The organism is Amycolatopsis stemonae (assembly GCF_054781455.1).
Genome location: NZ_BAAGUJ010000012.1, coordinates 1 through 54,830, shown reverse-complemented (window position 1 = coordinate 54,830; position 54,830 = coordinate 1). Strand labels below are relative to the sequence as shown.

Genomic DNA, 54,830 nt, shown 5'->3' with positions numbered 1-54,830 from the left:
CGGAGAACATCGTCGAGCAGCTGCAGCGCCGGCTTTCGCCGGAGCAGGTCGAGGTGTTCCGGCCGGTCGCCTTCATCCACGGCACCGTGTTCCCGAACCTGTCGATCGGCAACTTCCTGATGTCGAAGGACCACGTCTCGCCGCCGACGTCGTTCCTCACGCTCCGGCTGTGGCACCCGCTCGGCCCGGACAAGATGGAGATCATGTCCTTCTTCCTCGTCGAGAAGGAAGCGCCGGACTGGTACAAGGAAGAGAGCTACCAGGCCTACGTGCGCACGTTCGGGATCTCCGGGGCGTTCGAACAGGACGACGCCGAGAACTGGCGCAGCATCACCCGGGTGCTGGGTGCCCAGTACGCCAAGACGATGGAGCTCAACTACCAGATGGGCCGCGGCGTCTACGAGCCCGACCCCGACTGGCCCGGTCCCGGCAAGGCGTTCCCGATGGACTACGCCGAAGCCAACCAGCGCAACTTCATGGAGTACTGGATGCAGCTGATGGTCACGGACCCGGCGCCGCACACCGGAAACGGCAAGGTCTCCGACGCCGCCGCGGCCGAAGCGCTCACGCGGGCGGAGGCGTAGCGACCATGACCACCGCAACCGAGATCACCGACGCCACGGTGCGTGAAGTCACCGAGTGGCTGTTCACCGAAGCCGAACTGCTCGACGCCGGCAAGTACCGCGAGTGGCTCGACCTGGTGGCCGAGGACCTGTCGTACGTCGTGCCGCTGCGGGTCACGCGCGAGCGTGAGGCCGACACGGACATCGTCGAGGGGATGACCCTGATGGACGACGACTGGGACTCGATGGAAATGCGCGTGCTGCGCCTGGAAACCGAGTACGCGTGGGCGGAGGACCCGCCGTCCCGCTCACGGCACTTCGTGACCAACGTCCGGGTCGCCGCCGGCGAGGCGGCGGACGAGGTGGCCGTCAAGTCGAACCTGCTGCTGTACCGCACCCGCGGTGACGTCGCGACGTTCGACATCCTCTCCGGCGAGCGCCACGACGTGCTCCGCCGGGTGGCCGGCGGCTACCGGCTCGCCAAGCGGGTGGTCGTGCTCGACCAGACCACCGTCATGACGCACAACCTCGCCCTGATCATGTGACGGAGGCAGTTCGGTGACTATCATCCACAACGCGGGCCAGGACCCGATCATCCAGATCGCCAACGAGTTCACGGTGATCCAGGTGAGCTACACCAGCACCGGCCAGCGGGAACGCCTCCTGGTCCGCTCGCCCCGGCTCGGGTTCCAGACGCTGCTCGACCCGCTGCAGCTGGAAAGCCTCACCTGGCAGCCGCCCGAAATGTATTCGAAGCTGCTCGACACCCCGTACGGCCCCGGGACGGAGCTCAACGCGCGCCCGCTGTCGGCTCTGCTCGGAAAGGACTGATTCCCATGGGTTTCCTGGACGGGAAGGTCGCACTGGTCACCGGCGGGGGATCGGGGATCGGCCGGGCCGTGGTCGACCTCTACGTGCAAGAGGGCGCGAAGGTCGGCATCCTCGAGATCTCGCCGGAGAAGGCGCGGGACCTGCAGGAGAAACTGCCCGCGGACGCCGTGGTCGTGACGCAGGGCGACGCGACTTCCATGTGGGACAACGAACGCGCCGTCGCGGACGTGACGGAAGCGTTCGGCCCGGTGACCACCGTGGTCTGCGCGGTCGGGGTGTTCGACTACTTCACCGAGCTCCCGCAGCTGCCGAAGGACAAGATCGGCGAGGCGTTCGACCAGCTCTTCTCGGTCAACGTGAAGAGCAACCTCCTCACCGTGAAGGCCGCGCTGGAGCAGCTGATCGAGAACCGGGGCCAGGTCATCCTGACCATTTCCAACGCCGGGTTCTACCCCGGTGGCGGTGGTCCGCTCTACGTGGCGTCGAAGTTCGCCGTCCGCGGCCTGGTGACCGAGCTGGCGTACGAACTTTCCCCGCACGTACGGGTCAACGGCGTGGCCCCCGGCGGCACGATCACGGACCTGCGGGGGATTCCCGCGCTGGCCAACGAAGGTCAGTCGCTCAAGGACGTCCCGGACATCGAAGGCCTGATCAAGGGGATCAACCCCCTGGGCGTCGTCGCCCAGCCGGAGGACCACTCCTGGGCCTACGCGTTCCTCGCCGCCAAGGAACGCGTGCCCGCGGTGACCGGCACGATCATCCACAGCGACGGCGGGCTGGGCGTGCGCGGGATGACGCGCATGGCGGGGCTCGAACCCTGACCCGCCCCCGCACCAAGCGGGGAGACGGCCTCGGAAACCCCGAGTTCCGGGGCCGTCTCCTTTCCACCCTCGAAAGGAGGCGTCGATGAAGACGCTCGTGGCTACCGAAGAAACCCAGGCCGATCCGGACACCGCGCTGTGGATCTGCGATGTCTGCCAGGACGTGTACGACCCCCGCCTCGGCGACCCCGAAGGCGGGATCGAGCCCGGCACGTCCTTCGCCGACATCCCGGACGACTGGGTCTGCCCGGTGTGCGGGGCGCGCAAGAAGGAGTTCCGGATGCTGGCGCCGGGCGAGGAGTACGACGTCGAGGACGACGCCTACGCCGGAGCGCAGGGGTGACCACGCCGGGCCGCGTCCTCGTCTGCCTCAAGCAGGTCCCGGTGCCGGGCCGGGGCGTCTTCGACGAACGGACGAAACGGATCCGCCGGGACGACGACCAGGTCGTCACCAACCCGCCGGACCTGCACGCGCTGGCGCAGGCGCTGACCCTGCGGGCGGAGACCGGCTGGGAGGTGGTGGCCGTGACGATGGGGCCGCCCGCGGCCGCGGAGACCCTGCTCGACGCGCTGCGCCGGGGGGCCGACCGGGCCGTGCACCTGGTCGACCGCCGCTTCGCCGGCGCCGACACCCTGGCGACGGCCCGCACCCTGGCGCGGCTCGTCGAGCGGGAGCGGCCGAACCTGGTCCTCACCGGCCGGTGGACGCTCGACGGCGGCACCGCCCAGGTCGGCCCGCAGGTCGCGGAGCTGGCCGGGCTGCCGCAGCTGACCCAGGCCACGAGCCTGCGGATCGGCGACGGTGTGCTCGCCGCGGACGTCGAAACCGACGTCGGCCGGGAAGCCTGGACCGTCGCGCTGCCCGCCGTGGTCGCCGTCGGGCGGGGCACCGAGCCACCGTGGGTGACCGAGGCCGACGCGTCGGCCGTCGAAACCCTCACCGCCGAGGACCTCGGGGGAGGACCGAAGGACTTCGGCACCCGCGGTTCGCCGACCTTCGTGGCCGAGATCCGGCACGAGGCGCGCGAACGCCGGGCCGAGTACGTCGGGGCCGGGTTCGACACCGCGGAACTGCTGGAGGCGGCCTTCGCGCCGCTCGAGCCCGAGGCCGAAGTCGTCGTGCCCACGCCGTCGCGCGAGATCTGGACGGTCGCCGAGCCACTGCCCGGCGGTGGCCTCCACCCGGCGAGTCTCGAAGCGCTGGCCTGCGCCCGCTCGGTCGCGGGCGCGCTGCGGGCCACGATCGTGGCGGTGCTGCCGTGCGACGAGCCGCACGACCTCCCCCGCGTGCTCTACGCGCACGGGGCAGACCGGGTGCTGGTCCTGCGGGGCACCGAGCCGGCGGACTACCGCACGTACCTGGTCACCGACGCACTGAGCACGGCGATCGCCGCGCACGCGCCGTTCGCGGTGATCGCGCCGTTCAGCGCCCGTGGCCGCGACTACGCCCCGCGTGTCGCCGCCCGGCTCGGGCTCGGCCTGACCGGCGACTTCACCGCACTGGAAGTCCGTGACGCCGACACCGACGAGCCCGACCTGCTCTGGCTCAAACCGGCGCTGTCGGCGGACGTCGTCGCGCCGGTGATCGCGCACTCCACGCCGTCGATGGGCACGTTGCGGCCCGGTTCCTTCACCGCGCGAGCGGTTCGCGACCAGCGGGAGCCGGACGTCGAGTTCGCCGGTGGCACGGCGACCGGTGACGCGTCGTGCACCGCGCTCGAGCGCCGGGTCGAGCGTCCGGACGGACCGCGGATCGCCGCGGCCCGGCTGGTCATCGGGCTCGGGCCCGGCCTGGGCACCGGGGCCCGCCGCGTCGCCGAACGCGTCGCCGCGACACCGGGCATCGCGCTCGTCGCGACGGCCGCCGCGGTCGCCGCGGGGGAGGCGCCGCCGCAGCTCGAGATCGGCCCACTGGCCCGCAGCATCGCACCCGCGGTCTACCTCGGGTTCGGGCGGCACGACCTCGGCACGCTGCAGGCGGTCAAGGCCGCCGGCCGGATCGTCGTCGTCGACCCGGGCGCGTGGCTCGACGCCTTCACCGGTCTCGTCGACACCGTCGTCACCGCGAACGTCGAGGGCGTCTTGCTGGACCTGCTGCTGGCGACGGCCGGAGCGGTCGCCAGCTGAAACCGGAAACCCGAGGAGGACCATGAGTACCGCCGCGCCGGCGAGCGTCGACCCGAGGCGGTTTCGCGACGCCATGGGCCGGTTCGCCACCGGCATCACGATCATCAGCACGCCGACCCCGGCGGGGCCGCACTGCATGACCGCCAACGGTTTCATGTCGGTGTCCCTCGTGCCCGCCCTCGTCGTGGTGTCCATCGCCCGACACGCCAGGATGCACGATCTCCTCGTGGAGAGCGGCGTTTACGGCGTCAGCGTCCTCGCCGCGGACCAGGAACCGCTCAGCACGCACTTCAGCGGCCGGCCGGACCCGGACCTGCGGCCACGGTTCGACGACCACGCCGGGGTCCCCCTCGTGGCCGGGGCGCTGGCCCAGGTGGCCGCGGAGATCGTCGAGGCACACCCCGCCGGTGACCACACGTTGTTCGTCGGCCAGGTCCGTCACCTCGCCGACGCTGCGGGCGAGCCACTGGTGTTCCACGCCGGCCGGTACCGGCACCTGCTCAGCCCGGCGGCGGACCCGGAGTACTCCGACGCCTGGTCCGGCTTCTGCCTGGATCCGTTCGGCGCTTGACCCCTGGAGGTATCGCATGCCCACCCGCCCGACCCGGTGGCTGCCGTGAACACCGCCGTCCGCGAAGCGGCGGACCGGCTGCAGAACGCCGTCGACACCGGCAAGCCGTGCCTGCCGATCCGCGACCTGTTCACCTTCGGCGACATCGAGGCCGCCTACGCGGTCCAGCGGCTGAACACCGAGCGCGCACTGGCTGCGGGCCGGCGGCCGGCCGGCCGCAAGATCGGCCTGACCTCGCCGGCTGTCCAGCGCCGGCTGGGGGTCGCCCAGCCCGATTTCGGTGCGCTGTTCGCCGACATGGCCGTGGCCGACGGCGGCACCGTGCCCGCCCGCCGGCTGCTGCAACCCAAGATCGAGGCCGAGGTCGCCCTGGTGCTGGCCGACGACCTGCCGGACCCGGACTGCACCGCGGCGGACGTGATGCGCGCCACCGGCTTCGCGGTGCCCGCGCTGGAGATCGTGGACAGCCGGATCACCGACTGGGACATCTCCATCGTGGACACGGTCGCGGACAACGCGTCATCCGGCCTGTTCGTACTGGGCGGCACCCGAGTGCCGCTCGACCGGGTGGACCTGCGGACGGTGCGGATGACGTTGTCCCGCCACGGCAAGGTGGTCTCGGCGGGCAGCGGCGCCGACTGCCTCGGCAGCCCCTGGCCGCCGCCCGCTGGCTGGCATCCACGTCGGCCCGCCGGGGAGATCCCCTGCGGGCGGGCGACATCGTGCTGACCGGCGCACTCGGTCCCATGGTCCCCGTCACACCAGGAGACGTCTTCCACGCCGAGATTTCCGGCCTCGGCTCGGTGCGGGTCGCCTTCGCACCCGAAGGCGAATCGCGGTGAGCAACGCGAAAGTCGCCGCTGCGGGGGATCAGGATCGGTGCCTGGCTCACGCTTGGCACCGCCGCCCACCACCCTGCGTAGCTCTCGCCGCGCATCACCGGGGCTGAACGAACACGGAAACCACCCCGCGCATCGGCCAGAGCGAGCGGGTACGACATGGTCTCAGCATGGATCCTGATCATGAGCACGACCGATGGACAGAAACTGAAGCCGAGCGGGGATACGTCCGCGCACTGTTGCGGCTCATGGCCGCGAGCCAAGGTGGTCGCCGAACCCCGATCCACTCCGGTTACCGGTCGCATTGGGCCTTCCCGCCGGATGTCCATCCGGAAAGCCACGATGCACCGCTGACGTTGGAGACGGTGAAGACACTCGCGCCGGGTGAAGTGGCGACGGTGCGACTGCATCCGCTCATGCCTGATCTCTGGCCACCGGTCGAGCCGGGGCTGCGGCTGTCGATGCGTGAGGGAGCCCGGATCGTCGGACTCGCCGAGGTTGTGGAAGTAGTACCCCCGAGTCGATGAGCACGCTCTCATCGACTCGGCCGGCGTCGACCGCGCGGTATGCGGCATGAGCGCGCACCAGTTCCGGCGGTCGTACCTCCGGCCCCGCTCGCCGGCGACCGGGAACGCCAGCCGCGCGGCTCCGCCGTCGTCGCCCGTGACAGTCTGCAGGCAGAGCAATCGACGTCATTGACCACTCGGCGCGCCGTGCCCGGCCAGGCGCGCCGAGATGCAGTCGAGCATCGACCGCAGGCGGATGCCTCTAACTCTCCGATTCTCTCGCCCACTCAAACGGAGGCGGTGTCCCCGGCGCTATCACGAAGTTCCCGGGGTAGGTGGCATCGCAGACCCCACACCTCGCACGAAGATCGTTCATGCGGGTCCACGGACTGCCGTGTTCGTCCGGAATCGCGGGCATCGAGTAGCCGCGTTGCTCCGTGACCAGCGACGGCCACTGCGGATCGCAACGACATCCTTTTCGCTTCAGCCACCTGATGGCCATATCCCCGCTCCTTGCTGTGCGTCGCCGACACGGCACATTCCAGCATGCATACCAGAGCGGGAAGGATCCAGGGGAGCTTCAGCCGGCGACTCATCAACTACAGACCCATGAGCGGATGTGGTCCCGCTGGGGTGGGGCTGGGACTGGCCGTTCTACGGAGTCCGGACCTCCGTCTTCGATGTGACCTTCATGGTCGGCGCTGGCGAACGTATCGAGGCGGTAGAGAACGTCGATGCCGAAGTTCGCCTGCCTGACGGTTCTCGCTGGAGCGCGACGATCTTCACACCGCTGAAGGTCGAGCGTCTGATGTCGGAATGGGCCGGTACCGGACAGTACGGCGGGGGCGGTTGCTTCTGGTGCTCCGATGGCCTGATCGTCCGCGAGTCCGGCGTGGACAACATGGTCATCGCGCTCGCGGGCCTTCACCAGAGCGGCCCCTTTCGCGACGCTCTGAACCGCCTCGATGAACCGGCCGGGTAGTTCCGGCAGCATGGTCCAAGCGCGACGAGCGCGCCCAAGGCGTATCTACCCGGTAAGGGTGGGTGGCAGCCCGTTCGAGCCGGGCCGGGGCCGGGGAACTCACGTCTCGACGGGAGGTGTCGGGGTTCCTGCTTCAACGCCCGCTCCGCGGCATGACAGGACGTACGGAGTCAGCGACCGCAGCGGTCCACGCGTTGCCAGGGCCAGTCGGTGGTGAGCCAGTGCGCGACGGCGTCGGCGAGCGGTACGTCCAGGCTTGATCTGTCGGCCCGCACCCAGGACCGTACTGTGACATCCCACTCCTCGGAGGCCGAAGGGTACAGGTAGACGCAGCCGATGACGTCGTTGTCATGCGGGGTGAGAACGGTAAAGGTGAAACCCGCCCTGCGCGTGAAGTCGTCGGCGTGGCGGCGAAGGTCGGCGAGGTTCGCCTCGGACGTCATGCCGTCGCGTGGTGGCCAGTTGCCGTTGTGAAAGCCGGGAGTGGACCGGACGTGCTCGATACTGGACATCCATGCGGCATGATCGGCGGGATTGTGCTGTGGCCCCAGCGGTTCGAGGCGGAACTGGTCGGTTGCGAGCGAAGTCGGCGGCTCGAAGCCGGCTGGCACGAAATTGTCCGCGGTCATGATCGGGATCGTAGTGGCTCGCTGGACCGGCGTCCTGACGATCCACCTGTCACTCCACGCTGAATGAGCGCGGTGATCGTCACTCCTTTTGCGTCGGCTGCGCGACGGAGCTGGTCGGGCGGGTTGGGCGTTGTGTTGGTGTGCTGCCAGGATGTGTCGGTGACGTCATGGAGAGATCGACTTAGTGCCGTGGCCTACGAGCGCCTGCCCGCGGAGGCAGCAGCGGCGTGGGCGGGACTTTTCCGGCCGGGCATCCGGTTGGCCTCGGTTGGTGCGGGGCCGCGTGTGGGACGGATCGGCGGGAATCCGGCCATGCCTGCGGAGGTGGAGTGGCCGGTGTGGCTGGGTCGGGGACCACTCAACTTCGTTGCCGCGGTGGACTGTGCTTCGCTGCCGCGCGAGTTCCTGACCGTGGCACTGCCGGAGGCGGGCATGCTGTTGTTCTTCTACTTCGACGGGTGCCGCCGACCCGTCGAGGACGACTTGGCGCTGGTCGGCGACGCCGAGGGCAGCCGGGTTCTGTTCGTCCCGGCGGACGTGCCGGTCGTCGAACGGCCGGCTCCTGCAGGCATCAAGCCGTACCCGGGCCGGGACCTGTTCGGTGAGGTCGTGGCGACGGCGCCGGAGCGCGAGCATGTGCTGTTGGACTGGACGAAGACTGCCAGCGGGGCTTCCCTGGCCGAGGCTGTGGCGACGGTCCTCGGTCCCGGTCGGTGGGGGACCGACGTGTTCGGTGAGCTGGTCTACGAGGTCAACAGCAGCGGCCCGCAGCACCAGGTCGGCGGGTTCGCCGCTCCGGTTCAAGACGCCGTGGAGAAGGAGGTCGCCGCGGCGATACTCGAGGGCTCGTGGCAGGACCCTCGCTTGGCCGAGGAGGCGGCCCAGTGGGTGCTGCTGGCCCAGATCGACAGTGACGAAGTCGCCGACATGACGTGGGGCGATGTCGGGATGCTGTACTGGCTCATCCGGACCGACGATCTTGAGGTCGGCCGATTCGACCGCGTGCGGTGCACCATGCAGTGCGGATGAGGGTCTGCGTCGATTCCGCGAAGGGACAGGGTCGAACCTCACGGACGGCTCCGGTGCGCTGAACCGCACTCGCCAGCGATCGTCCCGGGCTGCCTGGAGGCTTGGTGAGCGCTGCGAGCTGCGTGGCGGCGTGGGCTTGAGTTCGAGGAGGCGAACCAGGTCCGGCGCCGATCTTCCCAGACGATTTTCCAGCGAAGAACCGGTGTTTGAACCGTACGAGGCGTAGGGGTGAGGCTGTCGCGCTCATCGGCATGAGAGTGCGTCACACCGGCCCGCTGGAAGCTATCGGCGGACACCGCGGCTGACGGTCGGGCGTCGCTACCGAGTAGGTGTGATCGGCCGACTGTCGCTGCACCCGCGTGACCCAAACCGCCCGATCACTCGTATTAGGCCCTGCGTACGACGCGGGCGTGGAATATCAACAGGTCAACCCGGCAACGGAAACTGTTGCGCAGCAGATGAACCACGCACATCCGAGTGATCGTCTGCGGCCAGACGGTCATGATCGCGTCCGGCAGGCCAGTCAACCCATCACACACGACTATGAGCACGTCGACGACACCGCGGTTCCGTCGTCGGCCCACCAGCCGAGGATGTCGCGGCGGCCCTCGCAGGTCACCGCCAGGGCGACGTAGATCGGCCGGTGGCGACCGCACTGTCTGCACGGACACGCCGGTGCCGGCGGCGACGTCCTCCCACAGATGTCGACGCGTAACCGCCGGTGCGGCAGATCGGCGGCGGCGTCGAACACTCGCCGCCGCGTTTCCCCGACTGCCTCCACCCGGATCCGGCACGCCCGCGTAGCAAGTTCGCCGGGCGAGCAGGGATTATGGCGCACGGGGGCCAACGTCGGCCGGGGTCAGCGGCCGGGCTGGGGTGGCGATGGTGTACTGATCGGCGCCGGTGTCCTTGGCGGCCGGCCGGGTCTGCTGGTCGATGTCGAGCGTTACCTGCGGGAAGGAGCCGGTCGCCGCGCCGATCGCCGGACTGTCGGCGGCGGGCCGCAGCAGACCGTGTGTGTCCTTCGCCAGCTTCGGGTCGATTGTCTTGTAGGCGCCCGCGGGCAGGGTGCCGGCGGGGGAGCCGAACAGGATGTTGCCGGTGAAGTGCGAGGACGTGCCGCTTTCCTTGGCCGCCGGCTGGCCGTGGCCGAGCAGGATGTTGTCGGCGAGCGTGTCGTCCGAGGGTGGGAACGGCTTGCCGCTGTTGTACCAGACGAGCGGGCCGCTGCCGGAGAGCGTGTTGAACGCGACCAGGCAGTGGTCGGCGGCCTCGTGATCGGTGCCGCTGGTGGTGTCGTCGCGGACCTCGCCGCCGCCGACCTCCATCGCCGGCCCCGTGGTGTCCTCGACGACGTTGTTGACGATGACGTGGTTGTTGCCGAAGAAGCGGATGCCGGTGCTGCCGCCGACGAGGATGTTGCCCTCGACGCGCGTGTTCCACCCGTGCCTCAAGGAGATCGTTCCCCGGCTGTTGACGACCGTGTTGTACCGCACCACGTTGCTGGTCGACTTGATGGAAATCGCTTCTGAGTCGCCGTCGGCCTTGTCGAACAGGTTGTCCTCGATCAGCCCGTTCGCCACCGCGTGCTGGCGGCCGGAGAGGCCGAAGCGGATCGACTCGCCGCCGTTCGCGCCTTGGTACTGGTGGTTGTAGAAGTAGTTGTGGTGCGCGTGGACCCGCTGGGCCATGTCGTGCGCGCCGGGGCCGACGACCTGGAGGTAGACCCCCTGCGCCGTCCGGTTCTGGAAAGTGTTGTGGTCGACTTCGGTGTCGTCGGCCTTGACCGTCAGGTCGGCGCCGCCCGGATTCCCGCTGAAGGTGTTTCGTGTTATCCGGTTGGCGGCGGCGTTGCCCGGCACGGTCAGCCCGGCGTCGTTGTCGAACTCGAAGCCTTGCACGACGACGTGGGACGCCCCGGTCAGGTCCAGCCCGCCGGCCCCGGTGAACCGGACCTGCCCGGGCTGGGCCGCGGCGATGGTGATCGGCGCCTGCGCGGTGCCCGAGTGCGGCACCCGGATCAGGCCGGTGGCGTAGGCGCCGGCGGCCACCTCGACCCGGTCGCCCGGCCGCGCCTGGGCCAGGGCCTCGGTGAGCCGGCCCGGTGACGACGCGGTCAGTGTCCGGGGGCCGGCGGCCGCGCCGGCCGGGGTGGCCACCGGACCGCAGATGGCGAGCAGTCCGGCGACGCCGGTCGCGGCCAGTGCGCGGGGGAGGGCGGAGACCATGTCAGCTCCTCTGGTGGTGAATTCAGCGGGGTAAGGAGAGAAAGCGTCTTCTCGCCGCGAATGCCTGATTAGGGGGAAAGCGGTGACGGTGGGGAATTCCGGAGGCCCCGTCCCGGCCCGAGGATGATTTCCGGCCGGGTTCCGCATTCGCCGCACGCTCATTCGCACTCCCGGAATCGGGTGACAGTCAGTCCCGTGACTTCTGCGGCGGCCCACTCAGGGAACCATCAAAGATCGGATGAGTCAAGCTGAGTGACCTGCACGTGCAGCACTTGACGGTCATGTGTCACCAGGCGGGACATGCGGGTCTGCGCTCAGAGATCCTATCTCTCGGCTGTGGCGGGGTCGGCTCCGAAAGCGGCCGGGCCGCGAATGCGCTCAGCGGATACCGGGCCGGGCCTTCATGCCTGCGCGACACGGGCGCATTCCGCGCATTTCCGCTGGGCGAGCGGTGGGAACCGGTCGGCCGTCCCCTAGGTAAGGGACGCCCGCCCCGCAATTGAGGATGACAACTGTGCCGGGCAGCCGATCCTGGGCCGGTGATGAGGGCGCCGGGGCCGCGGGTGTCGACGTGCCCGCGGTCGCGGCCTACGACGGTGCTGCGCGGCCGGGACCCGGGCGAAGTGGCGGTGCTCGCCACGCGGGGTCGCGACGATGCACGGCGTCCAGCTCGGCGAGCGCGGGAGCCGGCCAGCGCGCGTGGGGTCGAGGCGGGGGGCTGGGACGTCTCGCTTCGCGGGTGCCCGTGAACGCGGGTTCAGGCGCGGCTGAGCAAGCGCGCGCAGGCCTTCTCCAGCACGGCTCGCGCGTCGTCCCCGTCGAGGCGCCCGGCCCGCTTCAGCGCGGCCGCGATCGTGCGCTCGCCGCGGTAGGCCGCCACCACCCGGGGGTCCACATAGGACGTCCGGCAGACCGCCGGGGTGTTGCCGAGCGCGTGCGAGACCTCCTTCATCACGCCCGACTCCGCGCGCTTGCCGGCGGCCTTCGACGCCGGGGGCCCGGCCGCGGCGAACGCGGCCGCCGCCAGCACCGTCGCGGTCCACGTGCGCAGGTCCTTCGCCGTGCAGTCTTCGCCGGCCAGTTCCTTGAACCGCTCGTTGACGTCGGCCGCGCGCACCTCGTGCCAGGCGCCGTCCTCGCGGTAGACGAGCAGCCGGTCGCTGCCCGTCCGGCTGCGCCGCAGGGACTTCACCACCGCGGCCAGCGCGGCGTCCCGGATCGCCACCTCCCGGTCCAAGCCGCCCTTGGCGACGTAGCGGAACCGGCACTCGTCCCCGCGGACCGTGACGTGCGAACGCAGCAGCGTCGCGACGCCGTGGGTGCCGTTCTCTTCGGCGTACTCCTCGCCGCCCGTGCGGAAGATCCCGCGGTCGAGCATCCGCAGGGCCGCCGCGAGCACCCGCCGCCGCGTCAGGCCGGTCCCGGCCAGGTCGGCCTCGACCGAGGCCCGCCACGCGGGCAGGCGGCGCGCCATCGCCAGGACGCGGTCGTGCTTCTCCTCGTCACGGTCCCGCCGCCACTGCTCGTGGTAGAGGTACTGGCGCCGGCCGGCGTCGTCGGTCCCGACGGCCTGGACGTGCCCGTTCGGGTGCGGGCAGATCCACACCTGCCGCCACGCGGGCGGGATGACCAGGCCCGCGATCCGGTCGAGGAGCTCCTGGTCGGTGACCGGGGTGCCGTCGGGCATGGCGTACGAAAAGCCCCGGCCGCGGCGAACTCGCCGGATGCCGGGGCCGCGCAGGTCACTGCGGCGCAGCCGGGTGCGTCCCATCGACGCCAGGTACCCCCGCCGGGCGCGGCGAAACCCCGGACGGGCTCAGGCGGGCCCGCGGCGGAGCGGCCGGACGGCCGGGCCTTGCACGACTTCGCCGTCGACGCCGAAGCGCGAGCCGTGACAGGGACAGTCCCAGGTTTTTTCGGCGTCGTTGAACGAGACGAGACAACCCAGATGGGTGCAGTGCGCGCCGACGGTGTGCAACTGCCCGGCTTCGTCGCGGTGGGCGGCGACGAGCTCGCCGCCCACCCGCACGATCTCGGCGTCACCGGGGCCGAGGTCGTCGAGCTTCGCGGTGCGCCACAGCGCGGCGACGTGGTCGCCGATCAGGTACTTCGCCACGGTGAGGTTGTCCTCGGCCAGGCCGAGCACCGAACCGGCGTCGAAGCGGTTGGGGTCGTACAGGTCCGCGGCGGGGTGCGGTTCGCCGAGGATCCGCGCGGCGAGGACGTGCCCGGCCGCGGTGCCGCCGGTCATGCCCCACTGGCCGAACCCGGTCGCGACCCACAGGTTCCGCGCCCCGGGCAGGTACCGGCCGACGTACGGCAGCAGGTCCACAGTGGACAGGTCGTGTGCGGACCAGCGGTGCGTGACGCGGTGCAGGCCCGCGTGCGCGTCCGCCCAGTCCGCGAGCCGCCGGTACCGGCGCTCGACGTCGACGTGCGCCCCGACGCGGTAGTGCTCGCCGCCGGCGATCACCATCGGCGTGCCGTTTTCGGTGTACCGGCGCACCGAGTGGTGGGTGTCCGCGTCCAGGAACATGCCGTCGGGCGGGGCGTCGCCGGCGGCCGGGCCCGCGACGACGAGGTCGCGGACCGGCTCGAGGCGGGCGAAGTACAGGCCGCGGTCGAGCACCGGGTAGTGCGTCGCGACGACGACGTGGCCGGCCACGACGTCTCCGCGCGAGGTACGGACGGTCCGTCCGCCCAGCGCGGTGGCGCGGGCGTTCTCGACGATGGTCCCGCCCGCCCGCTCGACCTGTTCGGCCAGGCCGAGCAGCCAGCGGCGGGGGTGGAAGTGCGCCTGCCCGGTGGTCCGGACGGCGCCGAGGGCGGGCACGTCGAGCGCGACTTCGGTGCCGAACGACGCCGGCAGCCCGGCCGCCGCGGCGGCGTCGGCCTCCCGCTCCAGCGAGGCGAGGGTGCGCTCCCGCGTCGTGTAGACGTAGCTGTCCGCGCGGGTGAAACCGCAGTCGATCCCGAGCTCCGCCGACGTCGCGGCGATCCACTCGAGGGCGGCGGCCTGCGACTGGGCGTAGGTCGACGCCGCCTTCGCGCCGTGCCGGGAGGTCAGCTCCGCGTACTTGGCGCCGTGCTGCGCGCTGACCTTCGCGGTGGTGTGGCCGGACACCCCGGCCGCGACGCGCTCGGCCTCGAGCACGACGACCGAGCGGCCGGCGCGCGCGAGCAGCAGCGCGGTGGTGAGCCCGGCGATGCCCGCCCCGAGGACCGCGACGTCGGCCTCCGGGGGCACCGGCTCACCGGTGCGGTCGGGCGCCGGAGCGGTGTCGACCCAGAGCGAGAGCGGTGCGGGCAGCGCGGTCATGCGTGGCGGGTGCCCGCTGCCGGCCTGGCGAAACCCGGCCGCCCGGCAACGCCGCGTGCGCGGTCCGTCGCGCGCGGTGGGCCGCGTCACCGCGTACGGTCGGGGTGGACAGGCAATCCAAGGAGGCGCGGAAGCGGGATGACGGCGGATCACGTCCACGACGTGTCGGTGGCCCTGCTCGAGCTCGCGGAATCGTTGCGGGCCGAACAGCCCCGCGACGAGGCGCTCGCGCGGATGGCGGCCCGGGCCGTGACGCTGGTACCCGGCGCCGACGCGGCGAGCGTGACCCTGTTCGACGGCGGGGTGCCCACCACCGTCGCGGCGACCGATGCGGCCGTCCTCGCTCTCGACGAGGCCCAGTACGCCCTCGGCGACGGCCCCTGCATCGAGGCGACGCGGACCGAGACGGTCGTGCGGACCGACCTCGGCCAGGCACGCCGCCGATGGCCCGCGTTCGCCCGTGCCGCCGCCGGCGCCGGTGTCGAGACGATGCTCTCGTGCCCGCTGTTCGTGCGCGCCGACGACGCCGCCGAGCAGGAGGCCGCGCACTACCACCGCCTGTCGGGGACACTCAACGTGTGGAGCCGCCGCCCGGGCGCCTTCGAGCCGGTGCACGCCGCGCTGCTCGCGGTGTTCACCACCGCGATGTCGGGGGTGATCCTGACCGTGGCCCGCTGGCGGCTCGCCGAGCTCGAAGCCCGGCAGCTGCTCACCGCGCTCGAGTCGCGGGACGCGATCGCGACGGCCAAGGGGATCGTGATGGCGCGCCGCGGCCTCACCGCCGACGAGGCGTTCGCCTGGCTCACCCGGCTGTCCCAGCGCAGCAACCGCAAGGTGCGCGACATCGCCGCGCTCCTCCTGGCCGATCCCGGCGTCGTTGAGCCGTGCGAGAGCGACCGGCGCCGGGCCGGGCTCGACCGTGGACTGCCGCGCCCGTGAGCTGCTCCGGGCCGGGTGCCGGCTCGCGACCGGAAGAGGTCGCGCGCCGGCTGCTCACGCGGACCGAGCTTCGCGCCGCGGAGAACGAGGCCGTCGGCATCCTCCAGGTCTGGCACGACTGCCGGCGCGAGCAAGCGCGCGACGAGCTCGACGTCACCGGCACCGCCGCCGGTCAGGAGGTCGAAGCCCGCCGGATCATCGCGGTGGTCGACGCCGACGCGAACGGCCGGGCCGACCCCGACGCCGGCTGGGACTGAGCTTCAGGCCCCCAGGGCCGACTGCAGGTCGAGGGCCTGGTCGGTCACCGCCTGGGCGACCTCGCGCAGGCTGCGGCCGGAGTGGGTGCTGTAGGCGAACAACCGCGCCCGCGCGACGTCCGGCGCGATGTCCAGCGAGGCGGCGACCACGCCGACCGCCTGACCGATGTGCACCCGGTCGTTCAACGTCGTCAGCGTGTGCTCGGCCAGCCGCGCCAACCGCCGTTGATCACGCTCCTGGGTGAGCCCGAGCGTCGCCAGGTCGGCGAGCGCCTGCCCCTGCCGCAGCCGCCACACCGAAAGGTCCACCGGCCGGTCGTAGAAGACGTTGAGCCCTCCGACGGCTTGGTCGACCAGCGACATCGGGAACGCGTAGACCGCCCGGAAGCCGGCGGCCGTCGCCGTGGCGACGAACTTCGGCCACCGCCGCTCCCGGGCCAGGTCGGCGCTGCGGACGATGGAGTTGTCCTCGACGCAGTCCACACAGGAGCCCTCACCGGCCTGGGCCTGCAGGACCTCGATGAACCGGACCGTTTCGTCGGACGCCGAGAGCACGCTGACGCCGCCCCGGGGGTCGGTCACGAGCACGCCGGTCGCGGTGGCCTCCAGCGCCGTGCCGTACGCCTGCGTCACCGCTCGCAGCACGGTCAGCCCGTCGTGGTGGGCGGCCAGCAGCGCGGTGATTTCGGTGACGGCGTCGCCGAAGTGATCCGTCGGAGTGCTCACGCCGTCAGCATACGGGCACCCCACGGCCCCGGCCCGGTGGTCGCCCGAGGCTCAGTCGGGTGGTGCTTCGAGGCGCAGCTGCCGCAGCACGACCGCCCGCGCGACCTCGGTCAACGGCAGGTGGTGGCTGAAGGCGTGCGCCCTCAGCCGCAGCAGCGCGTCTTCCAGGCTCACCCGCAGCTCGGTCGCCAGCATCCCGGTCGCGACGTTGACGTCGTCGTAGAAACCCTCGTGGGCCGGTGGCGACGCCGGTTCGGTGCCGGCGCTGTCGGTGAGCAACGCGGTCGTCGCGAGGTCCGCCAGCACGAGCGCGTCGGCCAGCTCGTCGGCGGACAGCCCGCCGGTCCGCCGCCGGTAGAGGCCCAGCGTTCCGAGCCGGATCGCGCCGGCCTGCAGCGGGAAGGCGAACGCCGCCGCGAGCCCGCTGGGGAGCGCGCTGTCGGTCAGTCCCGGCCACCGGTCCCGGTCTGCCCGCAGGTCGTCCACCAGGACCGGGCCGCCGGCTTCGTACGCTTCGACCCCGGGGCCTTCACCGACGGTGTACTGCAGTTCCTCGAGCGCGGCGGTCCAGTGGTCGCTCGCCGCGGCCAGGTCCTGCACCCGGGACTCCGTCCGCACGGTGATCGCGGCGCCGTCCACCTGCAGCTCCGCCACCACCAGGGCGACGACGACGCCGGCCCAGCCGCCCTCGCCCGGCGCACGCTCGCTGAGCAGCCGCCACAGCCGCTCACGGCGCCGACCGTCCACCGCCCGCTACCTCCGCACATCCGGCGACCACCACTCATCCGGCCGTTCCCGTGCCCATCATCGCGCACGCGTCGCCGTGGTGCCGCATCGTCGCGGAGGTTTTCCCCGTTTCGCCCGGTCAAGGCCGGGGTGTCCCGGGGCATGACCATTTTCGTGGTGTGGGTCCCGGCTGCCGGCCTGCCGGAGATCAACCCGCGGCCTCGAGCGCCGGCGAGTCGCGTTCGGACTGTCCGAACGCGACCGAACGTCAGCCCGACTGGGGGTCGCTGTCGTCGTGTTCGTCCCCGCTCGACGTGCCCTGCTCGCCGCGGAGGGTTTCGCTTTGCGCCTCCGGGGTGTTGCCGTGCGGGTCGTCGTGCTCTTCGGCGGCCGGATCGGTCGGGCGCCGGGTTCGGTCATCGGACGGCATGGCGGAGCCTCCTCCATCGGTGAGTTGGGCCCCGGATACCCGGTCAGGCGGAGTTCAACCCGGGCCCGCGGTGCCAGTGCTCGGCCAGCAGCTCGTAGGACCGGACCCGGTCGGCGTGGTCGTGGGTGATGGTCGTGATGACGAGCTCGTCCGCGCCGGTCGCCTCCTGCAGCTGCCGCAACCGGGCCGCCACCGTGGCGGGCGAGCCGGTGAACTGGGTGTCGACGCGGTCGGCGACCAGCGCGCGGTCTTCGTCGCTCCACTCGTGTGCCGCCGCTTCGGCGGGCGTGGGGAAGGGGATCGCCCCTTCGGCACGGCGGATGCTGCGCACCCACAGGGCGTAGCCGGAGGCCAGTTCCCGGGCGGTGGCGTCGTCTTCGGCGACGACGACGTCGGCCGACACCGCGACGTAGGGCTCCCGGAGCGCGTCCGACGGCTGGAAGGCCTTCCGGTAGGCGTCGACCGCTTCGAGCACGCTCGACGGGCTGACGTGGTAGTTCGCGGCGAAGCGCAGCGAGTTGCGGCCGGCGACGGACGCGCTCTGCCCGCCGCTGCTGCCGAGGATCCAGATCTGCGGCCGCGTGCCTTCGCCGGGCACGGCGTGCGCTTCGACGCCGTCGGCGGACCGGTAGGTGCCGCCGAGCAGCGCCAGGATGTCGTCGACCTGCTCGCCGTAGTCGGGGGACTCGGCGCCGGGCTGCTGCAGCAGCCCGAAGGTCACGCCGATCCGCGCGGACCGGGCCAGCCCGCTGAAGTCGGGTTTCGGCGGGATCAGCAGGCCGTTGGCGGCCTGGGCGGGCGCGGTGGGGCGGGCCGCCGCGGCGGCGTACTCGCGAACGAGCTGCTTGCCGCTGCGGCCGAGGCCGAGGTCGAGCCGCCCGGGGTGGAGCGCGTCGACGAGCCCGAACTCCTCGACCGTGGCCAGCGGCGTGCGGTGGGCGAGCTGGACCCCGGCGGAGCCGAGCCGGATGGTGCTCGTCGCGCCGGCGACCAGGGCGATGAGGATCGGCGGGGACGCGCCGGCCACGCCCGGGTTGAGGTGGTGCTCGGCGAACCAGTAGCGGTGGTAGCCGAACTGCTCGGTCCGCCGGGCGAGGTCGACGGTGTTGCGCACGGCTTCGGCGACGGTCGCGCCGGAGCTGATCGGGACGAGGTCGAGCACGGAGAGCGGGACGTGCATGGACGGTCCTTTCGGCTCGGTACCCCACAGCTAGCCAGAGCCGGGGTGACACCGCATTCGTGTTCAGCATGTGGGCGCCGACGCCCGCGGGCCGAAGTCCAGGATCTGGAACCGCGCGGCGGCTCGTTGACCGGGCTCGGTCCGGCTTCCTAAGGTCGTGGGCGTCAGCAGGAAAGGCGGTGCGCGCCTTTTCTTCCCGTTCTTCGCAGAACAGGTACCTCCATGCCCGAATCCGTCTGGGTCGCCCAGTCTGATCCGCGGGTCCGGCCATTGCTCGCCGACCTGGCTCGCGAATATTCGACGCGCTACCACCGCGTTCTCAACGACGTCCACTTCGAACTCCGCGAATACCCCGCGGAGCGGTTCGCGCGGCCGGATGGCGGCCTGGTGCTGCTCGTGGCGGAAGGGTGCGCCGTCGCGGGCGGTGCCTTTCAGCGCTACGACGGAGAAACCGCCGAGCTCAAGCGGATCTGGACCCATCGCGCGCACCGCGGCCGCGGGCTCGCCCGCCGTGTCGTCGGCGAGCTGGAGGCCGAAGCCGCGCTGCGCGGCTACACGCGGATCTTCCTCACGACGGGGCCGAACCAGCCCGAGGCGCGCGGGCTCTACCTGGCCACCGGCTACACGCCGCACTTCGACGTCGATGCCGTCCCCACGACGCGATTGCCCTTCTCCAAGGCACTTCCCGCTGTCGTGGGGGCGAGATGACCAGCGATCTCGGCACCCGGCCCGCGCCCGCCGCGGCTCCGGAGGAGTCGCTGAAGATCGTGCCCGCGCGGCACCCGCTGACCTGGGTCGCCGCCGTCGTGGTCGCGGTGCTCGTCGCGATGGCCGGCCACGCGCTGCTGACCAACGAGGCGTTCGACTGGCCGACGTTCGCGAAGTTCGTGTTCCAGAAATCGATCTTGGAAGCCGTCGCGCTGACGCTGGAACTGACGTTGTTCGGCGTGGTCGCCGGATTCCTGCTCGGCACCGTGCTGGCGGTGATGCGGATTTCCCGCAATCCGCTGTTGCGTGCGGTCAGCTGGACCTACACGTGGATCTTCCGGTCGGTCCCGCTCATTCTCCAGCTGCTGTTCTGGTACAACCTCGCGATCCTGTACAACGAGATTTCGTTCGGCATCCCGTTCGGGCCTTCGTTCGTCTCAGTGGGGACGATGAGCCTGATCCCGCCGTTCCTCGCCGCGGGGCTGGGGCTCGCCCTGCACCAGGGTGCCTACGCCGCGGAGATCGTGCGGGCCGGGTTCCTTTCGGTGGACGCCGGGCAGCGCGAGGCCGCCGCGGCGCTGGGCATCCCGGCCGGCCGCCAGTTCCGCCGGATCGTGCTGCCGCAGGCGATGCGCACGATCGTGCCGACCGCGGCCAACGAGATCGTCGGCCTGCTCAAGGCGACGTCGCAGGTCTACGTGATGGCGCTGCCGGAGCTGTTCTACCAGGTCCAGGTGATCTACACGCGCAGTGGCCGGGTGATCCCGCTGCTGCTCGTGGCCACCGCCTGGTACCTCGCGCTGACCACGGTCCTCTCGATCGTGCAGTTCTCCGTCGAACGCTACTTCGCCCGCGGTACGCAACGCACGCTTCCGCCGACCCCGCTACAGCGCCTTCGCGCGGCTTGGCGGCGGGCATGACCGCGGAGTTCATGGTGGACGTCCGGGGCGTCCACAAGAGTTTCGGTGCGCTGACCGTCCTCGACGGCGTCGACCTCCAGGTGCGCCAGGGTGAGGTGACTGTCCTCTTGGGACCGTCCGGGTCCGGGAAGTCGACACTGCTGCGCCTGATCAACCACCTCGAGCGCGCCGACCGGGGCTTCATCAGCGTCGGCGGCGAGCTGATGGGCTACCGCCGCGCGGGCGACCGGCTGCACGAGCTCAAGGAACGCGAAATCCTCAAGCAGCGCACCAGGATCGGCTTCGTCTTCCAGAACTTCAACCTGTTCGGGCACCTGACGGCGCTGGAGAACGTCGTCGAGGCGCCGATTTCCGCGCAACGCCGGCCGCGCGCCGAGGCCGAGGCCACGGCGCGCGAGCTGCTCGCCCGGGTCGGCCTCGCGGAAAAGGCCGCCGAATACCCGCGGCGGTTGTCGGGCGGTCAGCAGCAGCGCGTGGCGATCGCCCGCGCGCTGGCCCTGGAGCCCGATGTCCTGCTGTTCGACGAGCCGACCTCGGCCCTCGACCCCGAACTGGTCGGCGAGGTCCTGGCAGTCATCCGCGACCTGGCGAAGGCGGGGACGACCATGGTCGTCGTCACCCACGAGCTGGGCTTCGCCCGCGAGATCGCCGACACCGTCGTGGTCCTCGACGAAGGCCGCGTGGTCGAGCAGGGCCTGCCCGCCGAGGTCCTCGACCGTCCCCGTCACGCCCGCACCCGGGCCTTCGTCGAAAAGGTCCTTTGAGGAGAGTCATGAAACTGAGAACCCTGCTGCTCGCTTCGGTGTTCGCGCTCGCCGCGTGCGGCAGCCCCGAAGCGGCCACCACCGCGCCGGCGGACCAGCCCGGCGGCGTCAACATCACCGCGAACCAGAACCGGATCCGGGCCCAGAAGGTCGACGCGATCGCCGCGCTCGTCCCCGCGGCCATCCGCACCCGCGGCACCCTCGTCGTCGGGACCACCGGCAACGGCACCCCGCCGCTGTCCTTCCGGGCGGACGACGACAAGACGGTCATCGGCGTCGAGCCCGACCTCGCCCAGCTGGTCGCCGACGTGCTCGGGCTGAAGCTCGACCTGCAGGCCTCGTCGTGGGAGAACCTGTTCCTGTCGGTGGAAAACCGGCAGTTCGACGCCGGGTTCTCGAACATCACGGTGACCGAGGAGCGCAAGGACAAGTACGACTTCGCGACCTACCGCAAGGACACCATCGCGTTCGAGGTCAAGAAGGAAAAGACCATCGCGGTCAAGGAGGCGAAGGACATCGCCGGGCTGACGGTCGGGGTCGGCGCGGGGACGAACCAGGAGCAGATCCTGCTGCGCTGGGACCAGCAGAACAAGGCGGCCGGGCTGGCGCCGGTGAAGTTCCAGTACTACCAGGCGACTTCGGACTACTACCTCGCGCTGCAGTCCGGCCGGATCGACGCCTACGTCGGCCCCAACCCGACGTCGGCCTACCACGTCGCCGTCGACGGCAAGACCAAGATCGTGGGCACGGTGTCCGGCGGCGGCACCGTCCCGGCGGACATCGCGGCGATGACCAAGAAGGACGACGGCCTGGTCAAGGCGTTGCAGCAGGCCCTGGACACGGTGATCAAGAACGGCCAGTACGCCGAGGTCCTCAAGCGCTGGAACCTCGCCTCGGAAGCGCTGCCCGCGTCGGAGGTCAACCCGCAGGGGCTGCCGCGCAAGTGAGCTAGCGGCTGATCGCCGCCGCATAGTCGAAGAGGGTCACGCGGTCGGGGAGCTTCGTCTTCGCCATCAGGCTGGAGACGTGCTTCTCGACCGTCTTCGGTGAGATCAGCAGGCGCCGGGCGATGTCGGTGTTGCCGAGGCGGTGCGCGAGCAGGCGGAACACGTCGTACTCGCGCACCGTCACGCCCGCGTCGCGCAGCTCCCGGGGGAGCAGCTGGAGGCCGGGCCGTCGCTGGCGGACCGACTCGCCGGCCCGCCGCAGCAGCGCCCGGCACGCCCCGGCGACGGCCGGGACCGCGGCGTCGTGGAAGTACTCCTCCGCCGCGCGCAGCCACGGGACCGGGTCGCCCCAGCCGTCGGCCAGGGCGGCTTCGGCGACGAGCCGGGCACCGAGGTGCGCGGCCATCCGATAGGGACGCGCGGCTTCCCGCGCCTCCCGCACCGCGGCTTCCGCCCCGGCGACGTCACCCCGGCGGCCGCACGCCACCGCCCGCGCCAGTGCGGTGAACTGCCGGTTCCAGCGCACCCGGCCCGCGGGCGGCGCAGCCGGATCTTCCTCGCCCGCCAAGACGTCGAGCAGGATCCGGAGCCCGTGGTGCCCGGCCAGCGGCGCGCCGCCGGCGCGTTTCAGGTCGCGGCGGGCCTGGTCGCGGTCTTCCTCCAGCACCGCGCAGAACGCCTGCCCCAGGCCGAGGCACCGGGCGAGGTCCGGGTGGTGGCCGCCCCCGGCGGCGCGCGCGTCGGCGATCGCCTCCGCCATGCCGCCGCGGTCGGCCCGGTGCGCGGCGGAGATCGCGCGGAGGGCGTGGGTGTGCCGGACGACCGCGTCGAGCCCGTGGTGCGCGGCGCTCTCCGCGAGCCGCGCGAGTCGCGGCCCGGCGGCGTGCAGGTCACCACCGAGGATCAGCCCGTGCAGGATGAGCCCGGCTTCGGCCGCATGGGACGCGGCCACCGCCCCGACGCGTTCCGCTTGCTGCCGGGCCAACGCGAGCCCGCCGGTGTCGCCGTCGGCGAGGGCCGCCTGCTCGCCCATTCCGAGCAGGACGTGCGTGCGCCACAACGGGATCCGGTGCGTCTCGGTCAGGTGCCAGGCCCGTTCGAAGTGCCCGGTCGCCGCCGCCGGGTCCCGGTCCCGGGCGAGGATGCCCAACGCGAGGGCCGCCTGGCAGGCGGCGACCGGGTCGTCGTGCCGCCCGGCCTGCTCCAGCGCGCCGGTGGCGAGCCGGCCCGCGTCGTCCACGTGGCCCGGGAGGCCGAGCAGCAGGTGCGCGTGGACGGCATCGACCGCCGCGCGCTGCCGGTCGCCGCCGGAGGATCCGTGGCGGGCGCGGGCCGCGGCCACCTGCACCAGCCCGTCTTCGGTCCGGCCGGCGAGGTGCGCGGCCCAGGCCACCCGCGCGTGCAGGACGGCGGCCCGCTCGGACAAGCCGACTTCGGAGAAACGGCCCGTCAAGGCGAACACGCGATCGGTCCGCCCCGTTTCGCCGAGGGCCTGCACCAGCGACTCGAGCACGGCGCCCCGCAGCGGCAGGTCGGGACTGTCGGTCAGCAGCGCGTCCGCGCGCTCCAGCAAGGTGACCGCGGACCCGGCGTCCGCCGTCTCGAGCGCGCGGTGCCCGGCGTCGGCGAACAGCCGCCCGGCCACGGCGCGGTCGCCCGCGAGCTGCCGCAGGCGCGCCACCTGCGCGCACCAGTCACCGGGCAGGCCCGGGTGCAGCAGCTCGGCGGCGTCGGCGGCCAGCCGGGCGAGGTCCGCGTGCCGCGTCGGCCCGAGCTGGGCGAGCACGGCCTCGACCGTCAACGGGTGCCGGAAGGCGTACCACCCGACCGCGGCCGGATCCGGCTCGAGGAGCTGCGCTTCGACTGCCGCGTCGAGGAAGACCGCCACCGTTCGGTCGTCGGCTCCGGCCGCCCGCTGCACCACCGGCGCGGCGAACCGGAGCCCGGACACCGCCGCGGCGGCCAGCAGTTCGGCCCCCTCGGGGCCGAGCCGGGCCATCCGGGCGGCGACGCCGCCGAGCAGGGCCGCGGGCACCGCCCCGGCGGACGTCTCCGCCAGGTGCCATCCGTCGGCGCGCTCGGTCAGCAACCGGTCGTGGACGAGCTCGTGCAGCAGCTCCTCGACCAGGAACGGGATCCCGGCGCTGAGCTGCCCCAGGTGGGTCGCGGTTGCGGCGGGCACCCGGGTCCGGTCCGTCCCGAGGCAGCCCGCCACGACGTCGTGCACCTCGCCAGGGCCGAGCCGGGGCAGCGTGCGGAGGGCGCAGACCCCGCGCCGGGCGGCCGAACGGGCGATCTCGCGGGCCGCGGACGGCTCGTCGCCGATCGTGCCGATCAGCAGCACCCGCGTCGACTCCAGGTTCCCGACCAGGTACTCCAGCACGAACAGGGTCTCCGCGTCGGCGTCGTGCAGGTCGTCGAGAACCAGCACGCAGCCGCCGGCGCGGCCGACCACGGCCAGCAGCCGCAGCACCGCCTCGGCGACGACCAGCAGCGGCGGCGCGGGGTCGTCCGCCGGGCTGTCGCGCCAGTCGGGCACGAGCACACCGAGGGCCGGCCGGTACGGGCCGAGTTCGCCCACGTCGACCGGTTCCGCCTCCCGCGTCAGCGAAAACAGCGCCTCGGCCAGCGGGCGGAACGGCACCACCGGGCCGACCGAGCTGCCCTGCCCGCGCAGGACCCGGGCGCCGCGCCCGGCCGCCCGCGCCGCGGCCTCGCGCGCGAGGCGTGACTTGCCGATCCCGCTCTCCCCGGCGAGGAAGACCGCACTGCCCCGCCCGGCCAGCGCGGTGTCGAACGCCGTGGCCAGTTCGCGCAGCTGCGCGTCCCGGCCGACCAGCTCCGGCGACCGGATCAGCATGCGCGGCGAGCGGCCACGAAAAAGGAATAATCGTATTCACGCATCGAATTGAGCCCCCAGCTCTCCGGCCCCTCCGGACAGGCTCTCCCTTGGATACACGAAGGCCCGGTCCACGCCAAGGCGGACCGAATACTGGAATGGTGGTGCCGCGATACCGGCCGGTCTGGGGAAGGTTCCCCCGGATTCGCCCGGACGGGCCGCGGGGCCGGCGGGCCCGTCGCTGGTCCGTTCGGTGGTTTACAGGACCCGGGGCGTTTGCGTCCCGGGTCGTCGCGACGTGACGCTTGCCGCACAAGTGGTCCGGACCTTCGGTATCTACCACGAGGTAGTGCCCGGTTTCAGCTGGTCACGGCGAAGGCGGGACTTCCGGCCGAGCGTCCGCGGAGAAAGGTGGGGGAGTTGCCCCTCTAGCGCCGCCGCGCTCGCGATGTGCAGACTGGCGAAGGCCGCGGACTGGGGTGAAGTAACCGGGGCTCGGGGGTACCACAGCGGAACGCGACGCGGGGTGAGCCGCGCCCGGCATCCGCTCGACCACGTTTCCCTCGATGGGCGAAGTGCCCTGAAGGGTGCGCGATCGGACATTCGGTTCGGGAAAAGAACCGGTCATTCATGCGAAAGAATGCGGGGAAATACAAGTGGGTGCGAACGGAATCACCCGGGTCGGCGTGGTCGGCTCGGGCACGATGGGCGCGGGGATCGCCGAGCTCTGCGCGACCCGCGGGCTCGACGTCCGGCTGGCCGTCTCGCGGGAGTCGTCGCTGACCTCGGCCCCGGCTCGGATCGCGGCCTCGCTCGGCCGGCGCGTCGACAAGGGAAAGCTGACGCCGGCCGAGCGTGACGCCGCGCTGGCCCGGATCAGCGTCGGCACGGACCTGGCCGAACTCGGTGACCGCCAGCTCGTCGTCGAGGCGATCCCCGAAGACGAGCAGCTCAAGCTCGGGCTCTTCGCCACCCTGGACAAGATCGCCGGCGACGACACCGTGCTGGCCAGCACCACCTCGGCGATCGCGATCACCCGGCTCGCCGCGGCGACCACGCGCCCGGAGCGCGTGCTGGGCCTGCACTTCTTCAACCCCGTCACCGCGATGCGGCTCGTCGAGATCGTCCCGGCGCTGGCGACGGACCCCCAGGTGACCGGCCAGGTGACGGCCTTCGCGGAGCACACCCTGGACCGGCAGCCGGTGACTGTTGCCGACCAGAGCGGCTTCGTCGTCAACGCCCTGCTGATCCCGTACCTCCTCGCCGCGATCCGCATGGTCGACACCGGCTACTGCCCGGCCGAGCAGGTCGACCTCGCGATGGAACTGGGCTGCGCGCACCCGATGGGGCCGCTGCGGCTGGCCGACCTGATCGGCCTCGACGTCGTCGCCGCCATCGCGGCCGCGCTGCACGACGAGTTCAAGCAGCCCCTCTACGCCGCCCCGCCGTCGCTTTCCCGGCTGGTCGAAGCCGGCCACCTCGGCCGCAAGACCGGCCGCGGCTTCCACACCTACTGAGCTCGAGGAGAAAACCGTGCACTCGTTCCTGAACATCAAGAAGTCCGCCCGGATCAGCGACGACTTCTGGGACGTCACCGACAAGGCCGGCCTGTTCGACGTCGTCGTCGCCGGCCTCGGCGACGGCCGCCACCGCGCCCTCGCCGACGGCCACGAGTTCGTCAACATGTCGTCCTATTCGTACCTGGGCCTCGACACGCACCCGAAGCTGGTGCGGGCCGCGGCCGACGCCGTGCTCGCCGAAGGCGCGCTCAACACGTCGACGTCCCGGATGCGCGTCCGCTTCGGTGCCCTGAAGGACGCCGAGGCCGCCCTGTCCGAGCTGTTCGACGTCGAGGCCGTGACGCTCAACTCGTGCGCCGCCGCCGCGTGGGCCGCGCTGCCGCTGGTCGCCTCCGGGATCTTCACCGAGGGCGAGCCGCCGCTGATGGTGTTCGACAAGAACGCGCACTTCTGCCTCAACGCGATGAAGCCGAGCGTCGCCGACGAGACCGAGGTCGCCGTGGTGCCGCACAACGACGTCGAGGCCCTGGAAGCGTTGTGCAAGCAGCACAAGCGCGTCGCCTACGTCGCCGACGGCGTCTACAGCACCGGCGGCCAGGCCCCGGTGAAGGAACTTCTTGCCCTGCAGGAGAAGTACGGCCTGTTCCTGGTCTTCGACGAAGCCCACGGCATCTCGACGGTCGGCCACCGCGGCCGGGGTGTCGTTCTCGAGGAACTGGGCCAGATCAACGACCGCACGATCATCATCACCTCGCTGAACAAGGGCTTCGGCGCGTCCGGCGGCGCGATCTTCCTCGGCAAGCGGGGCTCCCAGTGGCGGCTGGACACCGCCCAGCGCAACGGCGGCCCGCTGATGTGGTCGCAGCGCATCAACACCGCGGGCCTGGGCGGGCTGCTCGCGTCCGCGGAGCTGCACCGCACCGACGAGCTGACCGCGTTGCAACAGCGGCTGCAGGACAACATCGCGCTCTTCGACCGCCTGGTGGAGACCGGCGAGCGCGGCGACGGCCTGCCGATCCGGTTCGTCCGGGTGGGGTCGGAGGACGCGACCGTCCGGCTCGCGCAGGACCTGTTCCGCAACGGCTTCTACGTCTCGCCGATCTTCTTCCCGATCATCGGCCGCGGCAAGGCGGGCCTGCGGGTCATGCTGCGCGCCAGCATGACCACCGCCGAGATCGAGCAGTTCGCCGGGCTGCTCACCGCCCTGGGCGACCCGGCATGACCGCGCTGCTCTCGCACGTCGACATCCGGTCGGACGCGTTCCGCCGCAACACCGAAGACTTCGCGGCCAACCGGGACGTCATCGCCGCGGCCCGGGCCAAGGCGATCGCCGGCGGCACCGAGAAAGCGCACCGCAAGCACGCCGAACGCGGCAAGCTGACCGCGCGGCAGCGCATCGCGCGGCTGCTCGACCCCGGTACGCCGCTGCTGGAGGTCGGCCAGCTCGCCGCGCACGACGTCTACGACGAGCCGGTGCCCTCGGCCGCGCTCGTCGTGGGCGTCGGGATCGTCGCCGGACGCCCGTTCATGGTCTTCGCCAACGACGCCACCGTGAAGGGCGGCACGTACTTCCCGCTCGGCGTCCGCAAGCACCTGCGCGGCCAGAAGATCGCGCGGGAGAACGGCCTCGGCTGCATCTACCTCGTCGACTCCGGCGGTGTTTTCCTGCCACTGCAAGAAGATCTGTTCCCGGATGAGGACCACCTGGGCCGGATCTTCCGCAACATCGCCGAACTGTCCGCCGAAGGACTGCCGCAGCTGGCGGCGGTGATGGGGTCGTGCACCGCGGGTGGCGCGTACATCCCGGCGATGTGCGACGAGACGGTGATGGTCCGCGGCACCGGCACGGTCTTCCTCGGCGGCCCGCAGCTCGTGCGGGCGGCGACCGGCGAGATCGTCGACGCGGAGACGCTCGGCGGCGCGGACCTGCACACCCGCGTCACCGGCGTCGCCGACCACCTCGCCGAGAACGACCACCACGCCCTCGACATCCTGCGCGACCTCGCCGCCCGAAGCCCGCGGCCGCCGCTGGCCGCGCCGTCCCGCCCGCCGCGTCCGCCGAAGTACGACCCGGCCGAGCTGGCCGGTGTCGTCAGCGCCGGGCTGAAAGAGCACATCCCGGCGCGCGAGATCCTGGCGCGGCTGCTCGACGACAGCGAGTTCACCGAATACCGCGCCCGCTTCGGCCCGACGATCGTCTGCGGGACCGGGCACGTCGGCGGCTACCCGGTCGGCGTGCTGATCAACGACGGCGTGCTGTTCTCCGAAAGCGCGCAGAAGGCCGCGAACTTCATCGAGGTCTGCGCGCAGCGCGACATCCCGCTGCTGTTCCTGCACAACATCAACGGGTTCATGGTCGGCGCCGAGTACGAGGCCGGCGGTATCACCAAGCACGGCGCCAAGCTCGTCAACGCCGTCTCGTGCGCGAAGGTGCCGAAGTTCAGCCTGGTCGTCGGCGGCAGTTACGGCGCGGGCAACTTCGCGATGTGCGGGCGGTCGATGGGCTCGCAGCTGATGGCCATGTGGCCGAGTGCTCGGTCCACTGTGGTCGGTGCCGAGCAGACGGCGAAGGTGATGACGCAGATCCGCGCCGACCAGCTCGCCAAGGAGGGCCGCGAGCTGACGCCCGAGGCGGAGGCAGCGATCCGCGAACCGATCATCAGCTCCTACGAGCGGCAGGCGCAGCCGCTGTACTACGCGGCCCGGCTGTGGGTCGACGCCGTCGTGGACCCGGTCGAGACGCGGGACTGGCTGACGTTGTGCCTGGCCATGGCCGCCGACGCGCCGAAGCGGGAGACCCGCTTCGGGGTCTTCAGGATGTGAGGGGACGATGCCGAAACGTGTGCTGATCGCCAACCGCGGGGAGATCGCCCGCCGGATCGCGCGCACCTGCCGCCGGCTGGGCGTCGACCCCGTGGCCGTGTATTCGGACGCCGACGCCGGCGCGGCCCACCTGGACGACGCGGTCGAGTCCGTCCATATCGGACCGTCGGCGGCGCGCGAGAGCTACCTCGACATCGACGCCGTCGTCGACGCGGCCCTGCGCACCGACTGCGACGCCGTCCACCCGGGGTATGGCTTCCTGTCGGAGAACCCGGAATTCGCGGCCCGCGTCACCGAAGCCGGGCTGGTCTACATCGGACCGGACGCCGTGACGATCGAAGCCATGGGGGACAAGGCTCGCGCCCGGGAGCTGATGGCCGCGGCCGGCGTCCCGGTCCTGCCGGGCTCCGAGCACGCCACCGAGTCGGCGGACGTCCTGCTCGCCGACGCCCGCCGGATCGGCTACCCGGTGATCCTCAAGCCGGTTGCCGGCGGCGGCGGCAAGGGCATGCGGGTGGTGCACACCGAGACCGAGCTGCCCGAAGCGGTCGAGGAGGCCGTGCGGCTGGGCCGCGCCGGGTTCGGCGACGGGCGGCTGCTGGCCGAGCGGTACGTGGCCGCGCCTCGGCACATCGAGGTCCAGGTCTTCGGCGACCGCCACGGGAACGTCGTCCACCTCTTCGAGCGCGAGTGCTCGCTGCAGCGGCGGCACCAGAAGATCGTCGAGGAGGCCCCTGCGCCGCACCTCCCGGCGACGACCCGCCGGGCGCTGCTGGAGGCGGCAGTCCGCGGCGCCACCGCGCTCGGCTACGTCGGCGCGGGCACGTTCGAGTTCATCCTCGACGGCGACGGGCGGTTCTTCTTCCTCGAGGTCAACACCCGGCTGCAGGTCGAGCACCCGGTCACGGAAGAGATCACGGGCCTCGACCTGGTCGAATGGCAGCTGCTCGTCGCCGACGGCGAGCCGCTCCTGCTGCCGCAGTGGCAGATCCGCGCCACCGGGCACGCGATCGAGTGCCGCGTCTACGCCGAAGACCCCGAGCACGGGTTCCGGCCCGCGCCGGGCCACGCCGAAGTCGTCCGCTGGCCGGTGGGCGTCCGCGTCGAGGCCGCGTTCGACGAGTCCGGCGCGGTGCCGGGGTTCTACGACCCGATGGTCGCGAAGCTGGTCGCCGCCGGTCCGGACCGCGCCACGGCGCTCGCCGGCCTCCGCGCGGCGATCGAGGAGACCACGCTCGTCGGGCTGACCACGAACCTCGGCTTCCTCGCCGAGCTGCTCGCCGAACCGCGGGTGGTCGAGGGCCGGGTGGACACCCACCTCGTCGACGCCTTCACCGCCCGGCCGGCGCCCCACTGCCGGGACGCCCAGGCGCTCGCGTGCGCGGCGGCCATGGCCGTGCCTCTCCAAGGAGCTTCGCCGTGGACCGGCACGCTCGGTGCGTTCGACCGGGCGGCGCTCGACCCGGAGGCGCCGCTCGGGCGCGTCGTCCTGCGCTACGACGGACGCGACCGCGAAGCCCGGCTGCTGGCCCGCGACCGGGCCGGGCTGCACGTCGAGACCGACGGCCGCCGGTACGCCGTCCTCGCCGAGCGCGGGCCGGACGGGCTGGTCCACGGCCGGATCGGGACCACCCGCTGGACGGGGTTGCCCACCGCGGACGGGTACGAGATCGTGCTCGGCGGCCACCGGGTCGCCCTGGCGCGCCGCACCTTCGACGAAGGCGGCGGCGACGCCTCCGACGGCGCGGTGCGCACGCCGATGCCGGGGGTCGTCGTCGGCGTCGCGTGCGAACCCGGGGCCCGGGTCGAACCGGGGGAGCTGCTGGTGGTCGTCGAGGCGATGAAGATGGAGAACCGCATCGTCGCGCCGTTCGCCGGGACCGTCGACCGGCTTTCCTGTGCGCTCAATGCAAGCGTCACCGCCGACCAGGTCCTGGTCACCCTGAAACCGTGAAGGAGACACCCATGCCCGAAACCCTGCTGTTCGTCGGCGGCGCCCGGCCGCTGAGCTTCAGCCTCGACATGGCGGCCGAGGCGCTGGCCCAGGCGGCGGCGCGCGGCCTGCGCGTGCACGTCACCAACACCGCCGACGTCCTCGCCGCCACCGAAGACGTCATCGGGAAGGCGTCGGAAAAGTCCACTGTGGACGTTCTCAAGCCCGGCGAGTCCGCGGCCTGGGCGAAGGCGCAGGACGAGCACTTCGACGCCGTCTACGCGCTCCAGGAGCTGGCCCAGGTCGCCGTCGCCGAAACCGCCGAAGCGGTCGGCGCCCCGGGCAACCCGCCCGAGGCCGTCCATCGCGTCCGGACCAAGGACGCCTGCCGGGAAGCCCTGGCAGCCGCCGGGTTCCCGCAGCCGGTCGTACGGTTGTGCGCGGACGAAGCCGCGGCCGAGGCGTTCCTCGGCGAGTACGCCGGGCCGTGGATCGTGAAGCCACGCGACGCCATGGGCAGCACCGGCGTGAGCCTGGTGACCGAGCCCGGGCAGCTGCCGGCGGCGATCGCCCTGCTGCCGGACGCGAAGCCGTTCCTCGTCGAACAGTTCGTCGAGGGCCCGGAGTTCAGCGTCGAAGGAGTCTTCCTCGGTGGTGAGCCGAAGATCCTCGCCGTGACGGCCAAGGAAAAGGTGCCGCCGCCGTTCTTCGTCGAGACCGGGCACGTGCTGCCCGCGCCGCTGCCGGACGCCCGGCGCCGGGAGATCGAAGAACAGGTGTCGAGCGCCCTGAAGACGCTCGGGCTGCGCGTCGGCGGCTTCCACGTCGAGCTGTGGCTCACCGCGAGCGGTGTGGTGCTCGGCGAAGTGCACGGCCGCTTCGGCGGCGACTGGATCCACCGCATGCTCGCCCACGCCATCCCCGGCCTCGAGCTGTACGGCCTGGTCTTCGACGACATGCTCGGCCGTCCGGGCAGCGGCGTCCCGCTGACGCCGAGCCGCGGCGCCGCCGTCCGGTACCTGACGCCGCCGCCCGGGCGCTTGGCTGCGGTCGAAGGCTGGGACGAGGTGCTCGCGCACCCGGCCGTCCTGCACGCCGAACTCGGTGTCGGACCCGGGGACGAAATCAAGCCCCTGCACCGCTCCGGCGACCGCGTCGGCCTGATCGTCGTCGGCGCCGACACGCCCGAGGCGGCGAGCGCGGTGGCCGCCGACCTCGTGGGCTCGGTGAAGTTCGTGCCCGAGTCCGAACCCGACCGCCTGCCGGGCCTGTGGGCCCTGCGCTGACCGAGGACGACATGACCCACATCGGCATTCTCAGCACCGGCTCCTACCTGCCCGACCGCGTCGTCCCGAACGCCGAGATCGCCCCGGCGGCCGGCGTCGACGCGGCGTGGATCGAACGCAAGACCGGCATCCGCGAACGCCGCCACGCCGCACCCGGCCAGGCGACGTCCAACCTCGCGGCGATCGCGGCCGACCGGGCCCTGCTCGCCGCGGGCCTGAGCCCGGACGACGTCGACCACATCGTCGTCGCCACCTCCACCCCGGACCACCCGCAACCCGCGACGGCCAGCCTCGTCCAGCACCTGATCGGCGCCCGTTCGGCTTCGGCCGTCGACGTCAACGCGGTGTGCAGCGGGTTCGTGTACGCCTTGGCGATGGCTCAGGGCCTGGTGCGCGACGGCGGGCACGCGCTGGTGATCGGCGCCGACATCTACTCCCGCATCCTGGACGTGCGTGACCGCAGGACCGCGATCCTGTTCGGTGACGGAGCGGGGGCGGTCGTGCTCGGCCCCGTTCCGGCGGGAGGGGGCGTCATCGGCACGCGGCTGCGCGGACACGGCGACGCCCACCGCCTCATCGGGGTGCGCGCGGGCGGCAGCCGCCTCCCGGCGTCGGTGCGCTCGGTGCTGGCCGGTGAGCACTTCTTCCGCATGGACGGCCGGGGCGTGCGCGAGTTCGTCACCGGGCACGTCCCCGACGCGATCGCCGGAGCGCTGCGCGAAAGCGGCCTGCCCGCCACCGCCGTCGACCATTTCGTTCCCCACCAGGCGAACGGCGTCATGCTGCGCGAACTGGGGGAGGCGCTCGACCTGCCGAACGCGGCCCTGCACCTGACCGTCGACCGCTTCGCCAACACCGGCGCGGCGTCGGTGCCGGTCACGCTCGACGCCGCCCACCGCGCCGGCGCGCTGAACGTCGGCGACATCGTGCTGCTGGCCGGGTTCGGCGGCGGCATGAACCTCGGCGTCGGCCTGTGCCGGTGGACCGCCACGCCGCCGCGTCCCGAAGCCGGCGTCGAGGACCGCGCCGCCACCCTGTCCCACCACTGAGAAAGGCCTGCCATGCCCGCGCTCCTGCCCCGCGGCGGACCACCCCGGCTCCTGGCCGTGGCGACCCTGGTCACGATGACCGGCTACGGCGTCTACCTGACCGCCGGCGTCCTGTACTTCACCCGCGTCGTCCAGCTGCCGGCCGGCCAGGTCGGCGCCGGGCTGACCATCGCGGGCGCGGTGTCGCTCGCGGCCGGGATCCCGTTCGGCCACCTCGCCGACCGCCACGGCGCGCGGACCGTCTACGCGCTCACGCTCGTGCTCGGCGCGATCTCCATGACCGGACTGTGCCTGGCGCAGGACTTCTGGACGTTCGTGGCCTTCGCGAGCCTCGGCGCCGCCGCGCAGACGGCCGGGCCCGCCGCTCGCAGCCCGCTGGTGCAGGAGTACGGCGGCGACCGGCCCGCCGAGTTCCGCGGCTACCTGCGCTCGGTGACCAACCTCGGCATCGCGGTGGGCGCATTGCTGGCCGGCTGGGGTGTCGCGGCCGACACGCGCAACGCGTACCTGCTGCTCATCGGCGGCAGCGCGCTGTCCTACGCGGCGAGCACGGCGATCGTGCTGTTCCTCCCGGCGGTCCCGCCCAAACCGGCGGGCGTCGGCCCGAGGTGGGTCGCGCTGCGGGACCGGCCGTACCTGGTGCTGACGCTGCTGGACGGCGTGATGGCGATCCAGTACCGGGTGCTCACGGCGGCCGTTCCGCTCTGGCTGGTCGCCCGGACGACCGCGCCGAACTGGACGGTGTCCGGCGTGATGGTGGTCAACACGGTGATCGTGGTGTTCTTCCAGGTCCGGGCGAGCCGCCGGATCGACACGACCCGCGCGGGCGCGGTGGCGTTCCGGCGCGCCGGCTTCGCGTTCTTCGCGGCTTGCGTGGCGATCGCGGCGATGGCGGGCGCCCCGACGTGGCTGGCGCTCGTCTTCCTCTTGGCCGCGGTGGTGGTGCACACGGTCGGCGAACTCTGGCAGGCGGCGGGCGGTTTCGAGCTGTCGTTCACCCTGGCGCCCCCGCACGCGGTCGGCCAGTACCAGGGCCTGTTCGGGATGGGCCTGGGACTCGGCGTCACGCTGGGACCGGCGGTGCTGATCGCGTTGTGCATCACGTGGGGAACCCCGGGCTGGTTCGTGATCGGCGGCATCTTCGCCGCCACCGGCCTGGCTGTTCCGGCGGTGGTGCGCTGGGCCGAGCGCGACCGCTCGCGGCAGGTCGAGCCGCAAATCGCGTGATCAGACGTCCGGTCGCGCTCGGGCGTAGCCGGCGAGCCGCCCGGCCAGCGCCTGCACCAGTTCGCGGAGAGTGTCGGGTTGCTCGACGACGAACGGCCGGTCGAGTGCCGCGAGCAGGGGCGGTATCCAGTCGAGCCGCTGGGCGCGGATCCGGGCCCGGACCCAGCCGGGATCGATTTCCGCCAGCGTGGCGACGGACGGCGGGAGCACGGAACGGATCTGCTCGGGCGTCGACCGGATCCGCACGGCCACCTCGTGCCGGTACGGCGCCTCGGCGATCGCCGTCAGCACCCGCTCGGCGGGGTCGAACCCGGCCGGTACGTCGAACGTCCCGGCTCGCATCCCGACGGTCGTGATCCGGTCGGCCCGGAACGTGCGCACCTGCTCGCTGGCGGAGTCGAAACCGGTCAGGTACCACCGCCCGGAGTGCGCGACGATCCCGTACGGGTGGACGACGCGGTCGCTGGCCCCGCCGTGGCCGGCGACGTAACCGAGGTCGATCGGGCGGCGGTCCCGCGCCGCCTCCGCGACGGTGAGCAGGACTTCGGCCTCCGCGCTGAGGGCCGGCCGGGCGGGCGCGGTGAAGTCGGCGATCTCCAGGAGCGCGTCGAGCCGCCGGCCGAGCGCTTCGGGGAGTACCCGGCGGACTTTCGCGGCGGCGCTCTCGGCAGCCGCGACCGAAGTGCTGATCAGCCCGGCGCGCCGGCCCGCGACCAGGCCGAGCAGGACGGCGAGGGCCTCCTCGTCGGTGAGCATCAACGGCGGCATCCGGTAGCCCGGGGACAGCCGGTACCCGCCGTGCCGGCCGCGCACCGAGCGGACCGGGATGTCCAGGTCGACGAGGTGGCCGACGTAGCGGCGGACGGTGCGCTCGTCGACGTCGAGCCGCTCGGCCAGCTCGGCCAGGGTCCGGGTACCGCCGCGCTGGAGGATCTCCAGCAACGCCAGCACACGAGCGATCGGCCGGGTCACGTCCGAAATTCTGACAATACCGGGCGGATCCTGTCCACTATCGCCTCTAGCGTGTCCGGTGTAGCCCCCTTCAGTGGAGAAAGGAACCACCGTGCAGCTTGTTTCCGTCCGCGTGATCACCCACGACGTCGACCGGCTCGTCGAGTTCTACGAGCTGGTGACCGGGTCCGCCGCCCGCCGGCCCGCCGAGCAGTTCGCCGAGTTCGTGAGCCCGTCGTGCACGCTGGCCATCGGCAGTGCCGAGACGATGGCGCTGTTCAGCGCCGGGGCGGCCGTCCCCGAGTCGAACCGGTCGGCGATCCTCGAGTTCCTCGTCGAGGACGTCGACCGCGAGCACGACCGGCTGACGAGCCTGGCACCCGGCTTGGAGGTCGTGCAGAAGCCGACGACGATGCCGTGGGGCAACCGCTCCCTGCTGTTTCGCGATCCCGACGGCAACCTGGTCAACTTCTTCACCCCGCTCACCGACGAGGCCCGGGCGAGGCTCGCCCGCTGACCGGAGCGCGGCGCCGACGCCCGCGAAAGCCACCGCGCCGCCCGGCGAGGAACAGGGGCACCGAGGCCGGGGCGATACCGGCGAAGGCGTCGCTGAACATGCGGCCGATCGTGATGGCGGGGTCGGCGAATCTGGTCGAGCAGGTGAACCAGCAGGCGCCGACCGCGGCCGGAGCGGGCGAGGAAGAAGATCACCAGGATCAGTCCCGCGGCGGGTGGCGCTGACGCTGCCGACGAACTCCGCGACCAGCTGGCGGACAACGGCTGCTTCGTCAACGCTCCAGCGCGCCCAGCTCGTCGAGCAGGCCCCGGACGCGTCGCTCGATTTCGTCGCGCACCGGGCGGACGTCCTCGACGCTCTTGCCCGCCGGGTCGTCGAGTTCCCAGTCCAGGTAACGCTTTCCGGGGAAGATTGGGCAGGCATCGCCGCAGCCCATGGTGATCACGACGTCGGCGGCGCGGACGATCTCGTCGGTCCACCGCTGGGGGGATTCGGCGGCGATGTCGATCCCGCGTTCGCGCATCGCGGCGACTGCCGACGGGTTGACTTCGTGGCCGGGTTCGGAGCCGCCGGAGAAGGCGAGTGCCCGGTCGCCGGCGAGGTGCCGGAAGAAGCCCATGGCCATCTGGCTGCGCCCGGCGTTGTGCACGCAGAGGAACAGCACCGTCGGCTTGCCGGGGAGGTCGGTCATCGGTCTGTACTCCGGGGAGGTGGACGGCGGGGTGCCAGCCGGGTGGTCCGGTCGGAGAGGTCGTCGAAAGCGGTGCCGAACGCGGCATCGGTGCCGGCGCGGGCCGGGTCGGGGATCGACCAGTGCAGCCGGTCCCCGGCCGCGAATTCTACAATCCGCGGTGTTGTCTACGCCACCTGAGTGAGGTGGGCCGTCAGCTGTTCGGGATAGAGGGCGAAAATCCCCCGGATTCTCCTTCGATGTTCAAAGGAATAGTGCTGATTATATCAACCTTTTCCGAAGCAGTCGAAGACTTGTCAACGCGAACATTGATGCTCTTGTAGTCGGCGCTCGGGCCAGCGAATATCACGTACGGGTATGCGCTCGAGATCCGCTTCGCCTCGATTCTTAGTTGTTCTAACGAGTACGGGACTGCAACGAAAGATATTCTGTCGGCAAGGGTTGATGTCTTGGCAATTTGACGAATTTCTTGTGGTGTCTCGCCGTGCCAGAACACGGTCGCGCCCTGTGATTTCGAGTCTATTGAGGCCTGAACAAAGCCGTCTGTGTATCTTTCTCTTCCGCTGGTTCTAATTCTTTGAAGAACTGCCTTGAGGCAGTCTATTTCCATAGCGGACTGGCTCCTTTCGGCGTGGTTATCCGTATTGGCGCGCGTCGCTGTCCCCTTGATGCTACCCAGGTCAGCCCGCCCAGGTCTGCGCGCCACTACGGCTGACGCGATCGTGCCCACCGCCGAAAACCCCATCGACTACGCGCCCGGAGGCGGCGAGGTCTGCACCAGGATGAGCGGTCAGAAGTGCGCCGGGGTACTGGAAACCATCGCATCGTGTCTGCTGCCCCGCGCACAGGACCGTCAGGCGACGCGGGACCGTTCTGCGGTGGTGAAGCGCAGCTCGACGCGGGTGGGCAGCGAGTCGAGGTCGAGTGCCTGGCACAGGCGCGGCACACCCTCGTCGCGGATGCGGTCCCGGATCCCGGCGGGGTCGCCGTCCTGCTCGACCGAGACGACCGCGAGCAGCTCGGGGCGCTCGCGGTTCCCGGTGAGCGACGCGGATGCGGTGCGGACCCCGGGGTAGCCGCGCAGCTCCTCGGTGAACGGGCCGACGGCTGCGCTGGTGGCCAGTTCGGCGCTGCCCGCATCGGCTTCCCAGCGCCAGGTGCGGTTGCCCGGCTTGCGGACCAGCTGGGCGGCCAGCCAGCGCAGCCCGGCCAGCGCGACGACTATTCCGGCGGCCGCGATCACGTACCGCACCCAGGTCGGGGGCAGCTCGGTGCCCGGCACGAGTGGCCGGTCCGGGCCGAGTACCGGGAGCCAGTGGAAGCGGATCGCGGCCGGGAGCGCGCCGGCGGCGAGCAGCAGCAGTCCGAAGACCGCGAGCAGGGTCCGGTTGAGACCGGCGGGACGGTTCACGACGTGCTCCTCACTGCGCGAAGACGGACCTTGACCTCGGGACGGCGGACCGGGTCGATCCGGTCCAGCCGGGCCGCGACCGCGACGCGGACCGCGTCGGCGATCCCGTCGGGACGGGTGCGGCGGGTCTGCACCCGGACCCGGACGCTGCGGCGCCGCAGTTTCAGCCGCACTTTCTCCACGCCGTCGACCCGCGCCGCGGCCGCCCGGAGGGTGGAACCGAAGCTGCGGCGCGAGGCACCCGAGTCCAGGTCGCCGCGCAGCGGAAGCACTGTGAGCTTGCCCGGCAGCACGGCCGCGAGCACCAGGACCAGGCCGAGCAGGGCGACGACCCCGCCGGTGATGACGACGGGGAGGTCGGCCCAGCGGACGTCGTGCAGCCGCCGGGCGGTGGCGCCGTAGTCCAGCCACGGGCGCTCGCCGAGGATCAGCTGGATGGCGACGACGGCGGCGAGCGCACCGGCGGCGGTCACGACGAGCGCGGTCAGGACGGCCGGGGTGCTGCGGCGGGGGCGGCGTTTCACGAGACCCTCCTCGAGGACGTGGCCGGCGGGTGCAGCGCGGTGACGGTGATGTCGACTCGGTCGACGTCGAGTCCGGTCAGTTCGCCCACCCGCGTGCGCAGGTGGGCCCGGGCCCGTTCGGTGGTGCGCGCGACCGAGGCCGGGTAGGTGATGGACAGCCGGGTGGCCAGCCGCACCCGGTCGCCGTCGACGTCGGCGTCGACCTTCACCGGGCGGTCGGCGTCTTCGCCGCCGAGCGCGACCCCCAGCACGCGCCCGGCGGCGCCGCCGACGTCACCGATTTCGCGGGCGGCGTGCGCGGCGATCCGTTCGACCGCGTGGCCGGAGATGACCAGTTCACCCCGCTCTTCGGCGGGCACGGTGGCGGTCACGGGTCAGCCCCGGTCCCGGCCGAACAGCTGCGCGAGGTCGATCTTGCCGTCGAGGTGACGGCCGATCAGGAAGCCGATCGCGCCGAGGACGAGGACGGCGAGGAACGCGCCGAACCCGCCGAAAGCGAGGGCGAGGCCGAGCACGAGACCGGTCAGCAAACCTGTCCTGGTGGCATTCATGGGTACCTCCGTCAAGAAGTGGTGGGTGTGGCCACGTCGCCGATGAACACGCGGACGGGCCGGTCGAGGGGGCCGACCGCGGCGCGGACCGCGGCCGCCGCCGCGGACGCGGTCACCGGGTAGCGGAGCACGACTCCGACGGTCACTTCGTCGTCGCCGACGCGGACCCCGGCGACGCGCCGGCCGGGCAGCAGCGTCGCGATTTCCCCGATCCGGCCGCCGTGCGGGCCCGCCACTTCCGGCAGGCCCGCCACGGCAGCGGCGATCGCGACCGCGTCGGGTGTCACTGCACCCGGCCGGTGTCGGAGCCCTGGTCGTCGCTGTCGTCGCCGGGCAGGTTGAGGTCGCCCACGGCGATGTTGACCTCGACCACTTCCAGGCCGGTCATCCGCTCGACCGCGGTGATCACGTTGCGCCGCACCGACCGGGAGAGGTCGGCGATGGACACGCCGTACTCCACGACGAGCTGCAGGTCGACCGCGGCCTGCTTTTCGCCCACCTCGACCGACACGCCCTGGCCCGCCGAGGCGGTCGCGCCCGGGATGCGTTCCCGGATCGCGGAAAAGGCGCGGGCGGCGCCGCCGCCGAGGGAGTGGACGCCGGGCACCTCGCGGGTGGCCAGGCCGGCGATCTTCTGCACCACCGTGTCCGCGATCGTGGTCGCGCCCTGGCTGGTGACGAGGGCGCCGGTCGTCTCCGCGGCGGTGGCGGGGGTCTTCGTGGTCGTCTCGGCCATGGTGTTCCTCCTGCGTCGAGTGGACGGTTGTGCCGGGAGGACCCGGGGTGGGCCGGAATCGTCACGGCCCCGTTCGTGTGAACAGGGTCACGCGGACGTGGCAATGACGAACGGGGCACCGGGGTGTCCTGATGAACAGGACCGTCCACGAAGGACGGTGACCGACACCGGAGGTGCAGGAAGATGTCGTTGGGCGACAAGATCGAGAACAAGGCCGAAGACCTCGGCGGCAAGGCCAAGGAGACGGCGGGCAAGGTCACCGGGGACGACCAGCTGCGCGCCGAGGGCCAGGCCGACCAGGCCAAGGCAGGACTGAAGGACGCGGTCGAGAACGTCAAGGACGCGGTCGGTGACGCGGTCGGCAAGGTCAAGAACGTCCTCAAGAAGGACTGATTCCGGTCCGTGACCGCCGTTCAGCAGTAGTTCCGCACATCCGGGCGCCACGATCGATTGAATGATCATCTTTCCGCCAGCCGTTTTGCGGTCGTCCACGCACGATGACGTGGAGCAGCAGCCGAGGCGGAGGTATCGGTCGATGAGTGGCGTGTCGCGGCGGAAGGTGCCCGCGCTCGTGGTGGTCGCGGCGATGCTCGCGCTCTTCGTGGCCGGCTTCGGACCGGCTGCGCGAGCCATCGCCGCGACCCGCGACTGCGGGTTCGCCTCGGCGGGCACCGGCACCTACGCGCGGACGTTGTGCTGGTTCGACCTGTCCGGGTACGACGCCGCGGAGGCCACTTCCGCGGCGGGCCAGCGGCTGACTTTCACGCTGCCCGGCGGTTACCGGCTCGCGGTCACCCTCAAGGTGTCCGGTGGTCCCGTGGCCGCGAACCGGCTGCCGACCTATTCCGCGGCCTACCTGGGCAACTCCGGGCACTACACGGGAGTGCCGGGACAGCCGGCGCTGTACCAGACCGCCTTCGGCACGACGACGGTCGCCGCGCTCACCGACATCGTCGCCACGGACAGCACCGGAGCGGTGGTGCACGGCTACGGGCTCGTCGGCGCCGACGCCGAGTCGACCGACGCCGGCGAGTCGATCGAGTGGAGCTCGTCCTCGCCGCTCGAATCGCTGACCGCGACCGGGTCCGATCCGGGGATCGGAAACGCCTGCGGCGGTGGGTACACCGGCATCGGCACGCGGACGGTGCGGTGCGCCGGCCGCACGGGCGCCAACAAGACCGGCACCGCGATCATCTCCGCCGAAGACCCCACGTCGTTCAGCCAGCGCATGGTCGGCGGCGGGCGCCAGGCGGTCGGCTTCGGCGTGCTGGTCTCCAGCCTCCAGCTGACCAAAAAGGTCGTTCGCGGCTTCCCCGGCGACTCCTTCGCGGTCTCGGTCGCGGCGCCGGGGGGAAGCGTGCTCGCCTCGGCCGACACCGGCGGCGGCGCTTCGGCGAGCACCGGTGAAGTCACGGTGCTGGCCGGTGCCCGCGGCGGTGACTACACCCTGCGCGAGACGGCGACCGCGGGGCTGCAGTCCAATTACGACAGAGCGTGGTCCTGCACCCGCAACGGAAAGACGGACGGGGAACTGCCCTCCGGCGACGCCGGTGCCTCGGCCCAGGTGCACGTCGACGTCGGCGACTTCGTCTCCTGCACCGTCACGAACACCGGGAAACCCGCGACGCTGAAGCTGGAGAAGCACGCCGCCGCACCGGTCGACGTCAACGGCAACAGGATCACCGACGCGGGCGACACCATCGGGTACACCTTCACCGTCACCAACACCGGCGCGCTCGAACTGCACGACATCGCCGTGACCGACGCCAAGGCCGGGCCGGTCACCTGCCCCCGCCCGAGCCTCGCACCGGGGGAGTCGCAGACCTGCACCGCGCAGGCGCCTTACGTGATCACCCCGGCCGACGAGAACGCCGGGGCGGCGGTCAACACCGCGACCGCCTCCGGGCTGCCGCCGGGCAACGCCACCCGCGTGACGTCCGACCCGTCGTCGACCCGCACCCCGACCGAGAAGCCGGCCCCGGCCCTCACGCTGACGAAGTCGGCCTCACCCGACAACCCGGACGCCTACACCGCCGGCCGGCCGATCACCTACTCCTTCCTGGTGACCAACACCGGCAACGTGCCGTTGAACGGGATCGGGGTCGAGGAGACCGCGTTCTCCGGCAGTGGTGTCCTGTCCGCCGCCGTCTGCCCGGTCGCCACGCTCACGCCCGGCGCGAGCACGACCTGCACCGCCACCTACGTGCTGACCCAGGCCGACGTCGATGCCGGCCGGCTGGACAACACCGCCACCGCGCACGGCAACCAGCCCGGCTCCGCCGACCCGACCACGTCGAACCCCTCGAGCGTCTCGATCCCGACGCCCGCGCACCCGGCGATCACCCTGGTCAAGACCGCCGACCCGACGACTGTCGACCGTGCCGGCCAGGCCGTCGGCTACACGTTCGTGGTCACCAACACCGGCGACGTGACGTTGCGCGGCGTCGGCGTCGCCGAGAGCCGGTTCACCGGCACCGGCCCGGCACCCGTCGTCACCTGCCCGGCCGCGGTGCTCGCCCCCGGCGCCGCGCAGACGTGCCGCGCGACCTACGCGGTCACGCAGGCCGACATCGACGCGGGCGCGGTGGAGAACACCGCCGTCGCGCGCGGGACGCCGCCTCGCGCGACGGAACCGATCACGTCGGCGCCGTCGTCGGCGAAGGTGACCGCCACCCGCTCGGCCGGCCTGACCTTGGCGAAGTCCGCCGACCCGGCCACGGTAACGGCCGTCGGGGAGCTGGTTCGCTACTCGTTCACGCTGAAGAACACCGGAACCGTGACCCTGACCGGAGTGACGGTCACCGAGGGCGCCTTCAGCGGCAGCGGACCGCTGTCCGCGATCACCTGCCCGCCCGGCGGCGCGGTGCTGGCGCCGGAGCAAGTCGTCACCTGCACGGCGGAGTACGCGGTGACCCAGGCCGACCTCGACGCCGGCCGGATCACCAACAGCGCCACCGCGGCGGGCACGCCGCCCCCGGGCTTGCCGAAGGTGACGACGCCGCCGGCGACGGCGGTCGTGACGGCCGGTGGCGGGGCCGAGCTCACCCTCGTCAAGTCCGTCGAACCGGCCACCGTGGCCGGCGCGGGGGAGACCGTGACCTACCGCTTCGCCGTGACCAACACCGGAAACCGCACCCTCACCTCGGTGTCCGTACGCGAGACGGCGTTCAGCGGCACCGGCCCGGCGCCGGTCGTCGAGTGCCCGTCGCGCACGCTGGCGCCAGGGCAGGCGCAGACCTGCACCGCCACCTACACCCTGACCCAGGCGGACGCCGACGCCGGCGCGGTGACCAACACGGCCGAGGCAACCGGAGCCGGTCCCGGCGGCGAACCGGTCACCTCCGGCCCGTCACAGGCGAAGGTGACCGTGCCCGGAAAGCCGGGACTGTCCCTGGTCAAGTCGGCAGACCCGGCCGACGGCGGCCACTTCCGCGCCGGCCAGACGGTCACCTACTCCTTCGTGGTCACCAACACCGGAAACCGCACGCTGACCGCGGTCATGGTGCGCGAAACGGCGTTCTCGGGCACTGGCCGGCCGTCCCCGCTGTCCTGCCCGGGCGGTAGCGCGACGGTGGCCACGCTGGCGCCGGGGGAACAAGCGGTCTGCACGGCCGCATACGTGCTCACCCAGTCCGATGTGGACGCCGGGAAGGTCGTCAACACGGCCGTCGCCACGGGGAACCCGCCCCAGGGCGAACCACCGGTCTCGGATCCGTCGACCGTAGTCGTGCCGACACCGCCGGACGCCGCGCTCACCTTGGCGAAGACGGCCTCACCGGGGACGGTTTCCGCCGCCGGGCAGGAGGTCACGTATGCGTTCGTGATCACCAACACCGGCACCGTGACGCTCACCGCGCTGTCGGTCCGCGAAACCCGCTTCACCGGCAGCGGCGGGCCGCCGGCTCCGGTGTGCCCGGCCGGATCCCTGGTGCCGGGGCAGCACGTGACGTGCACGTCGACCTACCGCGTCACCCAGTCCGATGTGGACGCCGGGCGGATCGACAACACCGCCGTGGCATCGGGAACCCCGCCGGCGGGCGGGCCACCGGCGGAGTCGGCGCCCGCGAGCGCGACCGTGCGGGTCACCGCCGCCGCGGCCCTCGCGATCACCAAGGCGGCCCGGCCGGTCGACGTGAACGGCGACGGCGTGATCAGCGCCGGGGACCGGATCGAGTGGACGGTCACGGTCACCAACACCGGCGCGGTCACGGTCCGGGCGATCCGGGTCGACGACCCGTCCGCGGGCGCGGCCACCTGCCCGGCGACCGCGCTGGCGCCGGGCCAGGCGATGGCGTGCACGGTGCCCGCGCACACGGTCACCGCCGCCGACGTGGCCGCCGGCCGGGTGCGCAACGTCGCCACCGCCGCCGGAACCGGGTCCGACGGAGCGCCGGTCCCCGCCGGTCAGGCGGTCGCCGAGGTCCCGGTCGTTCCCGCACCGGCACCGACCGGCGGCCCGCACCGGCTGCCCGACACCGGCACGGACGTGGGCAGGCTCCTCGGCCTGTCGAGCGTGCTCCTCCTGGCCGGAGCGGCGCTTTGCGCGGCCGTCAGGCGACAGCACCCGACCCGGTGAGCGAGAGCGGCCCCGTCACCCCGACGTCGGCTGACCCAGGGCGCGGCCGGAGTGCGGCACCATCATGCCGAGGATCGACAGGACCTCACCGCGTCGCCGCGCCGCGCGCCATCGCCGAAGGCGGCTCCGGCTTCCGGCCGCCGACGCCGGGGAAGTCGATTTCGGTCGTCCGTGCCTCGTACTGCAGGACCGGAACGTGGCGGCGCTCGGCGATCCGCCAGCCGGAGGAGTCCCGGACCAGCCTGTCCGTCACCTCGACCCAGCGGACCAGGACGCGCGGCTGGTCCTTGAGAACCATTGTCGCGCAGAGGTGGGCGTCCAGTGTCGCGACGTCACCGTCCACTGTGGACCGCAGGCTGCCGATGCTGTGGTCGATGAATCCGAACGGCTCGAGTGAGGACACGAACGTGTCCGCGAACTCGGTGCCGGTGAAGCGGCGCAGGCCCCCGAAGTAGGACAGGTCGGCGTCGGGGGTGAAACAGCTGCGCATGAGCGCCTCGTCCCGGCGATCCATCGCGTGGACGTAGCGCTCGAGCACGTCCCGGACCGCGGGATCGCCGTCCTGTCCCGGGCTCGTCGATGTCGGGGGAGTGGCTGCCATCGAGTAGTCCTCCTGCCGCTGCGTGACCGTCCCGCGACGGTATCTCAGCTAACGAACATATCGCAAGCATGCTTGCATTTCGCGGGGTTGCTCGGTTAGCGTCTCGGCGACCTTGCAGCCGCGCACATCGCCTGCTTCATCGCCTCGAAGGGGAGGCCACCATGACAGCGCCGTCCGAAGCGGAACCCTCAAGAGCGAACATCCTGCGCCGCGCCACGTTGGCCGCCGCGATCGGCAACACCGTCGAGAACTACGACTACGCGGTGTACGGCTTCGTGGCCGCCGTGCTGGCGAAGAACTTCTTCCCCCACGAGACGCCCGGTGCCGCGTTGCTGTCGACATTCGCCGTGTTCGGGGCCGCGTTCGTCGTCCGGCCGCTCGGTGGGCTGCTCCTGGGCCCGATGGCCGATCGCCTCGGCCGCAAGCCCACGCTGGTGCTGACCCTGATCGGCATGGCGCTGGTGAGCACGCTGATCGGCCTGCTGCCCACGGCGGAGACGATCGGCATCGCCGCTCCGGTCCTGCTCGTCGTCCTGCGCATGCTGCAGGGACTCGCGGCGGGCGGGGAGTACGGCACCGCGATCATCTACGCCGCCGAGTTCGCGCCCGCGGACCGGAAGGGCGAGATGGCCGGCCGGGTCCAGATGGGCAGCCTCGCCGGCCTGCTCATCGGCGCGTTCGTCGTGGTGGGGCTCAACCTGTCCCTGAGTCCGCCGGAAATGCAGGCATGGGGCTGGCGGGTGCCCTTCCTGCTGGCGCTGCCGCTGGGGGCGATCGGGCTCTACCTGCGCAGCCGGCTGGGCGAAACCCCGGAGTTCGTCGAGGTCCGGAACAGCACGCGCGAGCAGGCTCCGGTCGACCGGCGCCTGCGGCGCGGCCTGATGCTCGTCGGCGTGGCGGCCACCCACGCCGTGGGCTTCTACCTGGCGTTCACCTACGTGCAGAACCTGATCATCCAGCTCCGCTTCTCCGCGATGACCGCGACGGCCGTGGTCGGGTGTGCCCTGGCGGTGGGCATCGGGCTCGTCGTCGCGGGCGGGCGCCTGTCGGACCGGATCGGGCGCCGCCCGGCCCTGCTCATCGCGACCGCGGTGATCCTGCTTGCTTCGTACCCGCTGATGGCGGGGTTGACGGCCGCGTCGAACCCCTGGCTGCTCGCCGTCTGCGCGGTGCTGCTGGCCGCCGGGCCGTCGTTCTACTCGGGCATCGCGCCGATCACCTACATCGAGCTGTTCCCGGTCCACGCGCGCGGCACCGGTGTGGCGCTGGCCTTCAACGTGGCCGTCGCGATCTTCGGTGGATCCGTCGTCTACGCGACGCAGTGGCTGGTCCAGACGACGGGGGACAACCGTGCCGGCGCGTTCGTCCTCATGGGCTCCGCCGTGCTGAGCGGGCTGACCGCGCTCGGCCTGCGCACCGTGCTCACGCCCGGCGTCCCGCGGTCTGCCGCGCCGCTCGCGCACGAGCCGGCCTGAGTGGGATCACGGCCGGCTCGCTTTGCGTGCCTCCTTGATCTCGGCCTCGACCGCGACGGCGCATCGCCGGAGAGCGGCGATCATCTCGGCGGACTGGCCGGGAGCGAGCACGCCCGCCAGTGTCGACTCGATCTTGTCGACCTCGGCGGCCATCTCGCCGAGGCTGGCCCGGCCCGCGGGGGTCAGCGCCAGCGAAATGGCTCGCTCGCTCTCCGGGTGGGGGCTGCGCTCCACCCACGCCCGGCGCTCGAGGTCGGCGACGATCCTGGTCATCGTCTGGGACTTCACATAACAGCGCCGGGACAGCTGGGCCAGCGACAGATTGGGTTGCCGCTCCAGGATCTTGAGGGCCGCGTAGCCGGACAGCGTCATCCGCCACGGCTTGAGCCGCATCGCCCCGATGTTCGCCACGGCGCGCTCGAGGCGAGTGACCGCGTCGGTGAGGTAGTCCGGCTGGTCAGCGGTTGTGTCCACGCACCCGAGTTTAGACAGCATCCTTACAAGTGGAGGTTCTGACATGCCTGTAGCGACGGCCGGCCTGGCGCTGGACGACGCCCGCCGGATCGTGACCGAGGCGATGGCCGCCGTGGGGTACACCGGAGAGGAGGCCGCGGTCATCGCGGACCACTTGATGGACTGCGAGCTGCGGGGGCTGTCCTACGCCGGCTTGGCCCGCGCGGTCTCGATCATCGAGCGGATCCGCGCGACGGGGTCGCCGCGGCCGATCCGGGTCGTCCGGGAGACCCCGGTGTCGGCGGCCCTGGACGGCGGAGACCAGGTCGGCTACCTCGTCGCCGCCCGGGCGACGGAGCTCGGCGTGGCGAAGGCCCGTGCCCAGGGCATGGCCGTGGTCGGCGCCCGTGAGACCTGGTACACGGGGATGTTCTCGTACTACCTGGAACGCATCGTCGCCGCCGGGTTCGTCGGCATGATCGCCGGCAGCGCGCCGGCGCTCGTCGCTCCGCACGGGGGCACCGAGTCCCGGTTCGGCACCAATCCGATCGCGTTCGGCTTCCCGACGGCCGACGGCCCGCTGATCTGGGACATCGGCACGTCGTCCATCACCCACGCGGAGGTCACGCTCGCGGCCCGGCTCGGCGAAGAACTGCCCGCGGGCAAGGCTTTCGACCCGGCCGGCCGGCCGACCACCGACCCGGCCGCGGCCCTGCGGGGTGCGTTCACCGTCTGGGGCGGGCACAAGGGTTCCGGGCTCGCCCTCGTCGTGCACCTCCTCGGCATGCTCGCCGGTGCTTCGGCGACCCCGGTCGGCGTCTCCGACTGCGGCTTCCTGGCCGTCGTCATCGACCCGTCGGCGCTCGGTGACGCCGCCGACTTCCGTGCCCGTGCGGCCGAATTCGCCGAGTCCGTCCGTGCCACCCGCCCCGTCGACGCCGGTACGGCGGTGCGGGTTCCCTTCGACCGCTCGGCGGCCCTTCGGGCGGAGACCCTTCGTCGCGGAACGATCGAGGTCACGGCGCACGTGCTGGAAATCCTCAGGCGGGTGGCTCTGGAGAAATAGACAGCATGCTTATATAGTGCAAGCACACTGACATTAGGAGAGTGCGTCATGGTCGACTTCTTCACGGGGCTCCAGCCGCTCGAACCGGGCGAGACCGATCCCGCCGGGCTCGCCGAGCGGGTGCGTGCGCTCGACGCTTCGGAGGCGATCGACCGGGTGCTCGTGGGGTACTCGTCGATCTGGCCGCACAACCACGCCACCGCGCCGTACCTGCTGGCGATGACCGAGAAGTTCTCGCCGATCGTGGCCCACCGCCCCGGGGTGATGGCTCCGGTGGCGGCGGCCCGGTACTTCGCCACCCTCGACGTGCTGGCACGCGGGCGGCTGGCGATCAACGTGGTGGTGGGGGGCTCGGACAAGGATCTCCGCCGCGAGAGCGACGACACCCCGAAATCCGAGCGCTACGAGCGGGCGATCGAGTACCTCGACCTGGTCCGCCGAACCTGGACCGAGCCGTCGTCGTTCGACCACCACGGCCGCTTCTTCACCGCGGACAACGTCAAGATCCTCACCCGGCCCGTCCAGGGCGAGGTCCCGATCTTCATGGGCGGCGAGAGCGACGCGGCGGTCGACTTCGGCGCCCGGCACGCCGACCTCTACATGCTGTGGGGCGAGCCCTTCGCCGGAACGCGGGAGCGCGTCGCCCGGGTGCGGGCCGCGGCGGAAAACTACGCCCGGCCGATGGCGTTCTCGTTGAGCCTGCGCCTGTTCCTCGGCGAGACCGAGGACGACGCGTGGGCGAAGGCCCGCGCGGTCGAACGGCAGATCGCCGACGCCCAGGGCGGCCACGCCTTCCTGCGCTCGTCGGCGACCGACAACTCCGTCGGGCGGCAGCGAGCGCTGGCCCTGACCGACGAAGAGCTCCACGACACCTGTTTCTGGACCGGGCTGACCAAGCTGCTGGGCGGGTTCGCCAACTCGCAGGCGCTGGTCGGGACCGAGGAGCAGATCCTGGACACCCTGGGCACCTACCGGGACCTGGGCATCGGGACCTTCCTGGTGACCACCGGAGCCGAAGCCGGCTGGGACCCCGCCCTCGAAGACTTCCTGCTGCGCGCCAAGAAGGAGCTCTGACCGTGCTCGACCTGAGTTCACTGGGCGGCGGCACGGTCGGCGGGCTGCTCGCCGACCGTGCCGGCCGTACGCCCGGAAAACCGGCGCTGCTCTTCGAAGACGAGCAGCTGAGCTACGCCGAACTGGACGCCATGGCCTCGGCCGTGGCGCGCGGCCTGCTCGGCCTCGGCATCACCCCCGGCACGTCGGTCGGCGTGTTCCTGCACAACCGGACGGAAGTGCTTGGTGCCTTCTTCGGAATCGCCCGGGCCGGCCTGGTCGAGGTGCCGGTGAACACCGCCTACAAGGGCGCCTTCCTCGAGCACGCGCTCGGGCACACCGACGTGCGGGTCCTGCTCACCGAGCCCGGGCTGCTCGACCTCGTCGCCGCGCTGCCGGAACGCCCCCGCGCCCTGCGGACGATCGTGCTGCTGGCCGACGAGCTCCCGGCCGGCGTGTCGCTGCCCGGTGTCGAGATGCTCACCTGGAACGCCATGCTCGCCCGGGGCGACGCGGCGACGCCGTTCCCCGAGATCGGCCTGGGCGACCCGGTGGGGATCATGCTGACCTCCGGGACCACCGGCCGCAGCAAGGGTGCCGTCTACCCGGCGCTGATGCCCGTGGTCGCCGCGCACGAGTTCGCGGTGGCCATGGAGACCACCGCCGACGAGCGGCTCTACACCTGCCTGCCGCTGTTCCACGGGGCGGCGAAGATCAACATCTCCCTGCACGCCGTCGCCGCCGGCGCCACCATCGTGCTCGGCAGGCGGTTCAGCGCGAGCCGGTTCTGGGACGAGATCCGCCGCCACGACGTCACGCAGTTCAACGCCCTCGGTTCGGTCCTGCCGATGCTGCTCGCCCAGCCCGCGTCGGACCGCGACCGCGACCACCCCGCCCGCAAGGTCTTCGCCGCGCCCGCGCCGCCTCCGGTGCTGACCGCGGTCGAGGAGCGCTTCGGGGTGCACGTCGTGGAGGGCTACGGCCTGACCGAGATCAAGACGATCGTCTGGAACCCCATCCAGCGCCGCAAGATCGGCTCGATGGGGGTCGCGTCCGCCACGACCCTCCTCGAGGTCCACGACGACCTGGGCTTCCCGGTCGCGCCCGGGCAGGTGGGCGAGATCGTGTACCGGCCGCGCGTTCCGCACGTGATGTTCTCCGGCTACTACCGCCAGCCGGAAGCCACCGTGGAGACGTCCCGCGATCTGTGGTGGCACACCGGAGACCTCGGCTTCGCCGACGAAGACGGCTACTTCTACTTCGTGGACCGCAAGAAGGACGCGCTGCGCCGTCGCGGTGAGAACGTGTCCTCCCAGGAGGTCGAAGCCATCCTGCTCGGCCATCCTGCCGTGGCCGAGGCCGCCGCAATCGGGGTCGCCTCCGACCTCGGCGAGCAGGAGGTCCTGGCCGTCATCCAGGTCGCCGACGGCGCCGAGATCGACCTGAAGGACCTCTTCGCGCACTGCGACCGGTCCATGCCCCACTTCATGGTTCCCCGCTACTACCGGCTCGTCGACGAGTTCCCGGCGACGCCGACCGGCAAGATCCGCAAGGCGGCGCTGCGGGAGGCCGGGCTCACCGACGACGCCTGGGACGCCGAAGCCGCGGGCCTGACCCCCACCCGGCACCGCTGATGACCGGCGTCCGGCTGCGCGAGATCGCGCCACGGCTCACCTTCCAGGCCCACCCGGTACCGACCGAGGTGAAGATCAAGCTCGTGCAGCGGCTGGCCCGAGCCGGGATCCGGAACTTCGAGCTGTCTTCGTTCGTGCGCCCCGACCTCGTGCCCGGCCTGGCCGACGCCGCCGAGGTGTTCGGCGCGGTGCGCGCGCTGCCCGGTCTGACGCTGGGCTGCTGCGTCGGCAACGAGCGGGGCCTGCGCGCCGCTGCCGCCGCCGGCGCGGACTCCGCGACCTTCCTGCTCTCGGCCGACGACGCCTTCGCCAAGGCCAACATCGGGCGCAGCACCTCGGAGTCCCTCGACGAGCTCGAGCGCCTGGTCGGCGTCGCCACGGACCTGGGGATCACCCTCGGCACCTACGTCATTTTCGCGTGGGGCGGCCCCACCGGGCCCGCCCGCGGCCCGGCCGAGTTCGAGCCGCTGGCCCGCCGGCTCACGGAGATCGGCGTCGCCGAGTGGGTCTTGGCCGACTCCGTCGGTTACGCCGCCCCGCCCCAGATCCGCGAGCTGCTCGACGTCGCGGCCCGCCACGTGCCCCTCGGCTCGCTGACCGTCCAGGTCCACGACAACCGGGGGCTGGGTGTCGCGAACGTCCTGGAACTCGCCGCCCTCGGCGTCGGCACCATCGACGTCTCCCTCGCCGGCAGCGGTGGCCATCCGGCGATGCCGGGCCAGCGCGGGGGCGGAGTCTGCACCGAGGACGCCGTCCAGGCCCTCGAACTCGCCGGCCACGCCACCGGAACCGACCTGGCCGCCCTGGTCGACACGGCGAACTGGCTCGAGCGCGCCGGCGTGCCCGGGCTGGGGTTCGTCCGGCACGTCGGCCCGGTGCCCGAAGCGGCGAACGCTCCGGACGCGATGACCTTTTCCTGGTGAGAACCCTTACGAGCACAAGAAAGCGAGCCGCCACCATGACGACCGTACCTGCCATCGCCGGGCTCCGCACGAGCGACCAGCGCTACACGATCGCCGTGATCGACGGCCCGAACGTCTCCAACCTCGCCCGGCGGAGCAAGCGGATGTACGGGCCCCACGCCTCCGCCGAAGGCCTCGGGGAGTTCGTCCTGGAGTGGGGCGGCCGGCTCGGCGTCGAGGTGGAACGGTTCCTGTCGAACCACGAAGGCGACATTCTCGAGTACATCCACGAGTCGGGCGACCGGGTGGACGGCTACGTCGTCAACCCGGCCGGGCTGACCACCACCAGCCACTCGGTCCCGTTCGCCCTCTACGACACCGGCAAGCCGGTGGTCGAGGTGCACTTCGCCAACATCAAGGCGTCGGCGGCGACCGAACGCGGCCCGGTCATCGGCCCGGGCGTGTCGACCTTCACGCCCTTGGTTTCCGGGCAGTTCATGGGAATGCGCGAGTACAGCTACGCGGGGGCGTTGCTGTCCCTGGTGCTCTCGTTGGACGACAAGACCTTCTTCGGCGCCGAGCGCGGGGCCTGATCCCGCGCTCAGCGTGCCGGTACCACCAGCTCACGCAGTCGCGAGCTGGTGGTACCGGCTCCGGAAGAACAGCAGCGGGTCGGCGGTGGCGTCGGCGGCCAGATCGTCGACGCGGCCGATGACGATGTGGTGGTCGCCCGCGTCGTGGACCGCCTCGATCGTGCAGCCGATCCAGGCGACGACCCCGTCGAGCACGGGGTCGCCGTGCGGGCCGGGGTGCCAGCTCAGGCCGGCGAACTTGTCCCCGCCCGGTACCGCCAGCGCACGGCAGACGTCCGCCTGCCCGGCGGCGAGCACGTTGGCGCAGAACGTTCCCCGCCGGACGATGGCGGGGAACGTCGAGGAGCTCTTGCCCGGCAGGAAGGCCACCAGGGGCGGGTCGAGCGAGACCGACGTGAACGACGAAACCGCCATGCCCACCGGTCCGCCCGCCGCGTCGAGCGAGGTGATCGCCGCGATGCCGCTGGGGAAGTGCGCCAGGGTGGACCGGAACTGCCGTGATGTAAGCATGCTGACAGAGTAGAAGCTCGAGGCGAGCAGATGCAAGCGTGCGAACACAATGCAAGCATGCTTATAATACGGTCATGGATCGAGTGAGCGTGGCGCTGGGCGCCGTGAGGGAGGGCCGGCCGGTGCTCGTGACCGACGCCGCCGACCGCGAGAACGAGGGCGATGTGGTGCTCTCCGCGCACGCCGCGACCGCGCCGTGGATCGCGTGGACCATTCGCCGCACGTCGGGACTGCTGTGCGCCCCGATGTCCGCGCGGCGTGCCGCCGACCTCCACCTGCCCCCGATGGTGAACCACAACGAGGACCCGCGCGGCACCGCCTACACCGTCACCGTCGATGCGAAAACCGGGGTGAGCACCGGAATCAGCGCCCCCGACCGGACGCGGACCCTGCGGCTGCTGGCCGACCCGTCGGCCACGGCCGCGTCCTTCGTCCGCCCCGGGCACGTGCTGCCGCTGCGCGCGCGTTCCGGCGGAGTGCTCGAGCGGCCGGGGCACACCGAGGCCGCGGTCGACCTGTGCCGGCTCGCCGGATTGCCGCCTGTCGGGGTCATCGCGGAACTGGTCGCCGACGACGGGTCCATGCTGCGAGGTCCCGGTGTCGACGCACTCGCGAGCCGGTCCGGTCTGCCGACGCTGACCATCACCGAACTGATCGCGTATCGCCGCAGGCATCCTTTGCCGGCCGAGGAGGAGCCGCGTGTCGTGCGGACCGCCGAGACCAGCCTGCCGACCCGGCACGGCCGCTTCCGGGCGCTGGGCTACCTCGACCTGCGCACCGGTGCCGACCACCTCGTGCTCGTCCGCGGCCGCCTCCGCGACGAGGCCACGGTGCGGGTGCACTCCGAGTGCCTCACCGGCGAATCGTTCGGCTCTCACCGGTGCGACTGCGGCCCGCAGCTCGATGCCGGCCTGGCCCGGATCGGCCGCGACGGCGGCGCGCTGGTCTACCTGCGCGGGCACGAAGGGCGGGCGATCGGCCTCGGCAAGAAGCTGGCGGCGTACGAACTCCAGGACGGGGGACTGGACACAGTGGACGCTAACCTCCGGCTCGGCGCGCCGCCCGACGCGCGCGAGTACGGCGCCGCCGCGGCCATCCTGCGTGACCTCGACCTCACGCGCGTCCGGCTGCTGACCAACAACCCGGACAAGATCCGGGACCTGGAAGCAAACGGAGTCACGGTCACCCGGCGGCTCCCGCTCACGGTCGGCGCCGGGCCGGCGAACCTCAGCTACCTGACCACCAAACGGCACCGCATGGGTCATCTGGCCGACGAGCAGGAAACCGGCTGAGGGCACCTCCTGCTCGCGGTGGCCGAGAACGTCTTCGACGCCCAGGAGCCTTTCTGAACCGGCTGACTTCGCGTGCGGCGTGGCTGGCCTGGCGTGAAGCGGTCGTCGAGCGCCACCGCGAGCAGGGCCGCACTGCCCGCTCGGGGTGCGGATCGCCGGCACAGCCCGGCGGCGCAGGCATTCGGGCCGCCCGGCGCGCGGCCTGCGTCCGCTACGCCTTCACCGCGCGGGCCGCGTCGGCGATCACGCGCAGAACGCCCATCGGGTCTTCGCTCACCGCGTGCACGCCGACGTGGTCCGCCCCCGCCGCCAGCTCCGCGCCGATGCCGGTCGCGATGGCCGGTGCGTCGCCGTGCAGGGCCAGCGCGTCGATGAGGCGGTCGCTGAAGGGAGCCGTCAGGTCCTGGTCGGTGTAGCCGATCCGCCGGAGGTTGCCGGCGTAGTTGGCGATGCCCAGCATGGGGCGGACGGCGGCTCGGCCGGCCGCGCGGGCGCGCTCGACGACGGCGTCCAGCACCACGCCGTGCCCGGGCACCACCAGCTTGCCCGGACCGAGGACCTGCCGGGCGAGGCGG

Annotated in this window: 57 protein-coding genes and 1 pseudogene (1 of these 58 running past the window's edge); 35 read left to right on the top strand and 23 right to left on the bottom strand. The window is 72.0% G+C overall.

The features are described from left to right. The 10 genes from ACYVLJ_RS34965 to ACYVLJ_RS34920 form a co-directional block, all read left to right on the top strand. Positions 1 to 584 carry the 3' end of a Rieske 2Fe-2S domain-containing protein gene (locus tag ACYVLJ_RS34965; protein ID WP_451977017.1) on the top strand. It extends 805 nt beyond the left edge of the window, so the window shows 584 of its 1,389 coding nt (coding positions 806-1,389); its start codon lies beyond the left edge, outside the window; it ends in the stop codon at positions 582 to 584. A gap of 5 nt (positions 585 to 589) precedes the next feature. Then, on the top strand, positions 590 to 1,108 hold the full coding sequence (locus ACYVLJ_RS34960) for an aromatic-ring-hydroxylating dioxygenase subunit beta (RefSeq protein WP_451977020.1): 519 nt from the start codon (positions 590 to 592) through the stop codon (positions 1,106 to 1,108). Positions 1,109 to 1,121: 13 nt separating this feature from the next. Next, entirely contained in the window at positions 1,122 to 1,394 is a 273-nt protein-coding gene (locus ACYVLJ_RS34955; RefSeq protein WP_451977023.1) for a dihydrodiol dehydrogenase, read from the top strand. A 5-nt stretch (positions 1,395 to 1,399) separates the two neighbouring features. Further along, positions 1,400 to 2,215 (top strand): 3-(cis-5,6-dihydroxycyclohexa-1,3-dien-1-yl)propanoate dehydrogenase, encoded by an 816-nt coding sequence (gene hcaB / locus ACYVLJ_RS34950; RefSeq protein ID WP_451977026.1) that lies wholly within the window; start codon positions 1,400 to 1,402, stop codon positions 2,213 to 2,215. 85 nt (positions 2,216 to 2,300) lie between these two features. Next, a complete protein-coding gene (locus tag ACYVLJ_RS34945; RefSeq protein ID WP_290057902.1) occupies positions 2,301 to 2,558 on the top strand; it encodes a rubredoxin in 258 nt (85 codons plus the stop codon). Continuing rightward, positions 2,555 to 4,342, top strand: coding sequence for an electron transfer flavoprotein (locus tag ACYVLJ_RS34940; RefSeq protein WP_460441891.1), 1,788 nt, complete (start codon positions 2,555 to 2,557; stop codon positions 4,340 to 4,342). Before ACYVLJ_RS34945 ends, ACYVLJ_RS34940 begins: the two co-directional genes overlap by 4 nt. 22 nt (positions 4,343 to 4,364) lie before the next feature. Then, on the top strand, positions 4,365 to 4,913 hold the full coding sequence (locus ACYVLJ_RS34935; RefSeq protein ID WP_460441890.1) for a flavin reductase family protein: 549 nt from the start codon (positions 4,365 to 4,367) through the stop codon (positions 4,911 to 4,913). Between the two features lie 45 nt (positions 4,914 to 4,958). Continuing rightward, positions 4,959 to 5,642, top strand: coding sequence for a 2-keto-4-pentenoate hydratase (locus ACYVLJ_RS34930; RefSeq protein ID WP_460441889.1), 684 nt, complete (start codon positions 4,959 to 4,961; stop codon positions 5,640 to 5,642). Continuing rightward, positions 5,636 to 5,755 carry a hypothetical protein gene (locus tag ACYVLJ_RS34925; RefSeq protein WP_460441888.1) on the top strand — a complete coding sequence of 40 codons (120 nt, stop codon included), beginning with the start codon at positions 5,636 to 5,638 and terminating at the stop codon, positions 5,753 to 5,755. Before ACYVLJ_RS34930 ends, ACYVLJ_RS34925 begins: the two co-directional genes overlap by 7 nt. 1,185 nt (positions 5,756 to 6,940) lie before the next feature. Further along, positions 6,941 to 7,240 carry a hypothetical protein gene (locus tag ACYVLJ_RS34920; RefSeq protein ID WP_460441887.1) on the top strand — a complete coding sequence of 100 codons (300 nt, stop codon included), beginning with the start codon at positions 6,941 to 6,943 and terminating at the stop codon, positions 7,238 to 7,240. A gap of 170 nt (positions 7,241 to 7,410) precedes the next feature. On the opposite strand, the gene ACYVLJ_RS34915 is transcribed toward ACYVLJ_RS34920, so the two are convergent. Beyond that, a complete protein-coding gene (locus ACYVLJ_RS34915) occupies positions 7,411 to 7,869 on the bottom strand; it encodes a GNAT family N-acetyltransferase (RefSeq protein WP_460441886.1) in 459 nt (152 codons plus the stop codon). Between the two features lie 189 nt (positions 7,870 to 8,058). Between ACYVLJ_RS34915 and ACYVLJ_RS34910 the strand changes: the two genes are divergently transcribed. Continuing rightward, a complete protein-coding gene (locus tag ACYVLJ_RS34910) occupies positions 8,059 to 8,898 on the top strand; it encodes a YwqG family protein (RefSeq protein WP_460441885.1) in 840 nt (279 codons plus the stop codon). 437 nt (positions 8,899 to 9,335) lie between these two features. Here the strand turns inward: ACYVLJ_RS34910 and ACYVLJ_RS34905 are convergent. The 4 genes and pseudogenes from ACYVLJ_RS34905 to ACYVLJ_RS34890 form a co-directional block, all read right to left on the bottom strand. Continuing rightward, positions 9,336 to 9,467: pseudogene (locus tag ACYVLJ_RS34905) on the bottom strand (transposase); the annotation flags it as partial. A 258-nt stretch (positions 9,468 to 9,725) separates the two neighbouring features. After that, positions 9,726 to 11,126: a polysaccharide lyase 6 family protein gene (locus ACYVLJ_RS34900; protein ID WP_460441884.1), complete on the bottom strand. Its 1,401-nt coding sequence runs from the start codon at positions 11,124 to 11,126 to the stop codon at positions 9,726 to 9,728. A 757-nt stretch (positions 11,127 to 11,883) separates the two neighbouring features. After that, the gene (locus tag ACYVLJ_RS34895) at positions 11,884 to 12,897 is read right to left on the bottom strand and encodes a DNA topoisomerase IB (RefSeq protein ID WP_460441883.1); all 1,014 of its coding nucleotides are present in this window, start codon (positions 12,895 to 12,897) and stop codon (positions 11,884 to 11,886) included. A 45-nt stretch (positions 12,898 to 12,942) separates the two neighbouring features. Continuing rightward, entirely contained in the window at positions 12,943 to 14,445 is a 1,503-nt protein-coding gene (locus tag ACYVLJ_RS34890; RefSeq protein WP_460441882.1) for an FAD-dependent oxidoreductase, read from the bottom strand. A gap of 138 nt (positions 14,446 to 14,583) precedes the next feature. Between ACYVLJ_RS34890 and ACYVLJ_RS34885 the strand changes: the two genes are divergently transcribed. Then, the gene (locus tag ACYVLJ_RS34885; RefSeq protein ID WP_460441881.1) at positions 14,584 to 15,384 is read left to right on the top strand and encodes a GAF and ANTAR domain-containing protein; all 801 of its coding nucleotides are present in this window, start codon (positions 14,584 to 14,586) and stop codon (positions 15,382 to 15,384) included. Next, entirely contained in the window at positions 15,381 to 15,641 is a 261-nt protein-coding gene (locus tag ACYVLJ_RS34880; protein WP_451977103.1) for a hypothetical protein, read from the top strand. Before ACYVLJ_RS34885 ends, ACYVLJ_RS34880 begins: the two co-directional genes overlap by 4 nt. A gap of 3 nt (positions 15,642 to 15,644) precedes the next feature. Here the strand turns inward: ACYVLJ_RS34880 and ACYVLJ_RS34875 are convergent, their stop codons facing one another. The 4 genes from ACYVLJ_RS34875 to ACYVLJ_RS34860 form a co-directional block, all read right to left on the bottom strand. Next, positions 15,645 to 16,367 carry a GAF and ANTAR domain-containing protein gene (locus ACYVLJ_RS34875; RefSeq protein WP_460441880.1) on the bottom strand — a complete coding sequence of 241 codons (723 nt, stop codon included), beginning with the start codon at positions 16,365 to 16,367 and terminating at the stop codon, positions 15,645 to 15,647. Positions 16,368 to 16,418: 51 nt separating this feature from the next. Beyond that, positions 16,419 to 17,114: a GAF and ANTAR domain-containing protein gene (locus ACYVLJ_RS34870; RefSeq protein WP_451977109.1), complete on the bottom strand. Its 696-nt coding sequence runs from the start codon at positions 17,112 to 17,114 to the stop codon at positions 16,419 to 16,421. Positions 17,115 to 17,361: 247 nt separating this feature from the next. Then, positions 17,362 to 17,523 carry a hypothetical protein gene (locus ACYVLJ_RS34865; RefSeq protein ID WP_451977112.1) on the bottom strand — a complete coding sequence of 54 codons (162 nt, stop codon included), beginning with the start codon at positions 17,521 to 17,523 and terminating at the stop codon, positions 17,362 to 17,364. Between the two features lie 43 nt (positions 17,524 to 17,566). Beyond that, entirely contained in the window at positions 17,567 to 18,703 is a 1,137-nt protein-coding gene (locus ACYVLJ_RS34860; protein ID WP_460441879.1) for an LLM class oxidoreductase, read from the bottom strand. Positions 18,704 to 18,925: 222 nt separating this feature from the next. Between ACYVLJ_RS34860 and ACYVLJ_RS34855 the strand changes: the two genes are divergently transcribed. From ACYVLJ_RS34855 to ACYVLJ_RS34840, 4 genes are read left to right on the top strand one after another with little or no spacing between them, the layout of a single operon-like run. Further along, positions 18,926 to 19,411 carry a GNAT family N-acetyltransferase gene (locus ACYVLJ_RS34855; RefSeq protein ID WP_451977118.1) on the top strand — a complete coding sequence of 162 codons (486 nt, stop codon included), beginning with the start codon at positions 18,926 to 18,928 and terminating at the stop codon, positions 19,409 to 19,411. After that, complete coding sequence (locus ACYVLJ_RS34850) at positions 19,408 to 20,331, top strand: amino acid ABC transporter permease (protein WP_451977121.1); 924 nt, start codon at positions 19,408 to 19,410, stop codon at positions 20,329 to 20,331. Before ACYVLJ_RS34855 ends, ACYVLJ_RS34850 begins: the two co-directional genes overlap by 4 nt. After that, entirely contained in the window at positions 20,328 to 21,095 is a 768-nt protein-coding gene (locus ACYVLJ_RS34845; protein WP_460441878.1) for an amino acid ABC transporter ATP-binding protein, read from the top strand. The genes ACYVLJ_RS34850 and ACYVLJ_RS34845 overlap by 4 nt, the downstream gene beginning before the upstream one ends. A gap of 8 nt (positions 21,096 to 21,103) precedes the next feature. Next, a complete protein-coding gene (locus tag ACYVLJ_RS34840) occupies positions 21,104 to 22,042 on the top strand; it encodes an ABC transporter substrate-binding protein (protein WP_460441877.1) in 939 nt (312 codons plus the stop codon). Position 22,043: 1 nt separating this feature from the next. On the opposite strand, the gene ACYVLJ_RS34835 is transcribed toward ACYVLJ_RS34840, so the two are convergent. Further along, entirely contained in the window at positions 22,044 to 24,902 is a 2,859-nt protein-coding gene (locus ACYVLJ_RS34835) for a helix-turn-helix transcriptional regulator (protein ID WP_460441876.1), read from the bottom strand. A 635-nt stretch (positions 24,903 to 25,537) separates the two neighbouring features. Between ACYVLJ_RS34835 and ACYVLJ_RS34830 the strand changes: the two genes are divergently transcribed. From ACYVLJ_RS34830 to ACYVLJ_RS34800, 7 genes are read left to right on the top strand one after another with little or no spacing between them, the layout of a single operon-like run. Further along, entirely contained in the window at positions 25,538 to 26,398 is an 861-nt protein-coding gene (locus tag ACYVLJ_RS34830) for a 3-hydroxybutyryl-CoA dehydrogenase (protein ID WP_460441875.1), read from the top strand. 16 nt (positions 26,399 to 26,414) lie between these two features. Continuing rightward, a complete protein-coding gene (locus ACYVLJ_RS34825) occupies positions 26,415 to 27,623 on the top strand; it encodes an 8-amino-7-oxononanoate synthase family protein (protein WP_460441874.1) in 1,209 nt (402 codons plus the stop codon). Then, entirely contained in the window at positions 27,620 to 29,224 is a 1,605-nt protein-coding gene (locus tag ACYVLJ_RS34820) for a carboxyl transferase domain-containing protein (protein WP_460441873.1), read from the top strand. The genes ACYVLJ_RS34825 and ACYVLJ_RS34820 overlap by 4 nt, the downstream gene beginning before the upstream one ends. Positions 29,225 to 29,231: 7 nt before the next feature. Then, positions 29,232 to 31,178, top strand: coding sequence for an acetyl/propionyl/methylcrotonyl-CoA carboxylase subunit alpha (locus ACYVLJ_RS34815; protein WP_460441872.1), 1,947 nt, complete (start codon positions 29,232 to 29,234; stop codon positions 31,176 to 31,178). 11 nt (positions 31,179 to 31,189) lie between these two features. Beyond that, positions 31,190 to 32,443 (top strand): ATP-grasp domain-containing protein, encoded by a 1,254-nt coding sequence (locus ACYVLJ_RS34810; protein ID WP_460441871.1) that lies wholly within the window; start codon positions 31,190 to 31,192, stop codon positions 32,441 to 32,443. 11 nt (positions 32,444 to 32,454) lie between these two features. Continuing rightward, complete coding sequence (locus ACYVLJ_RS34805) at positions 32,455 to 33,492, top strand: 3-oxoacyl-ACP synthase III family protein (RefSeq protein WP_460441870.1); 1,038 nt, start codon at positions 32,455 to 32,457, stop codon at positions 33,490 to 33,492. 12 nt (positions 33,493 to 33,504) lie between these two features. Further along, on the top strand, positions 33,505 to 34,719 hold the full coding sequence (locus ACYVLJ_RS34800) for an MFS transporter (RefSeq protein WP_460441869.1): 1,215 nt from the start codon (positions 33,505 to 33,507) through the stop codon (positions 34,717 to 34,719). On the opposite strand, the gene ACYVLJ_RS34795 is transcribed toward ACYVLJ_RS34800, so the two are convergent. After that, positions 34,720 to 35,691, bottom strand: a complete 972-nt coding sequence (locus ACYVLJ_RS34795) for a helix-turn-helix transcriptional regulator (RefSeq protein ID WP_460441868.1) — start codon at positions 35,689 to 35,691, stop codon at positions 34,720 to 34,722. 91 nt (positions 35,692 to 35,782) lie between these two features. Between ACYVLJ_RS34795 and ACYVLJ_RS34790 the strand changes: the two genes are divergently transcribed. Further along, positions 35,783 to 36,187 carry a VOC family protein gene (locus ACYVLJ_RS34790; RefSeq protein WP_460441867.1) on the top strand — a complete coding sequence of 135 codons (405 nt, stop codon included), beginning with the start codon at positions 35,783 to 35,785 and terminating at the stop codon, positions 36,185 to 36,187. 98 nt (positions 36,188 to 36,285) lie between these two features. Further along, positions 36,286 to 36,411: a hypothetical protein gene (locus ACYVLJ_RS34785; RefSeq protein WP_460441866.1), complete on the top strand. Its 126-nt coding sequence runs from the start codon at positions 36,286 to 36,288 to the stop codon at positions 36,409 to 36,411. A gap of 47 nt (positions 36,412 to 36,458) precedes the next feature. Here the strand turns inward: ACYVLJ_RS34785 and ACYVLJ_RS34780 are convergent, their stop codons facing one another. From ACYVLJ_RS34780 to ACYVLJ_RS34745, 8 genes are all read right to left on the bottom strand, one after another. Continuing rightward, positions 36,459 to 36,878, bottom strand: a complete 420-nt coding sequence (locus ACYVLJ_RS34780) for an arsenate reductase ArsC (RefSeq protein WP_451988570.1) — start codon at positions 36,876 to 36,878, stop codon at positions 36,459 to 36,461. 193 nt (positions 36,879 to 37,071) lie between these two features. Continuing rightward, the gene (locus ACYVLJ_RS34775) at positions 37,072 to 37,608 is read right to left on the bottom strand and encodes a hypothetical protein (RefSeq protein WP_460441865.1); all 537 of its coding nucleotides are present in this window, start codon (positions 37,606 to 37,608) and stop codon (positions 37,072 to 37,074) included. A gap of 123 nt (positions 37,609 to 37,731) precedes the next feature. Continuing rightward, positions 37,732 to 38,289: an Asp23/Gls24 family envelope stress response protein gene (locus tag ACYVLJ_RS34770; RefSeq protein WP_460441864.1), complete on the bottom strand. Its 558-nt coding sequence runs from the start codon at positions 38,287 to 38,289 to the stop codon at positions 37,732 to 37,734. Then, the gene (locus ACYVLJ_RS34765) at positions 38,286 to 38,813 is read right to left on the bottom strand and encodes an Asp23/Gls24 family envelope stress response protein (protein WP_460441863.1); all 528 of its coding nucleotides are present in this window, start codon (positions 38,811 to 38,813) and stop codon (positions 38,286 to 38,288) included. The genes ACYVLJ_RS34770 and ACYVLJ_RS34765 overlap by 4 nt, the downstream gene beginning before the upstream one ends. Continuing rightward, entirely contained in the window at positions 38,810 to 39,184 is a 375-nt protein-coding gene (locus tag ACYVLJ_RS34760) for an Asp23/Gls24 family envelope stress response protein (RefSeq protein ID WP_451988567.1), read from the bottom strand. Before ACYVLJ_RS34760 ends, ACYVLJ_RS34765 begins: the two co-directional genes overlap by 4 nt. Positions 39,185 to 39,187: 3 nt before the next feature. Beyond that, on the bottom strand, positions 39,188 to 39,364 hold the full coding sequence (locus ACYVLJ_RS34755; protein ID WP_451988566.1) for a hypothetical protein: 177 nt from the start codon (positions 39,362 to 39,364) through the stop codon (positions 39,188 to 39,190). Between the two features lie 11 nt (positions 39,365 to 39,375). Next, positions 39,376 to 39,651: a hypothetical protein gene (locus ACYVLJ_RS34750; RefSeq protein WP_451988565.1), complete on the bottom strand. Its 276-nt coding sequence runs from the start codon at positions 39,649 to 39,651 to the stop codon at positions 39,376 to 39,378. Next, entirely contained in the window at positions 39,648 to 40,100 is a 453-nt protein-coding gene (locus ACYVLJ_RS34745; RefSeq protein ID WP_460441862.1) for an Asp23/Gls24 family envelope stress response protein, read from the bottom strand. Before ACYVLJ_RS34745 ends, ACYVLJ_RS34750 begins: the two co-directional genes overlap by 4 nt. Before the next feature lie 183 nt (positions 40,101 to 40,283). Between ACYVLJ_RS34745 and ACYVLJ_RS34740 the strand changes: the two genes are divergently transcribed. Together ACYVLJ_RS34740 and ACYVLJ_RS34735 are read left to right on the top strand one after the other, a co-directional pair. After that, entirely contained in the window at positions 40,284 to 40,493 is a 210-nt protein-coding gene (locus ACYVLJ_RS34740) for a CsbD family protein (protein ID WP_460441861.1), read from the top strand. Positions 40,494 to 40,635: 142 nt separating this feature from the next. Beyond that, positions 40,636 to 44,676, top strand: coding sequence for a DUF7507 domain-containing protein (locus ACYVLJ_RS34735; RefSeq protein WP_460441860.1), 4,041 nt, complete (start codon positions 40,636 to 40,638; stop codon positions 44,674 to 44,676). Positions 44,677 to 44,761: 85 nt separating this feature from the next. On the opposite strand, the gene ACYVLJ_RS34730 is transcribed toward ACYVLJ_RS34735, so the two are convergent. Next, a complete protein-coding gene (locus ACYVLJ_RS34730) occupies positions 44,762 to 45,277 on the bottom strand; it encodes a nuclear transport factor 2 family protein (RefSeq protein ID WP_460441859.1) in 516 nt (171 codons plus the stop codon). Positions 45,278 to 45,438: 161 nt separating this feature from the next. Here ACYVLJ_RS34730 and ACYVLJ_RS34725 point away from each other — a divergent pair, with 161 nt between their 5' ends. After that, positions 45,439 to 46,752: an MFS transporter gene (locus ACYVLJ_RS34725; RefSeq protein ID WP_460441858.1), complete on the top strand. Its 1,314-nt coding sequence runs from the start codon at positions 45,439 to 45,441 to the stop codon at positions 46,750 to 46,752. A 6-nt stretch (positions 46,753 to 46,758) separates the two neighbouring features. Here the strand turns inward: ACYVLJ_RS34725 and ACYVLJ_RS34720 are convergent, their stop codons facing one another. Further along, positions 46,759 to 47,226, bottom strand: a complete 468-nt coding sequence (locus ACYVLJ_RS34720; RefSeq protein WP_460441857.1) for a MarR family winged helix-turn-helix transcriptional regulator — start codon at positions 47,224 to 47,226, stop codon at positions 46,759 to 46,761. A 43-nt stretch (positions 47,227 to 47,269) separates the two neighbouring features. On the opposite strand from ACYVLJ_RS34720, the gene ACYVLJ_RS34715 reads away from it, so the two are divergent. Genes ACYVLJ_RS34715 through ACYVLJ_RS34695 form a run of 5 tightly spaced genes read left to right on the top strand, consistent with a single transcriptional unit; the run spans position 47,270 to position 52,453 of the window. Next, a complete protein-coding gene (locus ACYVLJ_RS34715; protein WP_460441856.1) occupies positions 47,270 to 48,271 on the top strand; it encodes an Ldh family oxidoreductase in 1,002 nt (333 codons plus the stop codon). A 48-nt stretch (positions 48,272 to 48,319) separates the two neighbouring features. Then, on the top strand, positions 48,320 to 49,345 hold the full coding sequence (locus tag ACYVLJ_RS34710) for an LLM class flavin-dependent oxidoreductase (protein WP_460441855.1): 1,026 nt from the start codon (positions 48,320 to 48,322) through the stop codon (positions 49,343 to 49,345). Between the two features lie 2 nt (positions 49,346 to 49,347). After that, positions 49,348 to 50,958 carry an AMP-binding protein gene (locus ACYVLJ_RS34705; protein ID WP_460441854.1) on the top strand — a complete coding sequence of 537 codons (1,611 nt, stop codon included), beginning with the start codon at positions 49,348 to 49,350 and terminating at the stop codon, positions 50,956 to 50,958. Beyond that, positions 50,958 to 51,881, top strand: coding sequence for a beta/alpha barrel domain-containing protein (locus ACYVLJ_RS34700; RefSeq protein ID WP_460441853.1), 924 nt, complete (start codon positions 50,958 to 50,960; stop codon positions 51,879 to 51,881). Before ACYVLJ_RS34705 ends, ACYVLJ_RS34700 begins: the two co-directional genes overlap by 1 nt. Positions 51,882 to 51,916: 35 nt before the next feature. Further along, the gene (locus ACYVLJ_RS34695) at positions 51,917 to 52,453 is read left to right on the top strand and encodes a type II 3-dehydroquinate dehydratase (RefSeq protein ID WP_460441852.1); all 537 of its coding nucleotides are present in this window, start codon (positions 51,917 to 51,919) and stop codon (positions 52,451 to 52,453) included. 30 nt (positions 52,454 to 52,483) lie between these two features. Here ACYVLJ_RS34695 and ACYVLJ_RS34690 read toward each other — a convergent pair whose 3' ends face one another. Beyond that, the gene (locus ACYVLJ_RS34690; protein ID WP_460441851.1) at positions 52,484 to 52,963 is read right to left on the bottom strand and encodes a flavin reductase family protein; all 480 of its coding nucleotides are present in this window, start codon (positions 52,961 to 52,963) and stop codon (positions 52,484 to 52,486) included. Positions 52,964 to 53,037: 74 nt separating this feature from the next. Here ACYVLJ_RS34690 and ribA point away from each other — a divergent pair, with 74 nt between their 5' ends. Beyond that, positions 53,038 to 54,255 carry a GTP cyclohydrolase II gene (ribA, locus tag ACYVLJ_RS34685; protein WP_460441850.1) on the top strand — a complete coding sequence of 406 codons (1,218 nt, stop codon included), beginning with the start codon at positions 53,038 to 53,040 and terminating at the stop codon, positions 54,253 to 54,255. Between the two features lie 211 nt (positions 54,256 to 54,466). Here the strand turns inward: ribA and ACYVLJ_RS34680 are convergent. Next, positions 54,467 to 54,830 (bottom strand): LLM class oxidoreductase (locus ACYVLJ_RS34680; RefSeq protein WP_460441849.1); only part of this gene is annotated, 364 nt, incomplete at its 5' end.

Excerpts from the sequence above, each read along its gene's own strand:
- ACYVLJ_RS34960 (WP_451977020.1), top strand. The coding sequence starts at position 590 with ATGACCACCGCAACCGAGATCACCGACGCCACGGTGCGTGAAGTCACC.
- hcaB (WP_451977026.1), top strand. The coding sequence starts at position 1,400 with ATGGGTTTCCTGGACGGGAAGGTCGCACTGGTCACCGGCGGGGGATCG.
- ACYVLJ_RS34945 (WP_290057902.1), top strand. The coding sequence starts at position 2,301 with ATGAAGACGCTCGTGGCTACCGAAGAAACCCAGGCCGATCCGGACACC.
- ACYVLJ_RS34935 (WP_460441890.1), top strand. The coding sequence starts at position 4,365 with ATGAGTACCGCCGCGCCGGCGAGCGTCGACCCGAGGCGGTTTCGCGAC.
- ACYVLJ_RS34915 (WP_460441886.1), bottom strand. The coding sequence starts at position 7,869 with ATGACCGCGGACAATTTCGTGCCAGCCGGCTTCGAGCCGCCGACTTCG.
- ACYVLJ_RS34900 (WP_460441884.1), bottom strand. The coding sequence starts at position 11,126 with ATGGTCTCCGCCCTCCCCCGCGCACTGGCCGCGACCGGCGTCGCCGGA.
- ACYVLJ_RS34895 (WP_460441883.1), bottom strand. The coding sequence starts at position 12,897 with ATGGGACGCACCCGGCTGCGCCGCAGTGACCTGCGCGGCCCCGGCATC.
- ACYVLJ_RS34890 (WP_460441882.1), bottom strand. The coding sequence starts at position 14,445 with ATGACCGCGCTGCCCGCACCGCTCTCGCTCTGGGTCGACACCGCTCCG.
- ACYVLJ_RS34885 (WP_460441881.1), top strand. The coding sequence starts at position 14,584 with ATGACGGCGGATCACGTCCACGACGTGTCGGTGGCCCTGCTCGAGCTC.
- ACYVLJ_RS34865 (WP_451977112.1), bottom strand. The coding sequence starts at position 17,523 with ATGCCGTCCGATGACCGAACCCGGCGCCCGACCGATCCGGCCGCCGAA.
- ACYVLJ_RS34860 (WP_460441879.1), bottom strand. The coding sequence starts at position 18,703 with ATGCACGTCCCGCTCTCCGTGCTCGACCTCGTCCCGATCAGCTCCGGC.
- ACYVLJ_RS34855 (WP_451977118.1), top strand. The coding sequence starts at position 18,926 with ATGCCCGAATCCGTCTGGGTCGCCCAGTCTGATCCGCGGGTCCGGCCA.
- ACYVLJ_RS34850 (WP_451977121.1), top strand. The coding sequence starts at position 19,408 with ATGACCAGCGATCTCGGCACCCGGCCCGCGCCCGCCGCGGCTCCGGAG.
- ACYVLJ_RS34845 (WP_460441878.1), top strand. The coding sequence starts at position 20,328 with ATGACCGCGGAGTTCATGGTGGACGTCCGGGGCGTCCACAAGAGTTTC.
- ACYVLJ_RS34840 (WP_460441877.1), top strand. The coding sequence starts at position 21,104 with ATGAAACTGAGAACCCTGCTGCTCGCTTCGGTGTTCGCGCTCGCCGCG.
- ACYVLJ_RS34835 (WP_460441876.1), bottom strand. The coding sequence starts at position 24,902 with ATGCTGATCCGGTCGCCGGAGCTGGTCGGCCGGGACGCGCAGCTGCGC.
- ACYVLJ_RS34820 (WP_460441873.1), top strand. The coding sequence starts at position 27,620 with ATGACCGCGCTGCTCTCGCACGTCGACATCCGGTCGGACGCGTTCCGC.
- ACYVLJ_RS34815 (WP_460441872.1), top strand. The coding sequence starts at position 29,232 with ATGCCGAAACGTGTGCTGATCGCCAACCGCGGGGAGATCGCCCGCCGG.
- ACYVLJ_RS34810 (WP_460441871.1), top strand. The coding sequence starts at position 31,190 with ATGCCCGAAACCCTGCTGTTCGTCGGCGGCGCCCGGCCGCTGAGCTTC.
- ACYVLJ_RS34805 (WP_460441870.1), top strand. The coding sequence starts at position 32,455 with ATGACCCACATCGGCATTCTCAGCACCGGCTCCTACCTGCCCGACCGC.
- ACYVLJ_RS34800 (WP_460441869.1), top strand. The coding sequence starts at position 33,505 with ATGCCCGCGCTCCTGCCCCGCGGCGGACCACCCCGGCTCCTGGCCGTG.
- ACYVLJ_RS34785 (WP_460441866.1), top strand. The coding sequence starts at position 36,286 with ATGCGGCCGATCGTGATGGCGGGGTCGGCGAATCTGGTCGAGCAGGTG.
- ACYVLJ_RS34780 (WP_451988570.1), bottom strand. The coding sequence starts at position 36,878 with ATGACCGACCTCCCCGGCAAGCCGACGGTGCTGTTCCTCTGCGTGCAC.
- ACYVLJ_RS34755 (WP_451988566.1), bottom strand. The coding sequence starts at position 39,364 with ATGAATGCCACCAGGACAGGTTTGCTGACCGGTCTCGTGCTCGGCCTC.
- ACYVLJ_RS34745 (WP_460441862.1), bottom strand. The coding sequence starts at position 40,100 with ATGGCCGAGACGACCACGAAGACCCCCGCCACCGCCGCGGAGACGACC.
- ACYVLJ_RS34740 (WP_460441861.1), top strand. The coding sequence starts at position 40,284 with ATGTCGTTGGGCGACAAGATCGAGAACAAGGCCGAAGACCTCGGCGGC.
- ACYVLJ_RS34735 (WP_460441860.1), top strand. The coding sequence starts at position 40,636 with ATGAGTGGCGTGTCGCGGCGGAAGGTGCCCGCGCTCGTGGTGGTCGCG.
- ACYVLJ_RS34730 (WP_460441859.1), bottom strand. The coding sequence starts at position 45,277 with ATGGCAGCCACTCCCCCGACATCGACGAGCCCGGGACAGGACGGCGAT.
- ACYVLJ_RS34725 (WP_460441858.1), top strand. The coding sequence starts at position 45,439 with ATGACAGCGCCGTCCGAAGCGGAACCCTCAAGAGCGAACATCCTGCGC.
- ACYVLJ_RS34715 (WP_460441856.1), top strand. The coding sequence starts at position 47,270 with ATGCCTGTAGCGACGGCCGGCCTGGCGCTGGACGACGCCCGCCGGATC.
- ACYVLJ_RS34710 (WP_460441855.1), top strand. The coding sequence starts at position 48,320 with ATGGTCGACTTCTTCACGGGGCTCCAGCCGCTCGAACCGGGCGAGACC.
- ACYVLJ_RS34700 (WP_460441853.1), top strand. The coding sequence starts at position 50,958 with ATGACCGGCGTCCGGCTGCGCGAGATCGCGCCACGGCTCACCTTCCAG.
- ACYVLJ_RS34695 (WP_460441852.1), top strand. The coding sequence starts at position 51,917 with ATGACGACCGTACCTGCCATCGCCGGGCTCCGCACGAGCGACCAGCGC.
- ACYVLJ_RS34690 (WP_460441851.1), bottom strand. The coding sequence starts at position 52,963 with ATGCTTACATCACGGCAGTTCCGGTCCACCCTGGCGCACTTCCCCAGC.
- ribA (WP_460441850.1), top strand. The coding sequence starts at position 53,038 with ATGGATCGAGTGAGCGTGGCGCTGGGCGCCGTGAGGGAGGGCCGGCCG.